Origin of the sequence: Ornithinibacillus massiliensis, from assembly GCF_018310345.1 — a bacterium.
Classification (GTDB): Bacteria; Bacillota; Bacilli; order Bacillales; family Amphibacillaceae; genus Ornithinibacillus; species Ornithinibacillus massiliensis.
Genome location: NZ_JAGXBY010000005.1, coordinates 230,053 through 287,723, shown reverse-complemented (window position 1 = coordinate 287,723; position 57,671 = coordinate 230,053). Strand labels below are relative to the sequence as shown.

Sequence of the window (57,671 nt, the reverse complement as noted above, 5' to 3'; positions counted from 1 at the left end):
AATCCATATCGTTTCGCATCAATTTCTACATGGGTGGGTAGTTTTGCTTTCTGGATTTGAGCAGTGATTGCAGCAACGATAACAGTTGGACTGAATCGATTTCCAATATCATTTTGGAGGATTAGTACCGGACGAACGCCCCCTTGTTCTGATCCAACTACAGGGGATAAGTCAGCGAAATACACTTCGCCTCTTTGAACAATCAAATTCTACACCCCGATCACAGAGCGCTCTAAAGTAATTTCAGCCTCCTCTTCAGCCTGAAAAGCTTCTGAAGCAATAGAGAGATTGATTCTTGCCATTTCTTGATAGCCTTTTTGCATGGATTTATAAAAGTTTTGGATATATTCCTCTTTCTTAGTTTCAAGATAATTTCTAGTTGCCTGACATATGAAATCACTAAGATCTCTGTTTTCTCTCTTCACTAATCCATCCACCTCATTTAGTAGGTTTTTCGGTAGCCGTACCATGATTTCCTGTGAGCTTTCTGACAAAACCAAGCACCTCCGCCAACTTCCTGAACGATCGTTACTATTTTTCTATATTTAATCAAATTTAATAATATCATTGTCTAGCTGTAATTGCAAAGGCTTATCAGCATTTTATTGAAATAAATTGGGTATAAAAGCCCGGTAATACGAATCTAACTTCTAGGCACTTTACATTCCATTATTCTATATAGATTCTTGGTACTCTTTCATTTATCATACAAGGTATCTCATAACTTATTGTATCCAAATAAGCTGCAACCTCATCCATCTCGATACAATCATTCCCTTGCTCCCCTATTAAGGTAACCTTTGTTCCGATTGGATATGATTTATCCAGTCGTATCATCATTTGATCCATGCATATTCGACCAACTATAGGCATTCGCTTTCCATTTACTAAAACGCTCATTCCTTGTAGCTTCCTATTCCATCCATCACCATAACCTATTGGAATCGTGCCAATCCATTCATCCTCCTCGGCAACATAGGTTCTACCATAGCTAACAGATTCACCCGGTTTTATTGATTTGACGTGAATCAGTTTACTATGTAAGGAGAATGCCGGTTTTAAAGAAATATGATTTTCCTCTTTTACATACTTCGAAGGATACAACCCATACATGGATATGCCAAAACGAATGGAATTATGCATAATTTCCGGAAAGCGTATGGAGGCAGCACTATTGCCGACATGAATCGTAATGGATTCTTTCCAATATTGTTTAAATAACGTTAGCAATTGCTCCATCCGCTTCGTTTGCTCATGGTAGTAAGCCAAATCACTTTCATCTGCAGTAGCAAAATGAGTAAATATTCCGGTTAAGTTTATATCACGATTCTTCTCTATTTCTTGTAACATACCTACTAACTCTTCTTCTGTCCGTACACCAATCCTACCCATTCCAGTATCCAATTTTAGGTGAACATGTAGAGGCTGCTCTAGGGTTAACTCGTTTACTTCTTTTAGCCAATCCTCTTGAAAGACGGTTAAGGTGATATGATTTTTGGCTGCAATTGGTGCGTATACCGCAGGAACTCCTCCTAATACTAGGATCGGCGCTGTAATGGAGGCTTTTCTAAGTGTTATAGCTTCTTCTAATAAGGCTACTGCTAATCCATTTGCTCCTGATTTAATTGCTTTTTGGGCTATTGGGACTATTCCATGCCCATATGCGTTTGCTTTTACAACTGCAATAATATTACTATCTTGCGGTAGTTTTTCCTTTATTTGCATGATATTATACTTAATTGCTTGAAGATTTATTTCAATCCATGTATCGCGATACATTTCTCCTACCACAATAATGCTCCCTTTCTTTTCAATCATTTTACATTCAAGAAAAAGACGATGATATTTTTTAGACAACGCCATTCTTCCTATGCATGAAATTGGCTATGTTTACTATTATTATTACTTATTATAAAATAAAAGCAGACTCTTATCTATGAGCCTGCCCAAGTTTATGATTATTTTACGTTATGTCCTTGTACGGACTGTGCTACTTCTACCAATTCTTCTCTTGTTAGCTGATCACTAGCTAAGTAGAAATTCGATCCATTATAGTCCCATTCAACTGCATTTTCCGATAATGCACCAATAGCACCGAATCCAAGGTTGACGATATCTCCTTCAACTTCTACCGGGGACTGTAATGTCTCCACTACATTCCGCTTTTCTTGTACTAGTGTAAAATTCTTTTCTCCAGTGAAGGTTGAAATAATTCGTTTTCCATTCTCCAGGTCTACTTCAACTTGCTCAGCCAACTCGGCTCCTACTGTTTGAATTGGTACCATAACCTCTAATTCATCTATAACACCATCTCCAGATGTCGGAACATCCTCTGGGGTTGCACTTGCCATATTTTCTTCAATTTCAAAATCTTTATCATTAAAACTAGGGTTTAATTCAAAACTATTAAATTTCACTTCCACAACAGCATTACCATCCGTATCTAATACTTTCACAAGCGCCGGCGTATAGTTTTCTTTATCAAAGTAAATTTCTTGGTATGGTAAATTGTTGTTACTTTGATAATTTGTTTTTGTCTTAAAGATATAGTGGTTTTCATTAGAAGTAAATTCTGCTTCTTCATCATTTGCAATGTCCTCTACTAAGGACTGATATAAATATGGCTGACTACTGTTATCTGGCCAATCCGACTGAAATTTAAAACTCTTCTTCAGCTCTGGTGTAAGAACAAATACACCGTCTTTGTTCTTAAGAATAATTTGACTACCCTTATCCTGTTGATTGTTACTCAATGCTACACGATAGAAGTCTTCTTTCTTATGCCATACATCGATTTTGAATAGCTGTTCCTCTTGTCCCGTATTCATTTTCATTTCAACATTTGCTTTGTATCCAGCTAAATCTGCAACATTACTGCCCAGCTTTTTAACAACATCTTCTTGTGACTGTTCACCACACGCAGCTAGAACTAATACAATACCGAATACAACTATCATCCATAAACGAGATTTTTTTATCATGGACATAACTCCCTTGTCTAAAATTACAAACCTACTCTTTAGGTTTTACGATTTATACAAAGGGAACTGATTACACCGAAAGAATATACGACAGACCATACACACCCATTATGAAGACAATACGATCATCCTATCCAACCACCCTCTCTTTCTTTTCCGTTAGTTTTGCATACATAATCTCCCAATACATCTTGTTACTTGGGCCAGCTTGTTCTATTGGTGCTTGGTCATATCGTTGCTTCTTTTGCGGTGAACAATGTTATAGCTTGTTCCCTCCTGCCCGCAATAAAATATATGAGACAACCTCCATAATTATGCAGATGATAATCGATTAACAAGGAACTTTAGACTTCAATCACCACTTGAGCAACAGCATATTCTCTACTATGAGTAATGGAGATAAAAATATTCATATGCTCTTCTTTAAAATACGTTATACAGGGCGCGCCTTTTTCATCATTCAAAACCTCGATATCTTGGAAACTTAACTCGCCTATACCTGTTCCCATTGCCTTTGAAAAAGCCTCTTTGGCAGCAAATCGCCCTGCAATAAATTCTACTTTTCTGCTTTCACTTTGGAGTAAAGCAAATGTTTGTTTTTCTTTAACGGTTAAGATTCGTTCTATAAAGCGATTATTATTCATTAGGTTGCTTATTCTATCAAGTTCAATAATATCTATTCCGATTCCTTTAATCATTTTAACATTCTCCTAACATGAAAGATGCCATACGCTGTTGTTTATGTAAAAATAGTATTATAGTAATCTAATAATGTACATAATAATATAATACCCGAGCAAGCTTTAAAAATACTTTAGTTAAAACCCGATATGAAAGAGGGGAAATAATGTTTATTCGAAATGAGAGAAGTATTAAAGAGTTTATTCGATACTATCCGGTAGTGTCGACGATTATTATCATCCATATACTTACATGGCTTCTAGACATCATACCGATTGGGTTATTCAATCAATTATACCATTTAGGAGTTGGGAGTCATTGGGGGTTACAAAATGGGGAATATTGGCGATTTATAACACCAATTTTTTTACACGGTGGACTTACACATATGCTATTTAATTCATTTTCTCTAGTATTGTTTGGACCTGCACTAGAGGAAATGTTAGGTAAAGCAAAATTCTTATTCGTATATATCGGTGCTGGTGTGCTTGCAAACATTGCCACCTTCATTATCCACCCTTCGATTCTGTATTCTCACGTAGGGGCTTCTGGTGCGATTTTTGGGCTATTCGGTGTCTATGTATTTATGGTGGCATTCCGTAAAAATCTGATTGATTCCCAAAGCTCCCAAATTGTAATGGTCATTTTCATTATTGGTATCATCATGACTTTCCTACGTCCGAATATTAACATCTATGCCCATATCCTTGGATTTGTGGTGGGATTTCTTATCGCCCCTCTAGTCCTTAATGGAGCACGTCCGTATTATCCGCCGCAATACAGAAAAAGTTATGACGATGATGGAGAGATTCGCTTTGATCCGAACCGATGGAAGAAAAAAAGGTTTTCTAGAAAAACAAAACAAAATTTCCTATGGACTATTATTATTATCTTAGTAGTCATTGGGGTTTTATATAATGTGTTTTAACTTATCGAGGGGGGTTAGCCCCCTCGATAAGAATACCAATCCGCTAAGGTATCAGCATCCTTTAAATCCAATTCTTTTACATGATAATGTTTTCCTTGCCCCATCTTCCCTACGATAGACAACTGTATCGTTGCTAAATTTTCTCGCTTATGAAGGATATGTTGTTTTTTATTAAATGCTTGAATCCGTTTATGATACAGCATCATGGTAACTTTATTAAAATTACGATAGCGAATTAGAAGTTTATTCCCTGTTATTTGATATGCCGAGTCCTTATACTGAAGAATCCCTAAAAACACACTTAGTACAAACACAACACTCGGAATCCATGCAAACTGTGGAAACATATACAGAACAACGCCTAATACCAATAGCGGTATGATTGCTGCCCTTACGAGATAATATTTAAGTGAGCGCTTCGGCAATTGGATTAGCTCTGCATCGTCGGGTCTATATTCAGGTAACAATTTAGTCAGGAACTCATTCACCTCTTTTTTCTTCATAATAGGAAATAGTACCGTAGAAAAATCTTCCCCTTTTTCATTCGATCCACCTGCAATTTCTGCTATTACCGTCACATACCCGAATGGTTGTCTAATTAGATTTTCCACATAACCGACCGCTTGAATTCGTTTTAGTGGAATTGTAATTAATTTTTTCTCTAGTAGTCCACATGTTATGACAATATCTTCGTCCACTTTAGCTATGGTGAAATTCCAATATTTCAGCATTACTCCCGCAATTCCTAATAACCATAGAGAAAGAATCCCCCCTAAAGCCATGAGAGCCATTATCAACATTCCCAATCCAACAAGCCACGTATATGCACTATCGTAGAAATTAGTAGGTATAAACCGTCCCATTTCGGAAAACGCAGCCCCCGCAACGGCCAATAACACCCCTATACTACCTGAAGTAGCCCCAGCAAGAATAAGGCGTTTTCTAGTAATCGTTACGGTTGGGGGTTGTTTTTCTTCCTCCAGTTCTTCAGCCGGTTCCTTTTCCGTAATAGTGGATTTTAACTCCGACCGTAATTCCTCCCCTTCGACAAACGTGACGGTATTAAGTGATGCTTCTGCCTCTTTACCAGTACCAGCTGTTTCTATCTCCACTTTTACTAATTTAAATATTCTATGTAAGATGTTTTGCGTTAGATCGATCGATTGAATTCTATTTTTAGATATATAACGCTTCTTCCGTATAATCACACCGTATTCCAGTTTTAATTCATCACCTTCCACACGGTATGTAAATCGTTTCCAGGATATGTAGCTTGCGAAGATTAATAGTACGATTAGCGCTACGACAGCTAAAATAGCATATAAAATATCGATATTTACTAACGTAACAAAAGCAATGACAAATAAGAAAAACATATCCTTCACACTATTTATCAAATTAAAAATAATAGTAGCAGGGTGTAATCGTTTTTGCTCAGACATCATCCTCATCCACCTTTGCTAGTGAGGAAATTTTATCTCGCAAATCTGAAGCAATTTCATTTGATAATGCCGGTATTTCATGTGTAGTTGCCGCCGTTGAAATAGATACACTAGCTAGATTAAAGTGTTTCAGAATCGGCCCTTGCTTCGTCTCGACATGTTGGACACGAATCATTGGAATAAGCGTTCTGGAAACAATTAATATCCCATGCTGAATATAGATTTCCTGTTCAAATACTTCATAACGCCATCTTTTCCATCGCAAGTTTGGGATTAGGAAAACGGTGATTATAGTACTTAAAATACTAATTCCAAATGCAGCTAGGACAATCCAAATTGGAAAATCATTTATGAAGTGTAATACTAAACCTACAATTGCAAGTAGCCAAACTATTAATTCGTATAGGATAGCTGTAATTTGCCATACTTTTATCGCATCTCGTGAAATCCTATGAACCGGTGGCTTTCTCATATAATCTCTTCCCCCTAATTAATGATAAAAAAAGCCCCTATTTTACAAGGAGCTTTTTTCTAGTTGATTAGTCACGGTTTCTTCTTTTTTGAAAATTCCCTTTGCGGTTTCGTCCACCCTGGCTTCTACCACCTTGGTTTTTTCCACCGCCTTGATTGCGTTTCCCGTAATAACGTTTGTTGTTAGAACGACCTTTTTCTTGCTGAGCTTTTTTAACACTGATAGGTGCAACTCCAGAAATTTGTACTGGAACATCTCTTCTTTCCTTCGTTAGCATTTTCAATGCAGCAGCAACGATGGTTACAGAATCATGTTCTTCTAGTAATTCATTTGCTGTTTGATGATATGCATCAAGTTCGTTCTTTTCGATGGTTTTTAAGATTTTTTCAACTGTTAATTGTTGTTGACCAATACGTGCTTCCTTATTAGTTGGAGGAACCATTCGTTTCATTTTACTTTTCGTAACCTTCTCAATTAATCGAAGGTGAGCCATTTCCCTTGGTGTAATAAATGAAATTGCTTCTCCAGTACGTCCTGCACGTCCAGTACGACCGATTCGGTGTACATAGCTCTCCGGGTCCTGAGGGATATCAAAGTTATATACATGGGTAACACCTGAAATATCAAGTCCACGTGCCGCCACATCAGTAGCTACTAACACATCTACTCGTCCATTTTTAAATTTATTTAACACAGACATACGCTTTCCTTGTGTTAAATCACCATGTATTCCTTCTGATCTAAATCCTCTAGCCTGCAAGCCTTCTGTGATTTCATCAACACGTTTTTTCGTTCTACTAAATACAATTGCCAATTCAGGATTTTGCATATCCAAAAGATTGGTTAACGTATCAAACTTGTATTTTTCTGGTATTTCCACAAAGTGTTGGACGATATTTTCTACTGTCATTTCCTTTGCTTTAACCTTAACCTCTTTTGGCGTATTCATTAAGTTCGTTGCGATATCGCGAATTTCTTTTGGCATAGTCGCTGAAAATAATAGCGTTTGTCGCTCACTAGGTACTTGTTTTAGAATTTCACGAATGTCATCAATGAATCCCATGTTTAACATTTCATCCGCTTCATCTAAAACAACCGTGTGTACCGTATTAGCACGAATTGTTCTTCTTCTGAAGTGATCCAATAATCTTCCAGGGGTTGCTACGACAATTTGAGGACCGTCTTTTAACGAACGGATTTGTCTGTCCATAGGTGCACCGCCATACACTGGAAGAACACGAACTCCTTTAAATCTACCTAGACGGTTTAATTCTTCAGCAACTTGGATAGCTAACTCTCTAGTAGGAGCTACAACTAGTCCTTGCACCTTTCTTTCTGCTGTATCGATTTTTTCAAGCATTGGGATTCCAAAAGCAGCAGTTTTACCTGTACCTGTTTGTGCTTGCCCAATGACATCATGACCCTCTATTGCAAGAGGAATAGTTTGTGCTTGTATTGGTGTTGCTTCTTCAAACCCCATTTTTTCTAATGACTTCATAACCGGATTTGAAATTCCTAATTCATTAAATGTTGTCACGCTTACTAATTCTCCTTTGTACAAATATTATATTTTTTAGCGTTTGACTTGCCGTGATGCTTGTACCGAGAATTACATCACCCATTTATCTTATCTTATCCATTTATCCGAAATCTTACCTGTTTCCAAAGATACGAACTCGTCCTCAAGATAATGCAATTTGAATATGCTTCAATTCACAGAAAGTGGAAAAGGCTTAAGCCTGAAAGGAAAAGCCCTATGATTTTCATCTTATAACGTACTCTCCTAGTTCTTAAGGAGTCTCTTGACGCCTGATTTATAATCAGGCAATAAGCACCGTGGCAAATTAACCGTTAGTCTATGATAACATACGAATAATGGTAAGAGCTAGTTGCAAATGATTTTTCCATTGGGGCATGATAAAATAAGAAATTAAGTTGAAGTAAAATATCACAGAATTAATTCTTTAGGAGGCAAGAGAATGAGAGTTCCTCCATTCAATCCATACATAGCTGTTGTAATTGGTGTGTTATCTGTTTCCACATCAGCAGTACTGGTTAAACTAGCCGGCAATGCTCCAGCAGCAATCATTGCCAATTACCGTTTATTAATCGCCGTCATACTAATGGCTCCGATTATGTTCCTGAAGTATCGCCATGAATTTAAGTTAATTACGAGAAAAGATTGGCTATTATCTACCCTTGCTGGGATCTTCTTAGCATTTCATTTTATTCTCTGGTTTGAATCTTTAAATTATACATCGGTTGCAAGCTCCGTAGTACTTGTAACACTTCAACCGATATTCGCTTTTCTAGGAACATATCTGTTCTTTAAAGAACGTTTCACATCAGGGGCAATTATTAGTATGATTATCGCCCTTCTCGGTAGTGTCATTATAAGCTGGGGAGACTTCCAGATTAGTGGAATGGCGTTATTCGGGGATATTTTGGCCTTCATTGGCGCAATTGCGATTACGGCCTATTTCCTATTAGGGCAAAATGCCAGAAGAAGATTATCCTTAATGACCTATACGTTTGTTGTCTATAGTGTTAGCTCCATTACATTAATTATCTATAATGTTCTGTTGCAAAATCCATTCACCGGATATTCAACTAATTATTGGCTAATTTTCTTAGCATTAGCCATTTTTCCAACCTTCTTTGGACATACACTATTTAATTGGGCATTAAAATGGTTAAGTACTTCTACCATTAGCATGGCAATTGTGTTTGAACCAATTGGAGCATCTGTCTTAGCCTATTTTATTTTAGGGGAAAAAATTACCTGGTCACAATGGCTCGGTGGAACGATTGTCATCTTCGGATTATTCTTATTCATCCTGAGTACTAATAGAAAATCAAGTGTTACCATTCATAAAAAAGTTCAATAAGATATCACTAGGTTTACAAGTAAATAAACGATATAATAATAGCAATATACGTTAAAACCAAAGAAATAAGGTGATTCAATGTCAATTCAATTAATGACTGATGGCGGTGCAGATATTCCGAAGGAGCTTATGGAACTTGCCGATATTAAAGTGATTTCATTATATTTAAACTTTAAGGATACGCAATATAAAAGCGGTGTAGAACTTGATCTCCCTAGCTTCTTTAAAAAAATTGAAGAAACAAAAGAACTTCCCCGTTCAGCAGCACCTAGTCCTAATGATTTTTATGAAGGATATAAAGAGATTGATCCTGCTAAGCCGATTTTAATGATTAGTTTATCGAGTGGTTTAAGTAGTACTTATGAAAACGCTGTAGCCGGGAAGCAATTACTATTAGAAGAAGAACCTGATAGAAAAATCGAAGTCATAAACGCTCGTACAGCCTCTGCGGGGCAAGCATTGCTCCTTTTCGAGGCATATCAGAAGATACAAGAGAATTATTCACTGGAGGAGCTAGTTCTTCACCTGAACAGTAAAGTTAAGCAGACGGCAACCCTATTCGTATTAAAAACATTAGAAAACTTGGTCCTAGGAGGCCGAATTGATAAGGTGAAAGGAACGTTAGCAAAAACACTTAATATTAAGCTGTTGATGAAGGCTAGTGATGAAGGAACGATTGAGGTCGCCGAAAAGGTACGAGGTGACAAAAAGTCCATCCGTCGTTTTGTCGATCAAATTGGGGAATATGCGAAGACATTTGAAGATAAAATATTAGTCATGACCCATTACAACGCAGCTGAACGTGCCAAGTCCGTATTACATGATATAAAAACGAAATATCAATTTAAGGAAACATATTTAACAGAAATGGGTCCATTAATCTCTACCTATGGCGGAGAAGGAGCTTTAGTTATTTCTTTCTTTAGGGATTAAATTAACAACTACGATTCAATAAAGAGATTGAGACAAAATGAAAAGTCTCAATCTCTTCTTTTAATTTGGGATCGCCATTATCCTTGTCAGAAGATCTAATCATAATCCTTTACGCTTAGCTATATTAAAACTTCACTACGTTCAACCGGCCGTTCCAAAAACTCAAATACTATCCGATTCAGAGCATCCTTATCATTGCCTAAACAGATTAAATGTCTAGACCGCTCAAAAAACACAACTTCCTTCCATTTCGCAGGAATTTCCTTATCTAAATAATATGCAGTCTTATACGGTACTAAGCTATCCATCTGTCCCTGTGCAATCAAAACTGGTGACTCCACATTTTTAAGATATTTTCTCGTCAACTTAACCAGCTTTAAAAACTCAATATTAGCCTTTAACGGGACACTGCCTAACTTCCTTTTGTAATGACGATATAGCTTATTTTGCCCAAGTTTTCCAGTAATGCCATCTTTAATGACATCCCCGATGTCAACACTAATACGCTTCAACGATAAGTACTTTCCTGCAGTAGCTAACAATACTAGCTTTTCAACTTTATATTTAGCTGCTAAATACGCGGCTATCATTCCCCCCATTGAAAAGCCAATAAGATAAATCTCATCATATTTTTCCTTTAAATGATTTAAGGAAGCTTCTGCAGAATCAATCCAACTCTTATAATTTACATTTTCAAGAGCTAACTTTTTCCCATGTCCAGGTAAAGTCGGAACTGAGATATGCCAATCTGTATGTTCTTGTAAATAATCTGTTAATGGCTCCAGTTCATGGGGCCCACCAGTAAAGCCATGAATAATTAAACAAGCTATCATGTGATTTATTCTCCTTTATGAAAAACGTATTAAAGAGCTTACGTGTACTTTTCTTTTGCCCTAATTAAGCGAAATTAATTCAGTTAGCTCTCTATTCCCGCCTTGTAAATAATCGCATTTCATTAACGGAAAGTTTTCATAAAGTCGCCAAATTGTTTGAGAATTGGCGATACTTGATGATATGTGTTTGCAATTTGGCTCACAGTAGTTAACACCTTATCTAAATTCACTTGCCCACCTTGATTTTGGAATGGCGTCGTTGTTGCATTTTGTTGCTGGGCTTGTTGATTAGCTCCTTGGGATTGGTCCAAATTAGCATACCAGTCCTGTGGTTGCTTTGGTTTGGCAAATTGTTCAAATGGTGATTGATACTGTTCATATAGGTTTACATAGTGCTGTTGATATGGAGTCGATTGGAAAGGTTGTTGGGTTGGCTGATGATGGTAGTAATTAGGCGGATTTACCGGTTGTTGGTATGGAGGGTAACCAAATTGTCGCATAAATAACACACCCTTTCCTTAGCCTTTTTCTATAATTTATGCAGATAGCTAATGTTTTGTGTGTTATTAGCTTATTGTGTTGGAGGAAATTATCATTATTGGAACAACTCTTATATCTCTAGTCTGCTAGTAATGCTTTACAAGCAGACTAGAGTCATCACATTCCTCTCACGGTGACTACTCCCCCCGCAAGAATCTATTCATATTTCTAAAGTGGTAAGCTTTTCATGATGTCTTGCTCTTACGAAATTTTAGCTGTATAAAACCATATAGTAAAATCACTATTGATACAGCGGAATAATGCGGATTAGTATGGCAGGCGATAATAATTCCTAAGCTACCAAAAGCGATCACACCTTTGATGGAAAATTGCACTAACCTTTTGTTAAGACTTTCAAATGCATTGTCCATCTTGCTCATGTAATGAATCATATATAAGCTAATTACCAACAGTAAGAAGGTAATCGACCACCAAGAATACAGGATAACCGCAATGATTGTAATAGGAATCAGAACTGGAATAAAACCAATTATTGCCCAACGCCTCATCGTCCTACGGTAGCTTTCGATATTCCAAGGCAATACTTGCACAATACCTGAGTGAAACCGATCGACAAACAAACTTGCACAAAAGGCAGTATAGATATGGATACTTAAAGCGATTAAAATCATGCCTAGAAACTCATTAAAGAAGGATAAAACTGTAATGGCCAATACTAAGCCACCAATAACTTGTACGATATATTCTATATTCCCTCTAAAATGCTGTAACCATAGCCTTCTATAGATAGCAGAGTCTGTATAAACAAATGGCTTCTTTCTAGATGCTCTATTCAAAAATAAATTGTGCTTTCTTTGCCGTTTAAATTTCACTTTCGTAGCTTTTGAAACGGCAGGCATATTCCAGACTAAGAAATCATTTACCTCTGTCACTCTTCCCCAATTGATATTGGTGAACATTCGTTTAAATAGTAGAAAATTACTGAGCACAACGATAGTGAACACAATAAAACTAATAATCATATTTACTTGGGTTACCGTTCCTAAAAAGTTAACCAATATAAGTACAACGAAAAGGATGAACCTAGGTATAAACCTCACTTGAAAAAGCTTCCATTGTGGAATCGTCATGAGCAACTCAATCAACCAAAACACAGCTAAATATACAACGATAATTTCTGGTTTAATCGGGGTAATTAAAATGATAGCAGCACTAACGATAGCGTATTTCAATAGTAGCTTTACCCACTTCTCAAGTGCTGTAAAGAGAACAATTCGCTTCATTTCATATGGAAGCATAGCTAATTGATACTCAGAACTAGTAATCAAAATGCCAGGATTACGAAAGGACTGAAACACATAGCGTAAAGGAAGAATAGAAAATATGAGCCAAAATCTTTCGGTTAGCTGTTCCTCAATGAATAGAAACTGATCTTGATAAGCTGCTAAAAAATCATTAAAGATAAAAATGCTAGCAAACACGTATCCACCAACAATTAAAGAATAGAGGCTTGTTGTTAAGTCAAAGGACAGCGCCATCATTTTCTTATATACTTTCATCTTCTTGCGGGCCCTGCCTCGTCTAATTAACCAATATGCTTGCCAAGAAGAAGCATTATTCATTACACATCACTTCTCCTCTTAATCGTTTCAAACTCTTCAATTAATCCTTTATGTAATAACTCTCCTTCCTGAAGCATGATAAATTGGTTAGCAAGTCCTTTAACCCGTTCCAATTGATGCGTGGTTAGAAGTATAGCCGTTCCATTCGCTATCTTTTCCTTTAACAATTCTTCAAAGTAATCTATCGCATATATATCAAGTCCCATAAAAGGCTCATCAATTAATAGAAGGGGAACATCGGGAAGCATGGCACAAATCGTTTGTACCTTTTGTCGCATCCCTTTCGATAATGACTCTGGGTATTCATCCAACTTCCCTGTTAATTCAAACCCTTCTATATATCGCTCTATTCGTTTCATTAGCTCGCCTTCTTGAATACCATAGCTCTTACCGTACAATTGAAAATGTTGCATAGCGGTTAGCTCCGACATTAATAATGGCTCTTCTGGAATAAACGCTATTCTCCGTTTAAATTCGAGAAAATGTTTATCTTGACTATAGGTTTTCTCAAGCGTTATTTCTCCATTTGATTTTTCCTGAATCCCCATTATCGTCTTCATTAAGGTAGATTTACCTGCTCCATTATGCCCAACCAATGCAACAACAGACCCCTTCTCTATCGAAAACGAAACATTATTTAATAATCTAGTAGAAAGCACGTCAACATGTAATTCATGGACATCTAACACGTTCATTTTCTATCATCCTCTCTTTCCTTTACTATTACGATATTTTAATAAAAAGGTTTCAATTTCAACAATATGCCACACTAATTACGGTAAAATCCGAATATTATACATCGTTTTTTGTCGTTTTTTGTAAAAAACGTGTAAAAATAGTGTAAATTACACAAAAAAAGCCTAGCTTTTTCTAGTATTTTGTTATTTAATAAAATAGTAAGAAAAAAATAATCTTTATATTTTTTAGGAGGGTCACAATGAAGAAACTTTATGGTCTAGTGCTTATTCTCGGACTAGCACTTGTACTTGCAGCATGTGGAGGCTCTGGTGATGAAAAAAAATCATCAGACGAAAATACATCAGGAGATTCAAAAAAAGAAGAAGCAAGTGAAGGAATGGTTCCTGATACATTAGTAATTGGTTTCGTACCGTCTCAGGATTCAGATAATATTGCAGATACTGTAGAACCTTTAGCTAACCGCTTAGGTGAAGAGCTTGATATTGAAGTTAAAAGTCAAGTTATGACAGACTACAATGCACTAGTTGAAGCAATGGGTGCTAACCAAGTACATGTTGGTTTTATCCCTGCATTCGGATATGTTCTTGCAAATGAGCAATATGACGTTGAAGTAATCTTAAAATCTATCCGTTATGGATCAGGTACTTACAAAGCACAATACGTAGTACGTGCTGATTCTGGTATTGAAAGCCTTGAAGATTTAAGAGGAAAAGTTTGGGCATATGCTGACCAAGGTTCAACTTCTGGTTATTTATTCCCTGCAAACCAATTAATGGAAGAGTTTGACATTGCGACTACTGCTGAGTTGGAAACTGATTTCTTTAATGGTACAAGACAAGCTGGTGGACATGATAACGCAGCAATCCTTGTTTATGAAGGTGATGCTGATGTTGCTACTACTTTCGACGATGTACGTACTGAACTTGAAGAAGAATATCCAGATATCATGGAGAAATTAAAAGTTTTAACATACACAGAAGATATTCCTAACGACACAATCTCTGTAACGAAAGAACTAGACAAAGAGTTTGTTCAAAAAATTAAAGATACTTTCTTATCCTTTAACGATGATGAAGATATGATTCAAATCATGAACGATGTTTACAACTGGGATGCTATCGATGAAGCGAAAGATGAAGAGTATCAAGTAGTTAAAGATACTTACGCTAAATTCAAAGATTCTGTTGGTTTCTAATAGAAGTAACTAGTTTAATAACATAACAAAGGGGAAGGTTAGTTGACTTCCCCTTTGTTATGTTACATTTTGTAGAAAAATGTTACAATATATGAAAAACTTAGCCTTTAATGGAGGACTTATTATAATGATAGAATTTAAAAATGTGGGCCTTGTCTATCCTAATGGAACGGAAGGTTTAAAAAACATTAATGTAAAAATCAATGATGGCGAATTCGTTGTTATTGTTGGATTGTCAGGTGCCGGAAAGTCTACATTTATTCGTAGTATTAATAGATTGGTAACCCCTACTTCTGGATCCCTTCTAGTAGATAATGAAGATATCTTAAAATTCAAAGGTAACAATCTTCGCAAACTTCGCACGAAAGTCGGCATGATTTTCCAAAATTATAACTTAGTCAAGCGTTCAAATGTTTATAAGAACGTTCTAGCCGGTCGTTTAGGACATACTGGTACCTTACGATCCATCTTTAGTCTTTATTCTAAAGAAGATAAAGCATTAGCTTATGAAAGCTTAAAACGTGTTAATATTGCAGAAAAAATTTATAGCAGAGCAGATGAACTAAGTGGTGGGCAACAACAGCGTGTAAGTATTGCACGTGTATTAACACAAAAGCCTAAATACATTTTAGCGGATGAGCCAGTAGCATCACTGGATCCACCTACTTCTCATCAGGTTATGACGTACTTAAGAAAGATCAATAAAGAAGATAATATTACAACCATTGTAAACCTACACTTTATAGATATGGCAATGGAATATGCGGATCGTATCATTGGTATGCGCGCTGGAGAAGTAGTATTTGACGGACCCGCCTCAGAAGTAACCGAAAAAACATTCGAAGAAATTTATGGCCGTTCTATTCGTGAGGATGACTTGCGTGGAGGTGCAGAGGAATAGTGACTAAGGAAAATAGCACATTAACACAAAAGTCAGTACCTCTTTACCCTGCGAAAACTAAAATGCAAGTAACCATTATCTTTTTTGTAATTCTAGGAATCTATATTTTTAGTATGATCAAGACGCAAGAAGATATGGTAGGGGGCTTCAGTGGCGCTCTAGGAAATATGTACGTTGTTATTGAAAAGTTCTTCCCACCAAATTTCGCCGTATTATCAGCGATTTGGAGTTCGATGCTAGAAACCATTAAGATGGCAATTATCGCCACTACGATTTCAGCAATTATTACCATACCATTAGCGGTTCTATCAGCACAAAACATTACAACATTTAAACCATTATATTATTTCATGAGAACGTTACTGAATTTATTACGTACTATTCCTGATTTAGTATTAGCAGTAATATTTGTAGGATTATTCGGCGTTGGTGTATTCCCTGGTATTTTAGCCCTTGCCGTTTTCTCTTTAGGTATCTTAGCGAAGTTGATTAGTGAGACAATTGAGTCAGTTGATATGAACCCATTAGAAGCAATGCGAGCTTCTGGGGGAAATGTATTTCAAGTTATCTGGTACTCATTAGTACCTCAAATAGCACCACAGTTCACTTCTCTAGTACTATATGTATTCGAAATTAATATTCGTGCATCTGTTGTACTAGGAATGGTTGGAGCTGGTGGTATCGGGCTAGTATTAAACCAGCAAATTAAGTTCTATAACTACCCAAATGCCATGACGATTATCCTAGTTATATTCGCAACGGTATTGATCATTGAGTACATTAGTAATAAGTTAAGGGAGGCATTGTTATAATGGAAAATTATCAATTACCTCCAAAGCCTGCTAAATCTACCTTTAAACGGGTTCGAACCATTACAATCTTAATTCTGGTAGCAGCCTTATATGTGTGGACATTCACTACTATTAATATTGATTGGGGAAGAGCGATCGAAAGGGCAATTAATAATTTCCATCGTGTTATTCCAAGACTATTCAGCCCCGACTGGGCAGCAGCTGCTGATGTAGGAGCTGCCATGCTGGAAACCGTATTTATCGCCTTTGCAGGTTCTTTAATGGCAGCAATCATTGCTGTTCCACTATCATTCTTAGCAGCGCAAAATATGATGGGTGGTAAAATTGTTTCTGTAATCGGTAAATGGATTTTATCTGCTATTCGTGCATTTCCGGATTTAATCTTAGCGATTCTTTTCGTAGTAGCAGTTGGACCAAATGCCTTTGCTGGGGTACTTGCCATTGCGATCGGCTCAACCGGTATGCTCGGTAAAATGTTCTCCGAAATTATTGAGTCAATCGATATGGATGTTGTCCAAGCTATGGAAGCTAATGGAGCTAACAAAATACAGATTCTATTCTATGGTGTCATTCCACAAATCATCCCTGAATTCCTATCTTATGCGATTTACCGCTTTGAGGTAGATATTCGTGCATCATCCATTCTAGGTATTGTTGGTGCGGGTGGTATCGGTACGATGATCGTATTCGCATCAAGTAACCGTAACTGGAATGAAATGGGTATGATTCTTCTAGGAATCATTATCGTTGTAACCATTATTGATTTTGCTTCTGCTAGAATTAGACGTAAAATAGTATAAGGAATGAAGAAAAACCGCGTGGGAACTAACCCAATGTTCGGTGCTTACTTTTCATTTAATCAGGAAACGAAATTGAAGAAATCCTCTTTAATTTCGTTTCTTTTATTCGTTGATAGACTAGATGGTTATTTTCTCGGTAGAAATACTAAGGTATTCCTAAATGCCAAGCAAGTACTAGTTTTTATAAGAAAGGATGTAGAATGTGTCAAATAAAACCATGCTCAAAATAATGTACACAAGTGATATTCATGGTCATGCCATGCCCCTATTATATGGTACGAACGAGGCTTACAATTTAGGGTTAGCAAAGTACACCTCAATCGTTAAACAAATTGTTCAAGAACATGATAATGTCATTGTTCTAGATAATGGGGATTTAATCCAAGGTACACCACTTATGACCCATTATGTAAAAGAACATCACGATAAAGAAAATCCAATGGTTGGGATTATGAATCGCATTGGTATTGATGCTAGTGTAATTGGAAACCATGAATTCAATTTCGGGAAAAAGATATTAACCGATGCGATAAACAGCTCTAACTTCCCTTGGCTCTCGGCTAACCTAGTTAATCAAGATGGAGAACCTTACTTTGGAAAGCCTTATATCGTTAAAGCCTTACCTAGTGGTATACGTGCAGCAATAGTTGGGGTAACCACACATTACATACCAAACTGGGAATCCCCAGCACATATTGAAGGGATTCAATTCCAAGATGCTCTTACAACCTTAAAGCATTGGGTAACACGGATTCGAGAAGAAGAACAGCCAGATATACTAATCGCGTCCTACCACGGTGGCTTTGAAAGAGATATTGAAACCGGTGAACCGACAGAGCCATTAACTGGAGAGAATCAAGGGTATGCCATGTGCCAAGAAATTGAAGGAATTGATGTTTTATTAACAGGACATCAGCATCGCATCCTAACCGGTGAGATAAATGGTGTGCTAATTGCACAGCCAGGAAATAATGGAAAAATGTATGGCGAAATAGAAGTGGAGCTAGAGCATGTGAACGACCAATGGAATATTACGAAGAAAAAAGCCGAAATAAAGCCTGTCAATGAAATCGAAGCTGATAAAGAAATAATGCACTACTTGAAAGAAATAGAATCTTCTACTCAGAGTTGGCTAGATTATCCTATCGGCTATATTGATGGAGATATGACCATAACAGATCCGTTAAAGGCCCGTACAACGAAACATCCGTTTATTCAATTTATTCAAAATGTACAAATGGATGTTAGTGGTGTCGATATCTCGGTTACCGCACTTCTCAATAATGAGTCTAAAGGATTCAAGTCTGTTGTTACGATGCGAGATATTGTCTCCAATTATATGTATCCTAATACACTGGTGGTACTTGAGCTTACCGGAAATGATATTATACAAGCGCTAGAAAAAACTGCGGAATACTTTGTTTTAGATAATGCTGGTAGCATAGTCGTAAACCCTTCCTATATTGAGCCAAAGCCACAGCATTATAATTATGATATGTGGGAAGGAATTAACTATACGATTAATGTATCGAAGCCAGTTGGTTCCAGAATTGAAGATGTAACATATCACGGTAACTCCTTAAAGATGGATGGAAAGTATCACGTTGTGTTAAATAACTATCGTGCCAGCGGTGGTGGAAACTTTGATATGTTCAAGAATAAACCGATTATCAAAGAAATTCAGCGAGATACTGCAGAATTAATCCATGCCTATTTTGAAAAACATAAAACCGTAAAAGCAGAAGTCCATTCTAATTTTACGGTTATATCCTAAAAAGAAAAATAGGTTATATAAAAAATAACTACTAGCACTACTCTGCTCCAGAAATCATACCCTTCCGACTAGTTAGATCTACGTATATTTCTGGAGCTAGAATGGTGCACTGTGTCATGATGCATCTATTTCTTATCATGTTGACTGTCTCAATTTTATAGTGACCTTTTTAATCATCATCTCTATCGTCATCATCACCTATTTCTGTATCGATAGAGATGGAGATAATGTCGCCTGTATAAGCATCTATATCGATTTCTGCTTCTCCATTAACACTTTCTATTTCAATTTCATAAATAAGACGTCCATCATCTTCATCTAATTCTAACTCTGTAATGATTCCATCAAACTCAGCAAGCGCAATTTTCTTGGCTGTTTCATAATCAATTATTGCTTTTTTTCCTTCCTTTTTGTTTTCTATTTTCCCATTATCTGCTTGGTTATCTTTCTTTGATTCCTCTACTACATTGTCATCTTGATTATCCTTTGAGTTAGTGGCCGTGTTGTCGTCTGAGTCATTTATTTTTCCGTTCTTACTTTCGGATTCAGATGTTGAATTGCTTGATGGTTTATCCTGTTTTTCAGAGATAGTTAAATTTGTTGATTCTTCTGTACTAGCATGACGTTCTCTTTGTTTAATCTTCAGTACTTCACCAGTATTACCATCTAATTTAATTTCATATTCCTTACCATTGCTTTCTACTTCAACCTCATAGACTACACTGTTAAAGCCCTTTTCCATTTCAATTTCTGTTATGGTTCCTGGATACTGTGCTGTTACAAGTTCCACAATTTCTTCTTTCGATAATTTAGGATCGGCTTGCGCAGCATTGGAATGATATATCCCTAAACCTAATACAGTAGCTATGGCAATACTAGAAACCGTAATTAATACTTTCTTTTTCATTTTTTATTTCCTCCTTATTTCCTCTTGATGTCTTTATCATATACATCGAGAATGAAATAACCATAAGAGAAAGATTAGAATTAGATTAGAATGTGCGTTACGTTAAAGGAAGCATGACTTGAAACGTTGATCCTTCTCCAGGACGACTATCTACTGAAATGGTTCCTCCATGTGAATGGATAATTGATTTCGCGATAGCTAGACCTAGTCCTGTTCCACCAGTGTTCCGACTCCTTGCTTTATCCATTCGATAAAATCGTTCAAATATCCGTTCTCTTTCTTCCTTTGGTATTCCTTGGCCAAAATCTCTAACAGATATATCAATTTGATTATCATGTGGAGCCATAGTAATTACTACATTATGGTCACTATACTTCAGCGCATTATCGATTAGAATATAGAATACTTGCCTCAATTGATCTTGATTACCTAATATATGGATTGGTTTTCCATTATCATGGAGCTCGATATTTCTATCATAGGCACCCGTAAATACCTCAATCGTCTTCTCCATTAATTCGGTAATATTGACGTTTTCACTATGTTCAATTTCCTTGTTTTTAGCTAAAGCCAGTAATTGTTCTACGAGCTTTTGCATACGGTCAGCTTCCGATCCAATTGCGTCTAGAGATTCCTTCCATAGCTCCGGATTATCCTTCCCCCGCCGTTCTAGTAATTGTGTATAGCTTTTGATAATAGAAATTGGTGTTTTTAATTCATGAGAGGCATCCGATACGAAAATCTCCTGCATCTCATAGTTGTCCTTCAAAGAATCAATCATATCATTAAACGTTTTTTCCATTTCATACAGCTCATCATTCGAACGATTAGTTAGCTCGATTTTTTTCCACTTCCCATATTTCATATTTTCTTTCATCGTACTAATCAGTGATTTAATGGGTTGAAGCAAAAATCGAGCCAATAGATTCCCAGCAATAATGATGGGAATGATGATGATAATCGAAGCAATGGTTAACACATAAAATAGATTTTTCATATTAGCAGTTAACGCAACTAGCTCTTTGTATACTTGAAGAGTAACGATGTCCCCGTCATTCCAAATGATTGGTTTAGAAACCGTAGCATATCGATTCCCTTCAAAGGTAATCACTTCCCGTACCTCTGATGTACCATATCCCCCTGGAAGGTCAAAATAATCCGCTGACTTCGAATGAACGAGAGGATCCCCCGATTCCGGATAGACTCGTATGATTCCATCAGCTGGCAAAAAAGCCTTTATCAACTCCCCAGGTGGTATTTCAGGATTTTCATTAACCGTTGCTATTACAGTATTTGTTTGTTCGGTTAGTTCGGTTAGCTCCGTTTCAACAGAATTCTGGTAAAACAAATAGTAAATCGAAGCGTTTATCATTAAAATAAACAGGAACATAAAAAAACTTGTAAACAACTGTATCTTGGTTCGTAGCTTCATACTAGGAATCCTTTATAGAATATCCGACACCACGTACGGTTTGAATATACTGTTTCGAATATCCTTTTTCAATTTTTTGACGGAGGTACCGAACATATACATCCACTACATTTGTCTCGCCAAAATAATCAAATCCCCACACCTGTTCAATTAATTGATCTCGTGATAGCACGATATTCTTATTCTTTAATAAACACACGAGCAAATCAAATTCTCTTGGAGTGAGTTCGATTTTATTTCCTGCACGCATAACTTCATGTGCATCCAAATCGACAATTAAATCCCCAACAGAGAGTGTATTCTTCTTTACAGTACTTTCTATAACAGGCTTTCTAAGATGCACACGGATTCTTGCTAATAATTCTTCGATTTGGAACGGCTTTGTAACATAATCATTAGCACCTAAGTCTAAGCCGCTTACTTTATCATGGACAGCGTCCCTCGCAGTTAGAAGGATGATCGGTGTACGTTCATCTGTACGTCTAATTCTACGAAGTACTTCTAAGCCACTTAATTCAGGGATCATAATATCCAGCAATACTAAATCCCACTCTTTCTCTTGCATAAGCCTTAATGCATCTTTACCATTATCTACAATCTCAGTAAGATAGCTTTCATATTCTAATTCAAGCTGTATTACTCTACTTAGCTTTTCCTCATCTTCCACAATAAGTATGACTGGTTGGTCCATTTCATCACCCACATATCCGTTCTTTTCGTTTACTATAACAAACAAAGATTAAAAAGTAATGAGAAACTATCGATTAAAATAATTGCTTTCCCATTTATTTCAGTAAATAATGATTACATATAAAGGAGGGATTGTTTTGTTAGCACTTGATCATATTGTCATTGCTGGAAAAAATGCTGAAGAAGCGAGTGAAAACTATCATAAACGTATGGCAATTAAAGCCATTAAGGGTGGAGAGCACGAAAATTGGGGAACGTACAATTACCTTGCCTATTTTTCAAATGAAAGCTATATTGAATGGCTTGGGATACAGGATTACGATAAAGCGAGTGAGAGTGATAACCCCTTAATCAAACATTTAGTTTATCGGCTAGACCAGAATAAGCCTGGCCCATTCCAATTTGCTCTCCGTACCAATCAAATGGACGAGTACTGGAAGCATTTTCAAGCGAACAATATTCCCTTTGATGGTCCTTTTTCTGGTGAAAGACTACGGCCTGATGGAACATTATTGACTTGGAGGATGCTGTTTCCGAAATATCATGTAGAGGATGAAATGCTACCTTTTCTAATTGAATGGGGTAATTCCAGTAATGCCCCTACAACACAAGGGTTAACCAATCCACAAGCCATCATGAACATTCATTACAGTGGTGTTAATAAAGCCACTTTTATGGATATTTATCAATTAAAAAACAGAAAAAGCCTATCTAACCAATTTTTATTAAGAAATTCCAAAATAAGTTTTAAGGAAAGTGGCGATTTATCGTTTGAATTGGTTTAATAAATAAAGTTCTATCCGAAACCGTGGTTAAATAAACTACCAACTAACTAATAAAAAATAAACCTAATTACCTCATAACGGCGTGATTAGGTTTATTATCGTACTACATCTCGTCTGTTTATTAACCTAATTGTTGATGTAGGAACTCTGTAACAGACTCAGGTGTTTTCGTATAGGCACTATGTTGATGGGCAAGCTTTTCTCCATTTTGGAAAATCAAAATACTTGGAATACCCATTACTTCATAGGTTTGTGCGATTCCTTCTAGCTCATCTGTATTTACTTCATACCAGGCATAATTATTAAACTCATCTAAAATCCCGTCTATAAACATGTCCATTCTCTTGCAGTCCGGACACCAATCAGCAAAGAATTTGATGATTACTGGTTTATCACTTTGAATTACTTCATTGAATTTATCCATTGATTGAATGTGTTCCATGCTATCTCTCCTTTTCCATCCTTATTGTAACGATTAAACAAACGTTTGTCTTATGAATTGCTTACTCCTTATATTCCACTCTTCCTAGTACATACGCTACAAATAAACCGCCTGCAAAAGTCACTACACTTAATAATAAGAAGGGAGTAGATTCTGGCCAGCCTGGAAATACAACAACTATTGAGCCAATGACTAGTCCAATAATTAAAGCAAACGTTCCACTACGATAATGCTTAAAAAAGTAGTGAATAAGCTTACTCATCGTCAGGATACCAAGAACAATTCCCAATCCAACAACAGCGATAATCGTTAATTGAAGATTACTAATCGCACTAATTACTGTAGCATAAACACCCATTACTAGCAGAATAAATGAACCGCTAATACCAGGTAAAATCATAGCAGCACTAGCAATAAACCCGGAAAAGAATAACAAAACATATGTAGATAAGGTAAACTCCTCTATAACTACCCCTTCGCTTTCATGCAGAAATACCATACCCGAAACGATTACTGCTCCAATAATTAGTAGTATATAATGGTTTACTTTAAAATTTGCCTTCACATCAGCTTGACGAAATAAATAAGGCAAAATACCAATTATGAGCCCTAAAAAGAAAAACTGAGTCGGTCCTGGAAAATCCTTAAATAACCATTCAATTAATCGACTTAATAATAGCACTGCACCTGCTATCCCAATACCTAATGGAATGAGAAAACCTAGGTGTTTTTTCCACTCCTTGCTAAATAGTCCATTTATAGAAGCAATTAATCGGTCATAAATACCTAAAAGGACTGCAATTGTACCGCCACTTACCCCTGGAATAACATCACTTGCTCCCATCATTAATCCGCGGTATATATTTTTCCATTCCATTGAAATATCCCCTTTTACATTACTATTTATTATAATATCAAATTATAGTTGTAATTCATATTAAAAGTTAGTATACTATAAATAAGCTACTTTGCATCGCAAGGTAGCTTATAACAAAGTCGGTATCTTGTTACACAAGGTAGGTGAAATTCATGTCTTTAAGGAGTCAATTACTTAAGGGCGTATTAGAGGGTTGTATTCTTTCCATCATACACAAGCAGCCTACATATGGCTATGAGTTATCTGTACGATTACAGGAATTCGGATTGTCTGATGTAAGTGAAGGATCTATTTATCCCATCTTGTTACGCCTTCAAAAAGAAAAATTAATTGAAGGCACGATGCAAAAATCCGAAGTTGGCCCTAAGCGAAAATATTACCATCTGACAGAGCATGGCCTACATGCATTACAAGAGTTTAAAACCCAATGGGAAAACATTAAACATCCTGTTGACAAAATCATTGATATAGAGGAGGAGTAGCATTGAATTCCAAAGATATTATTAAGATTAATAATGAAATGAGAGAAAAGCTTACGGAAGAGAACCTAGCAATCTATGAAGATATGCTTGTCTATATTCGGTTAAACGGAAATAAATCCGAACAACAAACCGAAGAGGTATTATTTGAACTGTTGGAGCATTTATTACATGCACAGGAAGAAGGAAAGACGGCAAAAGCAGTATTTGGTAATGACTTGAAAAAGTATTGTGATGAGTTAATTGCGGAAATCCCAAGTGAAAAGAGATCAGCATCAATTTTGTTTGGCGTTTATATCGCAATCGACTTTTTAGCATTTTTGAGTTTGATATACGGGATACTCAGCTTTGGAGCGTATCATTTCTTTAATTTAGGTTCCAATGAATTTACCTTTGCTCTTGGATCAGCTATTACCATAATCCTAATCTATCTACTGTTACTATATATTTTTATTGTGCTTGTGTTCAAATGGATTAAAAAATCATTATTTAAAGATGAAAAACCGAAAAAGTGGGTAGAGTTTTTCAAATTATGGGTTATTTGTACATTATGCATTGGGTTGTTAGTACTCATTCCATTCATCTTCCCGAGCTTCGGAATGGAGATTAGTATTCCTGTATTAAGCTTTGCTGTGGTAGGTGTTGTACTATATACAGTTAAATTTATATTAAACAAAAAATATAAAATAACGAAATAAACTTAAAGAAGATGAGACTAGAGGCTAGCTCTCATCTTCTTTTTCATTTTCAATAAACTTCAACTCTGGTACCCATTGTGACATATGGGCTTTTATTTCTTCATAATGGTTATGTGCATTAGGTAATTCTTGATTCGTTAACTGAAACATCGGGATTACCTCATATCCCCTCCCCTGTTCATACTTCACATAGGTTGGTAGAAATTCAGGGGAATGAACCTCTATTTCGGTTTTTCCATCTGATAATGTTTTCGTTACATGAAACTTAAATACCCCACCAATTTGGCGATAAAATTCATCCTGTCCTGAGAGAAAATTTCCTAAAGAATAAATAACTAATGTACGATTTCCATCCTCTCCTATAACCCAATCCACTGGTTGCAGGACATGGGGATGGTGTCCTAGTACAACATCTGCTCCTTGATCAGCTACAAATTGTACTAAATCCTTTTGAGCTTGATTAGGCATCCGCTCATATTCATTACCAAAGTGCAGACTCAATACAACAACATCAGCCTTCTCCTTAGCTACTTCTATTTCTGATGCAATCCGTTCTTGATCAATCAAGTTTACTAAGTACCCTTTTCCCTCAGGAACCGGAATTCCATTCGTGCCATAGGTATAGGATAAAAAGGCAACAGATACCCCTTCTTCCGTTTCCATCACACGAAGATCTTCTCGATCTCGCTCACTCTTATAAGAACCTGTATACATCATATCAATTGTTTCCCAATGCTTAATCGCTCGTTGTATTGCTTCCTCTCCACGGTCCAATGTATGATTATTGGCAAGTGATACGACATTAACACCTGCCCATTTCAATGCATCTCCTACTTCTTGCGGGCTATTAAAAGCTGGATAAGTAGAGAGCCCTAATTCGGTTCCGCCAATCATCGTCTCTTGGTTAGCTATGGAAATAGTCGCATCACTTATAAATGGCTTCACCTTTTCTAGCATAGGTGTAAAATCATAACCAGTATCATTCCAGGCATCATCATAAACACTACTATGAATTAACATATCTCCAATTGCTGTGATAGATATTCCTTGCTTCACTTCCACTTGCTCTTTCGGTTCCCTAGACGCTTTCACTTTCTCTACGTGGGAACTTGCAGTTCGTGCATTATCAACATCTTCCTCTGATGTTTTTATTCCACATGAGAATAACAGCATGCTTAATAACACAAATACCCCTATTAATCTCCCCTTTGCCATAGACCTCTACCTCTCATACTTTTCATTCATTATAACACGGGAGGCAGGTAATCCTTTCAAATAATATTAATTTTCAACATTTTTCTACAGCCTGTACCACAGTATTTAGTTGGAATGGATAGTATAGTAATCATCTTTTATTATCTTAGATTACTGGATACTTACACGAATTAAACGCAACTTTCAGCTACCGGTTCCCTACACCCGTCCAATAAGAAAACAACTACTTTAAATGAAAGCAGCTGTTTAATTCGATACTATTCTATTCTCTCAATAATGGTCGCATTAGCCATACCCATTCCTTCACAAATAGCTAATAACCCGTATCGACCTTTTATGCGCTCTAGCTCATAAAGTAATGTTGTCATTAGCTTTGTTCCAGTTGCACCTAGTGGGTGTCCTAGGGCAATGGCACCTCCATTTACATTGAGCTTCATTGGATCTGCTCCCGTTTCTTTTAGCCATGCAAGTGGGACTGGTGCGAAGGCCTCATTTACTTCATATCGATCAATATCCTTTATTGCTAGACCTGCTTTCTCCAATACGATTTTAGTGGCAGGTATTGGTCCTGTTAGCATTAGTGTTGGGTCAGAACCAACAACAGCTCGAGCCACTATTCTCGCCTTAGCTTTGATACCTAGTGCATCTGCTTTTTCTTTTGACATCAGCAATACCGCACTAGCTCCATCACTCATCTGACTGGAATTCCCTGCTGTAATCATGCCATTTTCTTGGAATACTGGCTTCAAATTAGATAGTGCTTCTAACGATGTATCTGCTCTTGGTCCCTCATCTACTTTAAATTCCTTCCAATTTCCCTCCTGATCCTCAACTTCAACAGGCATGATTTCTGCATCAAATTTTCCCGTTTCTATTGCTTTTAACGCCTTCTGGTGACTAGATAAAGCGTAATCATCCAATTGTTCCCGAGTAAATCCCCATCTTTCTGCAATTTTCTCAGATGAAATACCTTGGTTCACGATTTCATAGCGTTCTAATAGCTTATCACTCGGCTTTGTCCTCCCTATATTCGAGAACATAGGAGCCCTAGTCATACTCTCTATTCCACCAGCAATAACCATGTCCATATCACCTGAGGCAATTGCTTGCGCTCCGAAATGAATGGCTTGTTGGCTGGATCCACATTGCCTGTCAATCGTAGCCCCAGGAACATGTATTGGGAAACCTGCAATAAGAGCCGCCGTGCGGGCAATATTTCCACCTTGCTCATTAACTTGGGTAACACAGCCTAGAATAATATCCTCTACTTCACGTTTATTCACGTTTGTACGTGTCATTAATTCTGTTAAAACAACGGCTGCTAAATCATCTGAGCGGTAATGAGATAAGGCACCGCCTTTTCGACCAACTGCCGTACGAACCCCATCAACAATAACGACTTCACGCATACATCTCACCTCTAATCCCTTTTACGTTCATTATAGGTTATGTTTTTGGATAATTCTATATTTTAAAGCAAGAACAAAATTAAAAAAATGAAACTATAGACCACTATTTTCGTATAGAATAATAGTAGTTATGTATAAAGGGGGAATATGATTTGAAACGTATAGCAGAATATACACTCGGAATTATCGGAGCTGTATTTTATGTTTTTTCAATTGCAATTGGTGCATTAAGATTATGGATGGAGAATAATAAAGATTACTTAAAGGATTATATGATTGATAATCAAGATGAGTTTCAATTAACACCATCGGACATCGATATACTGGAGGAATTCTTTAATCTGAACCTTGCCTCACCAGGGATGTTACTAGTTATCATGCCTATTTTAGCAATCATTCTTGGTATTGTAGCAATGGTTCTCTTAAAAGGAAATAAGCATCCAGTTGCAGCTGGTGTCATCTTTATTACAACAGGTGTAGTTTATGTTATCCTTACTGCTGGTGGCGGCATTCTAAGTGGAATCTTATATTTAATCGCTGGTATTCTTTGCTTAGCTCGTAAGCCAAAAACCATTATAGAAGAATAGTAACTTACTATACTATTGTAAAGCAGCGAAACAGGACTTTAGACTCACACAGCAATAGTATAGTAGTATATAATGAACATATACTTTAATATCTAATGGTTAATTCCCATTTGAGGTGTAAATAATGAAACGCTACTTAACGTCGATTTTTCTTCTTATCACTGCAATTATTATCTTCGTTGGATTAAGAATCGATTTACCATGGACTGGTATCGCTACATGGGGACTTGCCCTCATTACGTTAATTTTTGCAGCATATTACACGAAATATATTCCAGATCGAAAAAAAAGTAACAAGAGGAAATAAACAAATGTTTATTTCCTCTTTCTTTGTCATACTATTACTATTCACCTAAGAAGACCATCGCTTCGTAGGGCCTTAGATTGATCGAGGTTACTTCTAGACTATTGTTGTCAGGATAATTACCGATTAACTTTTCCTTTGGGGTGAAATCCATATTCTCTGGTAATGTCCATTCTATTTCTTTGTCTGTAAAATTAGTAATGACTAGTAGCTTCTTGCCATTTAATGTTCTCAAGTAAGAGAAGTCTTGCTGACTCTCAGGGTGAAGTAGTTGATAATCACCATATACAATAATCTCATGCTTTTTCCTTAACTGAATTAATTCTCGGTAATAATGGTAAATAGAATTGGGATCCTTCACGGCCGATTCTGCGTTAATCTCTTTATAATTCGGATTTACTTTAATCCACGGCTCACCTGTTGTGAATCCAGCATTTTCATTACTATTCCACTGAAACGGTGTACGTGCATTGTCTCTTCCTTTTACATAAATCGACTCCATTACCTTTTCAGGATTTTCATTTCCATCGATTACTTTCTCTTTATACATGTTCAGGATTTCAATATCTTTATATTCATCAATGGACTCAAAACGAACATTGGTCATGCCGATTTCCTCTCCTTGATAAATATAAGGAGTGCCTTGAAGCATATGAAGGAACGTTGCTAGCATTTTAGCTGATTCTACCCGATAATGTTGATCATCACCGAATCTGGAGACAACCCTCGGTTGATCGTGATTATTCAAATAAAGGCTATTCCAGCCTACACCGTGTAGTCCTGTTTGCCATTTCGTAATACTTTGTTTTAAATCCCGCAAATCTAATGGCTTTAAATTCCACTTTCCACCTGGTCCAGAGTCTAAATCCATATGTTCGAATTGAAATACCATTTGTAACTCATTTCGCTCTAAATTAGTATATAATGTTGCTTCTTCGACATTTACTCCAGGCATCTCACCAACAGTCATGATGTCATAGCCTGCTAACACTTCCCGATGCATTTCTTGTAGGAACTCATGAATTCTTGGTCCGTTCATGAAATAACGGCTGCCCGATACATATTTTTCCCCATTCGGATTAAGTGCATCTGGTAATTCTGGTACTTTTGAGATGAAATTGATAACGTCCATGCGGAAGCCATCAATTCCCTTATCTAACCACCATTTCATCATGTCATAAATTTCTTGCCGAAGCTTAGGATTTTCCCAATTTAAATCAGGCTGTTTTTTACTAAAGATATGTAAATAATACTCATCGGTGACCGGATCTAGTTCCCATGCTGATCCACTAAAAGTAGATTCCCAATTATTCGGCTCCTTACCGTCTTTTCCTGGTCGCCAAATATAATAATCACGATAAGGATTGTCTTTCGATTTTCTTGATTCTGTAAACCAATAATGTTCATCAGAAGAATGGTTGACAACTAAATCCATAATTAATTTCATATCACGGGAATGAATCTCATCTAGTAGCTTTTCCCAGTCTTCCATTGTCCCAAAATCATTCATGATTTGCTGATAGTCTGAGATATCATAACCATTATCATCATTGGGAGATTGATAGACTGGCGAAAGCCAAATGACATCAATTCCTAAATCCTTCAGATACTCTAGCTTTTCTATAACCCCGTTAATATCGCCAATTCCGTCACCATTACTATCACGAAAGCTGCGAGGATATATTTGATACACTACAGATTCCTTCCACCATGCCTTTTGCACGATTACCCCTCCATTTAAATGAAATAAGGATGTCTCTTTAGGGTCAGGAGCACCTCTTTAGAGACATCCCAATTTACTTCACTCGTCTAGCAAAATCGATAAACCGGAACTTATCTGGTCTATGTCTTGACTCCGTATATTGAAACAGGCTAGCATCTTCCAAATAGACTAAACTTTTAATGACAACAATTAAGGAGTACCCCTTTACATCTAATAAGGCTCTATCCTCTTCCGTTAATTCTTCTACAACGATTTCCTTTTGAGCAAATCCAATGGAAAGTCCCAGTTCATTCTCGAGGTGCTCATAAATTGACTTCTTACAGATGTCCTCTGATAAAAGTGGAACAAATTGATCAGAGAAGTAATCTTTATCCAAAATGATCTTTTCCCCTGATATTTCACGGACTCTTGTTGTTCCCCACACCCGATGATTATCGATCTCTAATTTCCGATAAACTGGATGGCTTTTATCTAGATACGCTATGGACTTTACATACGTATTACTATCCAGCTTCAAATTAGTTGCCAATTCTTTAAAGCTGACAATACCCGAGACTGGAAAGGAAAATTTATTTACGTCCAGTATCATAGAGCCCTTCCCTTGAATTTTTTGAATATAGCCGTTTTGTGCCAATAAATTTAGTGCCTTTCTTACTGTCTCTCTTGAGGTATGATAGTCACTAGCTAATTCATTTTCAGAAGGTAGCATTTCGTTTGCTTGCCATTGTTTAGAATCAATTTTATTCGCGATATCCTCATATATCGTGACATATTTCCTTTGCATTTAAGCCCCTCTTCTTATTTTACATAATACACGATAGACTCATATGGTCTTAAAGTGAACCTAGATGCATTCGGTGAATCTGGATAATTGGATAGCAAGATTTTCGTATTATCCTTCCAATCAATAGGAAGTTCCACCGTAGCTTCCTTACCATAGAAGTTGTTCACCACTATTAATTGTTCTCCGTTCCAATTACGTGTATAAGCAAATATTTGAGAATCATCATCAAGCAATAGTTGATAGTCCCCAAAAGTTATAATATCATATTCTTTCCTTAATGCTATTAAATTCTGATAATGATTGAAAATAGAATTCGTTTCCTGAAGCTCTTTCTCCACATTTATTTCTCGGTAATTACTTGCCGGCTTAATCCAAGGGGTACCTTTCGTGAATCCGGCATTGGCTTCTGATGACCAATGCATAGGCGTTCTGGAATTATCTCGAGACTTTTGATTTAAAATCGCGATAATTTCATCATCCGATTTTCCTTTTCCTTTTAAAATCTTATAAGCATTAAGAGACTCTACATCCCGATAATCATGAATATCCTGGAAATTTGGATTGGTCATACCAATTTCTTCACCTTGATAAATATATGGGGTTCCTTTCATCATATGGATCGTTGTGGCAAGCATTTTAGCCGATTCCACTCGATATTCTTGATCATTTCCAAATCTTGAAACGACACGAGGTTGGTCATGGTTACACCAGAATAACGCATTCCAGCCTCCCCCCTCATGCATTCCTACCTGCCAGTCGGATAATATTTTCTTTAATGATAGGAAATCAAATGGAGCCTTTGTCCATTTTTCGCCATTCGGATAATCCACTTTCAAATGATGAAATTGAAATGTCATATCCAATTCCTGTCTCTCTGGCTTTGTATATAACACGCAATTTTCCAATGTGGTTGAAGACATTTCACCTACCGTCATCATGTTATATGGACTGAAAGCCTCTTTATTTAGTACATGTAAGTACTCGTGAATCCGCGGGCCATCTGTATAGAATTTTCTTCCATCACCAGAGGGATCATTTGGAAAATCTTGATTCTTCGATATTAAATTAATTACATCAAGACGGAATCCATCAATCCCTTTATCCGCCCAGTAATGGATCATGTTAATGACTTCTCTTCTTAGCTTTTCATTTTCCCAATTTAAATCCGCTTGCGTAACATCGAAAAGGTGTAAATAATATTGTTCTGTATTCTCATCATATTCCCAAGCAGATCCACCAAATTTAGAGAGCCAATTATTCGGCTCTTTCCCGTCAATTGAATTCTTCCAAATATAGAAATCGCGAAATGGATTATCTTTAGATGAAGCTGCTTGCTTAAACCAAGCATGTTCTGTAGATGTATGATTAATAACTAAGTCCATAATCAATTTCATACCACGCTTATGTGTTTCCGCTAACAGTTCCTCAAAATCCTCCATTGTGCCATACGCTGGCTCAATAGCGAAATAGTCACTAATATCATATCCATTATCTTTTTGTGGAGACTTGTAAATAGGTGTCAACCATAGTACGTCGACACCTAATGTATTTAAATAGTCCAGTTTTTCGATAATTCCTCTAATATCCCCTATTCCATTGCCTGTTGTATCCCGAAAGCTTTTCGGATAAATTTGATAGACTACTGCTTTTTTCCACCATGGTTCTTGTTGCATACTATTCACTCCTAAGCTGATCTTTATCTCGATAGTTTACCTTTGGCGATTAAGAAAGTAATAATGAATGGTACGATAATAACGATTGCCATTCCAATTCCAAATGAAAGCCAATCCTCCGTTAGGATAGATAGTGGAGCAGGAATTCCACCTACACCAATTGAACTTGCCTGTACTCCACGGAAGGTGATAAAAGCACCTGCAATGGCAGTACCAATAATTGCGGCAATGAATGGATAACGATATCGTATATTAACACCAAACATTGCAGGCTCTGTTATCCCAAGCCATGCAGACACACCAGAAGTTCCCGCTAGGCCTCTTAGCTTTTCATCTTTAGCAGCAAGCATAATACCGAATACAGCCGCACCTTGAGCGATATTAGATAATGCTAAAATAGGCCACAAGAATGTCGTCCCTGTGCTTCCAATTAATTGTAAATCCACTGCTAGGAACGTATGATGCATTCCCGTAATAACTAATGGAGCATATAGGCCACCATATAATAATCCCCCAATGATTGGGAATGTATCAAATACGTGAACTAGACCATCCGTAATCCAAGAGGCAATTGTAAATGTAATAGGTCCAATAATGATAAATGCTAAGAATCCGGTAATTAATAAGGCTATAGGTGCTACAACTAATAATTGTAATGATTCCACTACGCGTTTTCTTAAGAATAGCTCGATTTTTGCTAATACCCAAGAAGCAATTAATACAGGTAATACTTGACCTTGGTAACCAACCTTCTCTACTTCCAATCCAAATAAGTTCCATGTAGGAATCGATCCTTCTGTTAATGCTGAACCATATCCCCATGCATTCATTAAATCAGGATGAACTAGGATTAACCCAAGTACCATACCTAACAATTCACTTCCACCAAATCGTTTCGCTGCAGACCAACCAATTAAAGCAGGTAAGAAGGTAAAGGCAGTATTTGCAATAATATTAATCATCTCTGCAATACCAGCCCATGATGGATACATCTCAACAATGGATTGTTCCGAAAATAGTGGGTTAACTAAAATATTGTTAATCCCCATAAGCAAACCGGCTGTTACGATGGCAGGTAGAATGGGAATAAAAATATCCGCTAATGTTTTAATTGCACGTTGTAGCGGGTTTTGCTTGCTACTTCCAAGTGCTTTTACATCATCCTTAGATGACGCTTTAATACCAGTATCTTTGACCATGGCAGCATACACGTTATCCACGGTACCTTGACCAATTACGACTTGAAACTGACCGTTTGCGGAGAATGATCCCTTTACAATATCAAGGTTCTCCAGAGCCGCAATATCCACTTTTGCTTCATCATGTAAGACAAAACGAAGTCTTGTTACACAATGTGTTGCAGCGGCAATATTATCCACGCCACCAATCGCAGCTACAATATCTCTAGCTTCTTGACTATATTTCATCGATGAATTCGCTTTCTTTTTAGATACTGTAGGTGAATCTATTACCTTTGTTCCTAATAGGACAGAATCTAATACCACAACATCTTTCTCTTCCGTCTTCGTTAAAGGAGCGAACTGTTCTCCATTGGTAATGATGATTGGTGTTATCGTACTTTTTGCTTTTTTACGGATCAAATCAACATCAAAAGTAACCAATATGTCCCCTGCTTTGAGTTTGTCACCCGCTTTAACATGCGTCTCGAAGCCTTCTCCATTAAGCTCAACGGTTTCTAAGCCAATATGGATTAACAATTCAACTCCGAGGCTTGATACCATCCCAATTGCATGTTTTGTCGGGAAAACTTGGATTACTTCCCCATCGAAAGGTGCAACTACTTTTCCTTCAGTAGGTTCAATGGCAATTCCATCACCCATCATCTTTTCTGCAAAAGTAGGATCTGGAACTTTTTCTAATGGAACAATTTTCCCACTTATTGGCGCATATATCAATTGCTCTTCTCTATTTGTCATAGGAATGAATCCCCTTTCATTATTAACTTGTATATACATGTTGACCTTGATATTCATAGTATACTTGTATATACAAGTTTTGTAAAGGTTTTCATTTTATTTTTTTATCTTTTCCCTAAAGGTTATTGGTATTACCATTAATTATGAGAAACACAATTCCGATTCCTTCTAAATAAAAAAAGAGCTCCTTATTCAGAAGGAAGCTCACTCAACATATCAAATGGTATAAATAATAGTTTGTCATCATCTTCGGCTGGGTTACCACGTCCATCTGTATTATTCGTAATAGCATATAACCCTTCATCCGTAGCTAAAACACCGCGTACTCTACCTACATCTGAAAAAACAAGTTTAACCTGCTTTGTATCAGGGTTAAATTGTCGTATTCCTTCCCCACGTAATGATGCGAAATAAAATGTTTCATCCAGGTAGCTCATACCCGAAGGAGCCCATGTATCTTCTCCTGAATGCACAATTGGGGTCTCCATCCCTTCGCTTATTTCATCTCCCTCAATCACTGGCCAACCATAATTATTTCCTTTTCCAATTTGATTAATCTCATCGTGGGCAGTTTGACCATGTTCCGTTGCATACAAGTTGCCATCCGAATCCCAAGCTAACCCTTGAGGATTTCGATGACCATAAGAATAGATATAGCTATTCGGAAATGGATTATCCGATGGTACAGAGCCATCTAAATTCATGCGAAGAATTTTTCCCGCTAAGCTTGCTACATCCTGTGCTAACTCTGGAATAGAAGCATCCCCCGTTGTAATATACAGTTTATCATCGGGACCTATCTGGATACGACCGCCTTGATGATACTGTCCTCCAGGAATTTGATCGATCAATACTTTACTTTCTTCCCACTGATCCTTCGTTCGCTTTATTTCTACGACGCGTTGATAGTACGCTTGGTCATCAGCATACGAATAATAGGCAAAGGCTCTATCCCTAAATTCGCTAGGAATAGCTATGCCTAACAGGCCTGCTTCAGGTTGGTTCGATAGCGTTTTTTCTAATGCTACTGGTACTCGCCTCATGTCTCCATCTGCGATTTCCACAATAAAACCATTACGCTCACTGATGAAAAACTGTTTGTTTTGCATTTCGATTTCCCACGGCTCTTGCAAGTTGGTCATAACTACTTCGTACGTCAGATCATTTTCCGTTGGGTTGGTCTGTTGGAACGAATCATCTGGATTAGAACAGCCTATAAGGATACATAACATAATCAGTGATAGAAATATACGAATGGTCAACCACTCCTCCAATAGTATTTTATTCCATTGTAAAGGAGTCATCTTGATTTTATAAGTATAATCCACCTATCTAATGAAAAAAGAGGATATCAATGGTAGTTCCCAATGATATCCTCTAATTAAACATTAAACTTGCTTCTCACGTTTTGCTGCTTTTTCACGTTCATTTTTATTTAAAATTTTCTTACGTAAACGGATGGATTCTGGCGTTACTTCACAGTACTCATCATCATTCAAGTATTCAATCGCTTCTTCCAGTGACATCGTTCTCGTTTTACGAATAGTTGATGTCTGGTCTTTCGTAGCGGAACGAACGTTAGTTAGATGCTTCTCTTTTGTAATATTAACAGTTAGATCATTTTCGCGGTTATGCTCCCCAACAATCATACCAGCATAAACTTCTGTACCTGGTTCAACAAAAATGATTCCGCGGTCTTCAAGGTTCATAATTCCATAAGTAGATGCTTTTCCATTCTCTAAAGCAACAAGTACTCCTTGACGTCTTCCTCCTACTTGCCCTTTAATAACAGGCTCATAAGACTCAAATGTATGGTTTAGAATACCATATCCACGAGTCTGAGACATAAATTCTGTAGAATATCCAATTAATCCACGTGAAGGAACCTTGAATTCAAGGCGAACCTGACCATTACCATGGTTGACCATATCGAGCATTTCACCTTTACGTGCACCTAGGGATTCCATTATTGCACCTGTATGCTCTTCCGGAACATCCACTTGTACGCGTTCAACTGGCTCACAAAGCACACCATCAATTTCTTTAAGAATAACCTTTGGTTTTGATAATTGTAGCTCATAACCTTCTCGGCGCATATTCTCAATTAAAATAGACAGGTGCAATTCCCCACGACCAGAAACAATCCATGCATCTGGAGATTCTGTAGGGTCTACACGTAAGCTTACATCGGTCTCAAGCTGTTTCATTAGACGTTCTTCAATTTTACGAGAAGTAATGTACTTCCCTTCACGACCAGCAAATGGACTATTATTTGTAACAAACGTCATCTGTAAAGTCGGCTCATCAATGTGTAATACTGGTAGTGGGTCTGGATGATCCTGTGGACAAATCGTCTCACCGACATTTAGGTCCTCAAGTCCTGAGATTGCGACAATATCTCCAGCAATTGCTTCTTCAATTTCCATCCTTTTCAGACCAAAGAAACCAAACAACTTGCTTATACGGAAGTTCTTCTGTGTGCCGTCCTTCTTAATAACAACAACCTGTTGCCCTACCTTAATCGTTCCACGTACAACACGTCCAACCCCAATACGTCCAACATAGTCATTGTAATCAAGCAATGTCACTTGGAACTGTAATGGTTCATCACGGTTATCCTGTGGTGCAGGAATATGTTCAATAATCGTTTGGAATACTGGATCCATTGTTTCTTGTTGATCTTCTGGCTCATAGCCTGAAGTACCATTTAGTGCAGATGCATATACAACCGGGAATTCTAATTGCTCATCATCCGCTCCTAATTCTATGAATAAATCTAATACTTCATCAACTACTTCTGCCGGTCTTGCATTAGGTCGGTCAATCTTGTTTAACACAACAATTGGCGTTAATTTTTGCTCAAGTGCCTTTTTTAACACGAATCGTGTTTGTGGCATAGTTCCTTCATAGGCATCTACTACTAGAGCTACACCATCAACCATTTTCAGAATACGCTCTACCTCTCCACCGAAGTCTGCGTGTCCTGGTGTATCTAAGATGTTAATTCTTTTATCGTTATAGCTAATCGCTGTGTTTTTGGCTAAAATCGTAATTCCACGTTCACGCTCAATATCGTTGGAATCCATTGCACGTTCGTCTACTTGCTCGTTTTCACGAAAAGTACCAGAGTACTTCAGTAATTGGTCTACTAATGTTGTTTTACCATGGTCAACGTGCGCAATAATTGCGATATTACGAATATCTTCTCTTAATTGCATAAAAAGTACGCTCCTCTTGTATCCGACTGAATCAAACTAGATTATTATATCATATATCGTGAATACTGTCTTTTTATTTTTATCGACTACTTTGGGCTCATGTACTCCGGGGTTGAGCTCATCTTCCTCCTGAATCTATCCATTATGACAGTCAACAGTGTTAATCCCTCGTAAAACTTAATGTGAATTTAGCCCCGCCTAAATTGGACCTACTAGCTTCAATTTTCCCATTGGATTGTTCAATAATAGCCCTCGCAATGGCAAGACCTAATCCAGTCTCTCCATTCTTACCTTTAACAAAACGATGGAAAATATGTGGCATTAATTCTTCAGAAATCCCTTCCCCATCATCTTCAATTATGATTTGCACTTGTCCATTACTCTCTTGTGCTGTAATAAGGAGCTGACTATGTCCATGGCGAACACCATTAAAGGTCAAATTCAACAAAGCACGTAAAATTCTTTCTTCATCCCCTATTAGATAAAGCTGCTCCTCTACCTGTTGCTGAAGTGTGACACCCTTTTCGGTTGCAATAGGCAAGGCCCGTTCCATGACTTTATTGATTAAATCTGTCAATGCGATCTTTTCTTGATGATACGAGATTTCTTCACTCTCAAGCTTCGCAAGTAATATCATTTCATTAATAATCTTCTTCAGTCGATTCACCTCAGAAACAATAACTTCAAGACCTTTTTCCTCTTCCTCCGCTTCAAAAATTTTCTCCTTTATTCCTTCCGCATAGCCTTGAATAGTCATTAGTGGGGTTTTTAATTCATGACTAGCATTTTGGAAAAACGTTCGCTGTGTACTGATATAGCGCTGTAACTCATTTGCCATATCATAAACACTCTGTGCAACCTCTTTTACTTCCCCTGATGCCTGAATCGGTTCTACCTCATCAAAGTCCCTATTCTCAATTTTCTTCAACTGATATTTGAGCCTAGTTAGCGGTGTTACTAACTTTCTTGTTAAGAAGTAACTGAGACCAATTGCAACAAGCGCTCCAATAAGGAAAACAATTAACATCCGTACAATAAAATCCTGTTGCACAATTTGTAGATCCTGTAATGGCGTAAGTAAAATCAGTTCTAAACCAAGACTTTGTGGCACAATTAGAATACGAGAGGTCACATATTTCTCATTACCGTATTCCCATAGCTCTTCATTAGGATTACTAAAATCATTATTCATAAATAATCCTGTTACGACAGAAGTCGGTAAGGTAGAGAAATGTACCATATTTTGCCCGCGATCATACAAGAATAATTGTAAATCCTGTTCTTGTAAAAATTCATTGAAGCCTCTTATATTTTCCCTTGATATGAATGCTTCATCTAATACACTTACAATAATCTCACCTTTTTGCTCAAGCTGTCTTTGTTCATCTTGAATTAATAAATTTAGTATTAATGAATACACAACGTAAAACGTAACCGCCATAATGATAAGTAGTAACGCTGTAAATGCCGCATTTAATTGATACTGAAGCTTCATCGCTATTCCTCTTTATCCCTGAGTCGGTAACCAAAACCCCATACCGTCTCTAGTGGTAGCTCTTGTAGTTTTTTTCGAATTCGTTTGACTAAATCATCCACTGCTCGATCACTACCAAAATAATCATCTCCCCAAATCCGTGTTAATAGCTCCTCCCGAGAAAAGGCTCGATTGACATTTTGAGCAAATAAAAGCAGCATATCAAATTCTTTTGTTGTGACATCTTTTTCATCTTCATCCCAAAAAACTCGTCTGTTATTTTTATCAATGACTAAACGATCGACAATAACTTGATTTCCTTCATGGTGCTCCTGTTTTTCCTCTGGACGATATCGCCTAAATATTCGTTTAATACGTGCCATAAGCTCTCTCGGACTAAATGGCTTAGTCAAGTAATCGTCGCCACCTAATTCTAGACCAAGAATTTTATCAATTTCTTCATCCTTTGCAGACACAATAATAATTGGAACTTCACTTTCATTCCGGATTTTTTTGCAAAATTCATAGCCATCCATACCTGGTAGCATAATATCAACAATCCACATATCAGGGGGATTTGCTTCCCATAGTTCCATCCCTTTTTCTGCCGTATCCATTACCGTCACTTCATATCCCTCTTTTTTAAGGAAGGCGGAGACGATTGCCTGGATATTCGGGTCGTCTTCAATCACTGCAATATGATAATTCATATTCATCACCACACTATTTTCTAATAGAGTTTACATCTAAAATTTTAAACCCTTTTACCATTAAATAAAAGAAACGCATTATAAATTTTGCATATTTCCACATTTATTCCACATTTATACCTAAGCTGTGCCGAGCCTTAAGGGTATGTTATAGCTATAGATTAAGAAAGGGTGAATGTTTTATGGAGCACAATGAACAACATAATCCGCAAAATGAGCAAGAACATTCATTAAATCATGATAATATATCTTACCAAGCAGAACAGCTTGATGATCCAGGACTAACCAAGCCACATACGACGCCAAAAGAGAAAAAAGAAAAATCAAAAGGTCCTTCTAACATAAAGGCATTCTTTTTTGGCTTAGTGGGAGGTTTAATACCGGTAGCTATTCTTTTAGTACTTCTCTTCACGAATGTCATAGCATTTGGGAATACAAGCAAAACGGATAGTGCACAAGGCACCAATCATCATTCGGGGCAAAACGTCATCACTACCATGGCCTCAGAAGATGCTAACAGTTCTACAAACATTGCAGAAGTTTCGGAAGCAGTGGTAGGAGTAACTAATTTACAACGTCAAAGCATTTGGACAAACAGTGAAGAAGCAGGAACCGGCTCTGGTATCATTTATAAAAAAGAAAATGGAAAAGCATATGTCGTTACTAATCATCACGTCGTAAATGGTGCCGAGCAGGTCGAGGTCGTATTAGCTAACGATGAGCGTATCCCAGCAAAAGTACTCGGAACAGATGAATTAACCGATTTAGCAGTACTTGAGATAGACGGGGAGAAAGTAAACCGCGTTGCTACATTAGGTACAACGGAAGATAAACAAGTTGGGGAAACCGTATTTGCTATCGGTAATCCATTAGGTATAGAATTTGCCAACTCGTTAACAAAAGGGATAATTAGTGGATTAAATCGATCCGTGTCAGTCGATACAACTGGTGATCAGGTAGCCGATTGGGTCACTGAGGTTATTCAAACAGACGCAGCAATCAACCCTGGTAATAGTGGTGGGGCATTAGTTGATGCTAATGGAGAAGTAATTGGTATTAACTCCATGAAAATAGCCAGTACCCAAGTAGAGGGAATTGGTTTTGCAATTCCAATTGACACTGCCCTACCCATCATGGAACAGCTAGAAACCAATGGAAAAGTGCAACGTCCATTTATTGGTATTAGTATGGCTACATTAAACCAAGTTCCGATGCAATATCGCCATAATATTATTCTTCCAGATGGCGTTGAGCAAGGTATGGTCGTAGCAAGTGTAGAACCAGGCTCACCTGCCGAAAAAGCTGGATTACAGCAATTTGATGTCATTACGAAAATCGATGATCATGAAACACCAACAGCGCTAGAACTTAGAAAATACATGTATTCGGAAACCAAAGTCGGTGACACGGTTAAACTGGAAATATATCGAAATGGCGAAAAACAAGTCATTGACCTTGAGCTAATGGATAAAAATGAATAAACCAGTGTAAAAGAAGGGTACCTCTCCCTTCTTTTTATCTATTTTTGTCCTTTTCTGCCGAATTTGTTTATAGTATCATTTAATTATTATTCAATAAATGGAGAGTGGAGTTATGAAGTGTGAACATTGTGACCATGAATCAGGGACAGGGGCGTTATGTGTTCATTGTGGATCACCACTAGAAAAAAACGAAGACTATAATGACCGATTAACAGAAGAACTTCCTGAGGAAAAGGTTGATTCAACAAGTAAAGAAGAGACTATCCCTTCCCAAGCTACCAATTTAGTAACACCATCTGAAGGTGAAGCTACCGGTACCTATCATGCACAAGAAAAAGAAACACATCAAACAACAGAAAACAAAAACGACTTTGCCGATCAGTTAGGTTCCATCTTTACTAACTTCGGTTACTTCTTTATGACGTTAGTGAAAAAGCCTAGTATGGCCAGAAAAGCTAATCATAAGGATAAGTACTCAGCACTGATTACATTAGTAGCAATTGCTTTGTTTATTTCTTTAAGTACTTTTATCCCTATGGCCATCTACTCACGGAACAGCTTTTTCATGCCAGCACCATCCATGTTTTATGGATTTTTAGTGCCATTATTCTTATACATATTATTATTTGCAGGCTTTATCGGTATTACGTTTGCAGCAGCAAAACTTATAAAGTTAAATTTATCGTTTCTAGATGTTCTTGGTAAGTACGGGGCTTATATATTACCATATGGCCTACTTTATGTATCTGGTAGTATATTGCTGATTGTTCAAATGCCAATCATCCCCGTCCTATTATTGGCTATTGGTGTAGTAGGGTCGATTTTTGTCGTTCCTGTACTTATTTTGTGGGAAAAAGAGGGGGATGGTTTCGATAAGATTTATACCTTATTGGGACTATATGTATCAGAGCTTTTATTAATTGTACTATTTTCAAACTCCCTATTTGGGAGTATCATGAGAGAACTGTTTTACTTTTTACCGTAGATGAGAACATCAAGAAAAAGCACACAGCAACCTATGGATTGTTGTGTGCTTCCATTTATTCTTGTTCTAGCTGATTTTCATATTTATTATGATTTGGGGTTACACCAATGAAATTACCATGTTGGTCTGCAGCTACAAAGTTCTCGATATCCTCTACATGACCTACGTTTTCGTCATGATTCGGATACATCTCATCGTAATCCTCTTGATCACCATAGAAGTCTGCGGCGGTTTCTGAAGTTCCATAACGACTTACTTCCTGCCATGTGTCCTCGGCGTCATAGCCAACCTGTTCTTCGTCGGACACCTCATTTGGATTAATATTTGGGCTAAACACTTCCTCTTCAACCGTACGTTCACGATTAAATGTATGGTTCGTTGCATGATGCATACAACGATCTGTAGTAGGAATAGCTTGCAACCGCTCCAAAGGAATATCCGCACCGCACTCTCGACAAATACCATATGTTCCTTGATCAATGGCATGTAGTGCTTCATTTATTTCCTCTAGTTCCTTTTCAACATGCTCATTGAGGGCTAAATCCTTTTGCCTTTCGAATAACTCTGTTCCATGGTCTGCAGGGTGATTATCGTAATTCGATAGCTCTCCCATTGATTCTTTAATAAATTCCCGAGACAACCCATAATGATCCTGAACATGGTCAATCAATTCATTTTGCCGAGCTAATAATGCATGCTTAAACTGACTCAATTGCTCACCTGAAATCATTTATTAGCCTCCTCTATAAAAACGGATTGACTTGAAAAAGGTTGCTAATAATACTATGTGTAAAAGGCACATAATGATTCTTTAATTTCGTTTTAGAACCATGTCAATATGTGGAATGCCATCCTCTAAATATTCTTTGGAAACTTGTTCAAACCCGAAAGACCCATAGAATTTCTTTAAATACACTTGCGCCTGTATTTTGATTTCATTCTCATGCCACTGCTCGTGGACATACCGAATACCTTTTTCCATTATTTGACGAGCATAGCCATTTGACCTGAATTTTTTCACAACCAATACCCGACCGATTGCTGCATAGTTTTCATACTTTAATCCTTTAGGGAGTAATCGTATGTAAGCTGCCAATTCTCCATCAACGGTTAAGTAGAAATGTAATGATTCTTGATCCTGGTTATCTAATTCAGGATATGGACAATCTTGCTCCACTACAAAAATATCTGTTCTAGCCTTTAATATTTCATATAATTCATCATTTGTTAACTCTTGAAATTTCTTGATATGCCAATCCATGCTTGTCCAACTCCTCAGAATGTTTTCACTTTTATAATCCTAACTTTCATTATATAGTAAAGCTTAGAGAGGAGTGTCATGTTATGCTTACAAAAGATACAAAGATTGGATTTATTGGTACAGGTGTTATGGGGAAAAGTATGGTTTTAAACCTTCTTTCAGCAGGCTATCCAGTAGCTGTTTATACAAGAACAAAGGAAAAAGCACAATCGTTATTAGAGCAAGGAGCAGCATGGAAAGACTCTGTTGCCCAATTAGCAGCAGAATCAGAAGTTATTATTTCCATTGTCGGTTACCCACAAGATGTGGAGCAAGTGTACTTTGGTGAAAATGGTATTATTGAAAATGCTAATACCGGAACTTATATCATTGATATGACGACCTCCAAGCCATCTTTAGCGAAGGAAATATACAATAAGGCAGCCGAAAAAGGAATACATGCGTTAGACGCACCGATTTCAGGTGGAGATATTGGTGCTAGAAATGGTACTTTGGCGATTATGGTTGGTGGAGACCAAGTCGCATTTGATACAGTCTACCCAATCTTTGAAGCGATGGGCAGTAATATCGTTCTTCAAGGTGAGGCTGGTGCTGGTCAGCATACGAAGTTAAGTAATCAAATCGCAATAGCGACAAATATGATTGGGGTTTGTGAGGCAATTGTCTATGCAAAAAAAGCCAAGCTTGACCCTGTTCGCGTACTAGATACCATCACTACCGGAGCAGCCGGAAGCTTTTCCTTATCGAAGCTCGGTCCACGTATGATTGAAGGAGACCTTGCACCAGGTTTTTATGTAAAACACTTTATTAAAGATATGAAAATTGCCTTAGAATCTGCAGAGGAGATGGGACTATCTACACCAGGTCTTGCGCTATCTCTCCAGTTATATGAGGAATTAGCAGAAAAGGGCGAAGAAGATAGCGGTACACAAGCATTAATTAAATTATTCGATTCATCTATTTAAACTTTTCTATTTCACTTTGGACAACAAAAGCTAAGTCATCGTTCCCAAAAAGCTGCAGGACATTTAATACGGTCTCATTCGGAATATCCTCTGCTTCATTTTTGGGAACGGTTAATTCCATCGCTTCCTCTAAAGCATGATTTTTCATTTGACCTGGGTATGCCATTTGGTATAGCTTAACAGGTTCTAATTCATGGTTTATACACCACTGCGCAAAAATTAAAATCATCATTTTTTCATCGTTTTGATATTTTTCTATAATTTGTTCTTCTAGTTGTTTCCTATCCAACTTATTCACCTACTTTTTTCGTAACAAAAATACCCACATAAAGCTTATTGCTTGTTTGAGCTGAGTAGATAATCCTTCATAATGACGTTCTGTTACGCCTTCTTTGTACACGGCTAGTTCATCCTCCAATTCAAAGCCCATTTCTATTGCAAGCTTTTGAAATTCCCAAGGCATCATCGAATTACTAATAGTCTTTTCACCATACACTTTCCGAAAACCAGTCGCCCTTGGTCCTGCAGTTGGACCTAGGATTCCTACACAAAGAAGTCCTCCCTTTCTTAACACCCTTTTTAATTCCTGTAGCGCAATAGCTGGTACTTCAACCCATTCTAATACATTAATACTTAAAATAGCATCTACCGATTCTATTTCCACTGGTAGGTTCGATGCATCCGCGACGTAAAAAGGAATGGTAGTGCCACGCTTTTTAGCATAGGCAATCATCTCTTCTGAAATATCTACACCAACAGCATCATAGCCTAATGCATGCAGCTTATAGGTTCCATAGCCGTCCCCACAACCAACATCTAATACTTTAGCTTGGCTATGAAGGTGACTAGTTAAAAATGGAATGATATCTCTTCTACTACCACTATCCCACATGCTTTTGCTTCGACTATTCCAAAAGTCTGCCCGATCATTCCATTCTTGCTTTGACTTTACGGTCCAATTAAAGGAATTCATCCCCTCACCTCAGCTTATACTATATAAAAAGGCTTATCTCACTTGAGATAAGCCTTGTAGTTGTGTTTTTAATTAAAGTTTAACAACGTTAGCTGCTTGTGGTCCACGGTTACCTTCAACGATTTCAAATTCAACGTCTTGACCTTCTTCAAGAGTTTTGAAACCTTCAGATTGAATAGCTGAGAAGTGTACGAATACATCGTCACCGTCTTCGCGCTCGATGAAACCGAAACCTTTTTCTGCGTTAAACCATTTTACTTTACCAGTCATTTATATGACCTCCTTATCAAATAGCTTGCAAAGTACAATTGAACCCTAATACTTTTACACCTACTTCGGATAAAGAGATCGTAAAGTATTACTAATTTCAATTACCTTTTGCTACCTATACTTTACCCCTTTGAATAGAAAAAATCAAGTGAATGAGAATGTTTTACTTAAAAAAATTCAAAAAATTATTAGACAACTTGAATTTTATGCAAAATAAAAGCAATTGAATAATAAACAAGTGAAAACGTAACAAAACAGATAAACTTACTACTCAAAAAGCAGTTGAATTTCCACTAAAAACTTGTTAAACTATACACTTGCAAGATTATAAAAAGTAAATAGCGACTACCAACATTTATATCTTGCAAATATGAATGATAGGTGGTAATGAAAATGGGAGATTATCGAGTTTTATTATACTACAAGTATGTAGACATCGAAGATCCGGAAACTTTTGCAAAAGAACATTTAGCCTTTTGTAAGGAAGTCGGATTAAAAGGAAGAGTATTAGTTGCGAAAGAGGGAATTAACGGTACTGTATCTGGAACCGTGGAAAGCACAAACAAGTACATGGAAATGATGCACAATGACCCTCGCTTTGCTGATTTAACATTTAAAGTAGACGAGCATGAAGGTCATGCCTTCAAGAAAATGCATGTTCGCCCACGTAAAGAGTTAGTAACGCTTCGTTTAGATGAAGAAGAAAATCCTGATCCAAAAGAATTAACTGGTGAATTCCTAACGCCAAAAGAGTGGCGTGAAGCAATGGAACGTGATGACGTTGTTATAGTGGATACTCGTAATGACTATGAATATGAATTAGGTCATTTCCGTGGTGCACTTAACCCTGACATCGATAACTTCCGCGAGCTACCAGAATGGGTACGTAAAAACAGACACCTTATTGAAGGTAAGAAGATTTTAATGTACTGCACAGGTGGGATTCGCTGTGAGAAATTCACTGGTTGGATGATTAAAGAAGGTTTTGAAGATGTTGCACAGCTTCACGGCGGGATTGTAACATATGGTAAAGACCCTGAAGTTCAAGGTGAGCTATGGGATGGGAAATGCTATGTGTTTGACGAACGTATTGCTGTAGACATTAACCGTAAAGAACATGTTGTTGTTGGTAAGGATTACTTCGATGGGAAGCCATGTGAACGTTTTGTAAATTGTGCTAACCCTGAATGTAATAAACAAATTCTCTGCTCAGAAGAAAATGAGCATAAATATATGCGTGGTTGTACACATGAATGCCGTGTACACCCAAGAAATCTATATGTACAAGAGCATAACCTAACTCAAGAGGAAATTGATCGCAGACTAGCAATCATTGCCCTAGAAGAAAAGGTAGCTCAATAAGTGGTGAAAAGACGGCCAATGGTCGTCTTTTTTATTTTTATTAATCCCATCCATTTGCTATGATGAATTTAAGGAGGGGAATTATACCATGAGTATATATGAATTTTCCGCAGTTACATTGCAAGGTGCAACTAAGAATCTAAGTGATTATAAAGGTAAAGTTTTACTGATAGTGAATACCGCAAGTAAATGTGGATTTACTCCTCAATTTGAAGGACTACAAAGACTATATAAAACCTATCAGAATAAAGGTTTGGAAATTCTCGGCTTTCCTTGTGACCAATTTGGTAATCAAGAGCCAGGCTCAGGAGAGGAAATAGCAGAGGTTTGCAAAATGAACTATGGGGTTACATTCCAAATGTTTGAGAAAATCAATGTAAAGGGTCCAGATGCGCATCCATTGTTTAAACATTTAACAAGCGAGGCAAAGGGCTTTTTGTCGGAAGATATTAAATGGAATTTTACTAAATTCTTAGTCGATCAAAATGGCAATGTCGCAAAACGCTTTGCCCCACAAACAACACCCGATAAAATAGAGAAAGACGTTGTTAAGTTATTAGGATAATAAAACGCGGGTGAGACTTGCTCGCCCGCGTTTTTTAAAGCACTTTCGATAAAAAGTCTTCTGCTCTTTTTGTCTTTGGCTTAGAAAAGAAATCCTTTGGCTTCCCTTCTTCTACTATCTGACCTTCATCCATAAAAAATATTCGATCCGCTACTTCTTTGGCAAAATTCATTTCGTGTGTGACAACAACCATTGTCATACCGGTTTGTGCGAGGTCCTTCATAACGTCTAATACTTCCTTCACCATTTCTGGATCAAGCGCTGAAGTGGGTTCATCAAATAACATAATTTCCGGATCCATCGCCAAAGCTCTTGCAATAGCTACACGCTGCTTTTGTCCACCTGACAAACGATTTGGATAGGCATTTACTTTTTCAGTTAACCCAACTTTTGCAAGTAGTTCCTTCGCAAGCTTCTCGGCTAGATCCTTTTTCATATGCTTTACTTTTATTGGAGCATACGTAACATTTTCTAATACAGTCATATGAGGAAACAAATGAAAATGCTGAAATACCATGCCAATATTTTTTCTTATCGCTAATTTATTCACTTGAGGTTTGGTTAATTCCTTATCCTTGATCCAAATAAAGCCACCTGTTGGGTCCTCTAATAAATTGATGCAACGTAGAAAGGTTGATTTACCAGAACCAGAAGGACCAATTATAGCAACAACCTCTCCTTGATCAATCGTAGTAGTAATGTCTTTTAATACTAGGTTATCTCCAAATGATTTAGTAAGATCGATTGTCTTAATCACTTTGCCTCATCCTCCGTTCGACCCAACTACCGATATTAGTTAGGATAAATATCATGACCCAATAAATAAGACCAGCAACTAACAGTGGTTCAAAGTTACGATAAAGTTGCGCTCCGACAATCTCCGCTCGTCGCATTAAATCCATATAACCGATTGTAGAAACTAGTGCCGATTCCTTCGTTAACGTAATAAACTCATTCATTAATGCAGGTAATATATTTTTGGTTGCTTGTGGAAGGATAATATTTACCATCATTGGTCTAAACCCTACACCTAGCGCCTCCGCTGCCTCTACTTGTCCTTTATCAACAGCCATAATACCTGCCCTGATAATTTCTGATACATACGCAGCAGAATTAAGTCCGAATGCTAGCACTGCACTTAAAAACACTGGTATATCATAGGCAAATAATTGTGGAACAGCATAATGAATGATCATTAATTGTAATATTAATGGCGTCCCACGAAAAATCGATGTATAACAATCCGCTGGCCATTTCAGCCATTTCTTTTTACTAATTTTAAATAAAGCTAATATTGTTCCTAGTATGAAACCAACGATAATGGATACACTAACAAACTTTAATGTTGCTCCAATTCCTTCTAAAATAAAAGGAATTGAAGGCACAATCTGGCTAAAGTCCAAATTCATGCCTTCACACCTCACTCTCTCGCTGTAAAATTACTTATACTCAGATAACCATTTATCTTCTAAAGCTGTTAGTGTTCCATCCTCTTCAAACTGTTTTAAAATGGCATTGACCTCTTCTACCAGCTCACTCCCTTTTGGAAAAGCAATTGCCATCCCTGGAGAACTAGTGGTTGGGTCATCAAATCCTGTAAAGCCTTGAGAGGTAATGTATCCTGTAGCTACGGTTTTATCCATATATGCCACATCAATACGATTAGAGTTCAATTCCTGAACTAAAATATTGGCACTATCTACTTTTTTCACTTCAAACCCGTATTCCTCCGCTAATTTTTCAGCACCCTCTTCTTGAATCGTCCCTAACTGCACACCTACTACTTTTCCTTCTAAGTTAGAAAGGTCTTCCATTTGCTGATCTGCTTTTGCTATAAACATTTCCCCTGAACGATGATACGGTTCAGAAAAATCAACATTCTCCCGTCTCTCCTCTGTTGCACTCATGCCAGCAAGTACGATGTCCACACGTTTTGCTTGCAGGGAACCAATCAACCCATCAAAATCCATATCTTGAATCTTTAATTCATAACCTAATTCATCTGCAATAGCCTGCGCTAATTCCACATCAAAGCCCGTAAAATTACCTTGTTCGTCATAGGATTCAAATGGTGGAAAATCTGCAGATGTAGCCATTTTCAATACCTTTTTCTCCTCTTTATTAGTAGAGCTCGCTTCTCCTGCGTTACAAGCAGCTAAGAAGGTAAGTAGTACAATTCCCACCAAAGTAAGTAGTGTTTTTTTCATCATGAATTCTCTCCCTTTATAAACATTGATAATATTGATTAATTATGCATAAGTACGTATAAAAAATCACCTTGTTTCAAATTCACTCTTGATTGACTCTAGTAAATCTTTATTGGTAATAATATCAAACCCTGTTCCAGCCAGTGCCAATGCACCAGATTTAAGAGTTTTGTACCCATCCTCTGTTATCGTTTGCTCGGCAAATTGCTTTGTATGTGCAACTAGACCAGGCTTATTTAACCCGATATAAGGATGTATAGCAGGAACAACCTGACTCACATTGCCCATATCAATCGAACCGTACGATTGCTTGGCTGCTAGTATAGGTAAATCACTAGTTTGTGCTAAGTTTTTTGTAAAAGCATCTGATAAAGACTGGTTTGTAATCATATCGTCATAACTAAGTTCATAATTAGATATCTCCAAAGTCGTTCCTGCCATTAGCGCTGCACCGGTGGCTATATTCTTAACCTTTTCCACTACTTCATTTAAATAAGAACGTGCTTTTGCTCGAATATAAAATTGTGCCACCGCATAATCAGGAACGACATTTGCCGCTTTTCCTCCCTCTGTTATAACGCCATGGATACGTACATCAGTCGGAAGGTGTTCCCTTAAAGCATTTATACCGTTGAACAATTGAATAACACTATCTAGCGCATTAATCCCTTTCTCTGGGGATGCCGCTGCATGAGAGGCTTTTCCAGAATACGCAAATTGAATTGCATCCATGGCAAGGGACTCTCCACTAACATAGGACTGATCACTAGGATGTAATATCATCGCAACATCCATATCGTCAAATACTCCTTGCTCACTCATCGGTACTTTAGCACCATTTGTTTCTTCTGCTGGTGTACCAAGAACAACCACACTTCCTCCGATTTCCTGAATCACTTTACTAAGCGTGATTCCTGCTCCAACACTCATCGTCCCGATTAAATTATGCCCACAGCCATGACCAACCCCCGGAAGTGCATCATATTCAGCAAGGTAGGCAATTTTCGGACCAGGCTTTCCACTTGTATATTCCGCCTTAAAAGCAGTTGGTCGTCCAACAATTCCTGTTTCAATAGAAAAACTATGTTTCTCCAATAGAGAGGTTAGAAGTTTCATAGATTCATACTCTTGATCACCTAACTCTGGATGATCATACATTTGCTTACAAATATCCCATAAATCTTGTTCAATACCTTGGAGTTCATCCTTCAATAATTGTTTCATGTCTCATTCACCTTTGTGTATTATTATTAATTAATATGTATATTTATACCACTTTATTGATTTTTATTCAATACTTTTTTGAAATATCTAGTGTTTGTATACACAAGGAGATAAAATTTCGTATGGTTAAACGGAGAAATCTTCTGTTACTTACTAGAATAGAAGGGTAGTAGAAGATCACCAATTTATCAAGTTAGTAAAGTAAAAACCCACATTTGCTCGTATCTAGCGAATGTGGTTTTTTTGTTCTTATGCTTGCAGATCATTTCCAATTAGTTAAAAAGGGAGGGGATTTCCTTGCTCAATTGGGTAACAGATGCTCCTTCTGTTACCTTTTCTGCTTTTCCTCCTCATTTAGGTCACTGAGATAATCCCTCTGTTACCTTTTTCTGCTTTTCCTCCTCATTTAGGGCACTGAGATAACCCCTCTGTTACCTTTTCACGCTTTTCTTCTTCATTTAGGGCACTGAGATAACCCCTCTGTTACCTTTTTCTGCTTTCCTTCCTCATTTTGGGCACTGAGATAACCCCTCTGTTACCTTTTCACGCTTTTCTTCTTCATTTAGGGCACTGAGATGAACCCTCTGTTACCTTTTTCTGCTTTCCTTCCTCATTTTGGTCATTGAGACGTACACTCGGTTACCTTTTCCCGCTTTTCTTCCTCATCTAGGTCACTGAGATGACTCCTCTGTTACCTTTTTCCGCTTTCCCTCCTCATTTTGGTCACTGAGATGACTCCTCTGTTACCTTTTTCTGCTTTCTTTCCTCATCTAGGTCACTGAGATGACTCCTCTGTTACCTTTTTCCGCTTTCCCTCCTCATCTAGGTCACTGAGATGACTCCTCTGTTACCTTTTTCCCCTTTCCCTCCTCATTTTGGTCACTGAGACTTCTCCTCTGTCACCTTTTTCTTCCTTCTTTCCTCATCTAGGTCACTGAGATGACTCCTCTGTTACCTTTTTCCCCTTTCCTTCCTCATTTAAGTCACTGAGATGAACCCTCTGTTACCTTTTTCCCCTTTCCTTCCTCATTTAAGTCACTGAGATGAACACTCTGTCACCTTTTACTGCTTTTCTCCCTCATCTAAGTCACAGAGGCTCTCTCGCTGCTTCTAATAACAAAACTACCATCATCCCCGCTCGTCCCATAGAGAATAGACTTTCCGCATTCTGGCGGGAAAGATTCCTATTCTATGCTTTCCTATCCGTCAAAAAAGGGCCTGGGAATTCTCCCAAGCCCTTGCACTATTATTAATATGCTTTTGCCCAATACACCATTTCTTTGGCTTCTTTACCACAGCATACACATGTATCTGCAACTTTTTCTGCTTCAAACGGAATACAGCGGGATGTCGCAGTTGTTTCTTCTTTAATTTTTTCTTCGCATGCAACGTCTCCACACCACATTGCTTTGATAAATCCACCTTTTTCATCAAGCGTTTGTTTGAATTCATCCATTGTGGTTGCGACCGTAGTCTTTTCATTACGATGTGCTAGTGCTTTATCGTAAAGATTTTGTTGGATTTCTTCAAGCAATGCTGGTAAACGGCTTTCTAATTCATTTAGAGCGACAAATTCTTTTTCGCCTGTATCACGACGAACTAGAACCACTTGCTCTTTTTCTATATCTTTTGGACCCATTTCAATACGAACTGGGATTCCTTTCATTTCATACTCATTAAACTTCCAACCAGGCATTTTATCACTTGCATCAATATCTACTCGTAGAATCGATTGTAGTTGATCTCGTAAATCGTATGCTTTATCTAATACGCCTTCTTTATGCTGAGCAATTGGAACGATCATTGCTTGAGTTGGTGCGATTCTTGGCGGAACGACTAAACCACGATTATCGCCGTGAACCATAATTAACGCACCCATAATACGTGTTGAAAGACCCCAAGAGGTTTGGTGGACATATTGGCTCTTTCCATTTTCATCTAAATAGGTAATATTGAATGCTTCAGCAAAGCCTGAACCAAAGTGGTGAGAAGTTCCAGATTGTAGGGCTTTCCCATCATGCATGAGTGCTTCAATGGTTAATGTATATTTTGCACCGGCGAATTTTTCCTTATCGGTTTTACGTCCACGTAGGACTGGAATTGCGAGGTACTTTTCTACTAAATCAGCATATACCTCTAACATGCGATCTGTTTCTTGTGAAGCATCTGCATCTGTCGCATGTGCTGTATGACCTTCTTGCCAATGAAATTCAGATGAACGTAAGAATGGGCGTGTTGTCTTTTCCCAACGTACGACATTCCCCCATTGGTTGTACAGTTTCGGTAGATCACGATAGGAGTGAATGTTTTTAGCGTAGTAGTCACAGAAAAGTACTTCTGAAGTTGGACGTACTGCGATTTTTTCTACTAATTCTTCATCTCCACCATGGGTTACCCATGCAACCTCTGGAGCAAAACCTTCAACATGGTCTTTCTCTTTTTGAAGTAGGCTTTCTGGAATGAATAGTGGGAAGGCAACATTTGAGTGACCTGTTGCTTTAATCATGCGGTCTAATTCGTCTTTGATGTTCTCCCAAATTGCATAGCCATATGGCTTGATGATCATCGTTCCCCTAACTTGACCATAGTCTACTAGCTCAGCTTGTTTTACAACATCTGTATACCACTGTGCAAAGTCGTCTTCCATAGCGGTAATTTTCTCTACAAACGCTTTGTTTTTCTTACCCATAATAACACCTCGTTTTATTTATAGTATTTCTTATAAAAGATAGCTTCTTAGCTTAATCAACGGACGGATGGTGATCCAGGCTCTTTTACTTATCACTTTCCGAAGAAAAATCTAGGATAAACGTTACAAAGACATAGAGAGGTCGCACCAATGTTAATTCTCTTACTAGTCTACGTAAATCAACTACATGAGAAAATTTTTATAAACACAAAAAAACCTCTATCCGTATAAGGGACCGAGGCTTGGTGGTACCACCCTTGTTTACTTCATACTTACGATAAGTAGAAAGCACACTTAGCTTGATAACGGTCAAGGACCGCGCACTTCTTCTTGGGTCATTCTCTTCTGAAGGCGAACTCCAAGGCAGGTTCCAATTTACGTCTATGGGAATTCTCACCAACCATTCCCTCTCTGAATAGACAGTCTAAATTGTACTAATCCTTATCAACGTTTCTAGATATTTTGATATTAAGTTTAATATAAGTTGCCATTTGTAGAAAGTCAAGTTTTCAGGAGAAAATGTTTGTGTCAAGTTTTTCTCAACCTAATTGTTATATACTATTTTCGGTACTTTATTTTTGTATACATAAATTGAGAAAAATAACCTTCATAATATTGAGAAAATATATTGCAATGCAAGTATAATTTCCATTAAATGAAAAAGCTGCCTTTGATTACAGGCAGCTCTTCCATCGAATCCAATCTTTATTACTTATCATCAATCTCAATATTATCCCCTTCTTCCAAAGGCGGATCTTCTATAGGACCTTCTGGGTCATTCCCGAAAAAGTCTGTATTAGGCGGGGCTGAAGCATTATTGCTAACACGTATCTCCACTGTATATGTCATCGGCACGAATTCATTAAATTTACTCATACCTACCACAGTCCCCTTTACTTCCGGGGCATAGACATACTTAACAATATATTTAATATCAGCGCCTTTTGATTGATATTCGTCAAAAAACAACCTTGGCAAATCACCTTCTGATTGTCCACGAAAATCACCCAAATACGGTTTTCCTAATGAATAAGTAACCGTAACATTTTTATTATCTTTATCCGTTAATTTTGTATCTGCTTTAACAGACTGTGAAATTAGTCTTCCATAAGAAACCTCTTCGTTAAAGACTTGTTTCACTGTCACCTCTAGATCCGGGTAATTGGTAGCAGCTTCGTCCGCAGTCACTTCTCCAAAATTAGGAACTACTGTGGCTTTACCTGCCGATACAACTACTTTCATTTTATCTCTTTTAGCAATTTTTTCCTCTGGGTCTTCGCTTTGGCTAATAATTATTCCTGCTTCAACACTATCAGAGTCTGCTTCTTCATATGTCATATCAATTTCATTGGCTTCTGCCCATTTTTCCACTTCTTCTTTAGTAGCTCCCGTAAAGTTCGGTATGGTGATATTCTTTTCGAAGACTTCTTTCCCCTTAGAATAGTAGACGGCAGCACTGTCTTTACGCATATATTCTGATGGATCAATTTCACTATCCTTAATGGTTAGCTTAATAAATTCGCCTTCTTCCAAATCATCACTATACTCTGTGACCATCTGCAGATTTTCCGCTTTGTTTTCATCAATCCAATTCCTGGCTTCCTCTTGACTCATTACTGAAAAGTCAGGAAGCGGAATAACCTCTTCTGGATCCGGACCTAAACTACTAGTTAATTGGAGCGTCTTCCCTTTTCTAATTTTGTCACCAGCAGATACACTCTGTGAAATAATCTTATTTGCATCATGTTCCATACTATATTCTTGTGTTAATTCAATTTCTACATCATTTTCTTTCGCCCAAGTGCGAGCATCTGAAACAGGCTTGTCCACAAAATCTTCCACCTTCACATGGACGAGCATATAATATACGAAGAAAATTACTATACAAGCTAAGACAGATCCTGAAATAATTAGCCACATCCGAAGTCTTTTTTTCCTAGCATAGTCTAGATCAATCTCAACATCTTCTTCCGCATCCTGTCGTCTAACGCTTCTAGAAGATAAAGGGCCCGAATTAAGCAGGGCACCATGATCAGGCACTGTTTCTTCCGATTCCACAGCAGAGGCTTGTTCTTCCTGCTTCTGCTGTGGTTCTGATTCTAGTTCTGGCAGAGTCTCCTCTTCCTTTTCTTGCTCTTCGGTTATTTTTTTATCTTCTTTTTCATTCACCAAATCATCATATTTATCTTTGTTAAATTTTGATAAGAAGTCACTCATAGGAAGATAGTACACCCTTCCTCAAATGAAAAGCCTGATCAGACTGCTTAGCAATTTCATTGGAGTGTGTAACCACAATGACACATTTCCCATGTTCATGTGCCAATTTTATAAAGATATCAATAATCTCCTGCTCCATCTCTTCATCAAGGTTTCCTGTAGGCTCATCAGCAAGAATTAATTCCACGTTTGTGGCCAGTGCACGAGCAATAGCTACACGCTGCTGTTCTCCCCCAGAAAGTTTATTAACGCGACGATCTGCTTTGCTTTTTACAATACCGATGTAATCTAGTAAATTATAAGCCACTGTCTTTGCGTCTTCTGGAACTTCATTTTCCGTAATCGACATTGGAATCAGAACATTCTCCACCGCTGTAAAAGTCGGGATTAAATTGTAGCTTTGAAAAATAATCCCGATGTTATTACGGCGATACTTTTCGTAGCCAATTTTTTTAATGTCCTCTTCGTTAAATAATACGGACCCACTATGCGGAGAATCCAAGGCACTGAGTAATGATAGTAAGGTGGTTTTACCTGAACCAGACTGCCCTAAAATCGTATAAAACTTACCCTTTTCGAAAGAGACAGATGTATCTTTTAATATATAACGACGCATGTCTCCATCTTGATAATAATAATTTAAGTCCTTCGCTTCTAATATCATAA

57 protein-coding genes and 1 other annotated feature (1 of these 58 running past the window's edge) are annotated in these 57,671 nt (G+C 37.4%); of the genes, 18 read left to right on the top strand and 39 right to left on the bottom strand.

The window, feature by feature from the left end:
• The 5 genes from KGF86_RS15260 to acpS form a co-directional block, all read right to left on the bottom strand.
• Positions 1 to 206: the 5' portion of a type II toxin-antitoxin system PemK/MazF family toxin gene (locus KGF86_RS15260; protein WP_186869690.1), read on the bottom strand. The gene continues 154 nt to the left of window position 1, outside the view; only the first 206 of its 360 coding nucleotides appear in the window; the start codon lies at positions 204 to 206; the stop codon falls past the left edge of the window.
• A 3-nt stretch (positions 207 to 209) separates the two neighbouring features.
• A complete protein-coding gene (locus KGF86_RS15255; RefSeq protein ID WP_186869689.1) occupies positions 210 to 494 on the bottom strand; it encodes a CopG family ribbon-helix-helix protein in 285 nt (94 codons plus the stop codon).
• A gap of 175 nt (positions 495 to 669) precedes the next feature.
• The gene (gene alr, locus KGF86_RS15250; protein WP_343221464.1) at positions 670 to 1,857 is read right to left on the bottom strand and encodes an alanine racemase; all 1,188 of its coding nucleotides are present in this window, start codon (positions 1,855 to 1,857) and stop codon (positions 670 to 672) included.
• A 101-nt stretch (positions 1,858 to 1,958) separates the two neighbouring features.
• Positions 1,959 to 2,981 carry a LolA family protein gene (locus KGF86_RS15245; protein WP_186869688.1) on the bottom strand — a complete coding sequence of 341 codons (1,023 nt, stop codon included), beginning with the start codon at positions 2,979 to 2,981 and terminating at the stop codon, positions 1,959 to 1,961.
• Between the two features lie 344 nt (positions 2,982 to 3,325).
• Positions 3,326 to 3,679: a holo-ACP synthase gene (acpS, locus tag KGF86_RS15240; RefSeq protein ID WP_186869687.1), complete on the bottom strand. Its 354-nt coding sequence runs from the start codon at positions 3,677 to 3,679 to the stop codon at positions 3,326 to 3,328.
• A 149-nt stretch (positions 3,680 to 3,828) separates the two neighbouring features.
• Between acpS and KGF86_RS15235 the strand changes: the two genes are divergently transcribed.
• Positions 3,829 to 4,590: a rhomboid family intramembrane serine protease gene (locus KGF86_RS15235; protein ID WP_211742365.1), complete on the top strand. Its 762-nt coding sequence runs from the start codon at positions 3,829 to 3,831 to the stop codon at positions 4,588 to 4,590.
• Positions 4,591 to 4,604: 14 nt separating this feature from the next.
• On the opposite strand, the gene KGF86_RS15230 is transcribed toward KGF86_RS15235, so the two are convergent.
• The 3 genes from KGF86_RS15230 to cshA form a co-directional block, all read right to left on the bottom strand.
• On the bottom strand, positions 4,605 to 6,032 hold the full coding sequence (locus KGF86_RS15230; protein ID WP_186869685.1) for a PH domain-containing protein: 1,428 nt from the start codon (positions 6,030 to 6,032) through the stop codon (positions 4,605 to 4,607).
• On the bottom strand, positions 6,025 to 6,504 hold the full coding sequence (locus KGF86_RS15225) for a PH domain-containing protein (protein WP_186869684.1): 480 nt from the start codon (positions 6,502 to 6,504) through the stop codon (positions 6,025 to 6,027). Before KGF86_RS15225 ends, KGF86_RS15230 begins: the two co-directional genes overlap by 8 nt.
• Before the next feature lie 67 nt (positions 6,505 to 6,571).
• Positions 6,572 to 8,041, bottom strand: coding sequence for a degradosome RNA helicase CshA (cshA, locus tag KGF86_RS15220; RefSeq protein ID WP_186869683.1), 1,470 nt, complete (start codon positions 8,039 to 8,041; stop codon positions 6,572 to 6,574).
• Positions 8,042 to 8,483: 442 nt separating this feature from the next.
• Here cshA and KGF86_RS15215 point away from each other — a divergent pair, with 442 nt between their 5' ends.
• Complete coding sequence (locus KGF86_RS15215; RefSeq protein WP_211742364.1) at positions 8,484 to 9,392, top strand: DMT family transporter; 909 nt, start codon at positions 8,484 to 8,486, stop codon at positions 9,390 to 9,392.
• Positions 9,393 to 9,470: 78 nt separating this feature from the next.
• Positions 9,471 to 10,325 (top strand): DegV family protein, encoded by an 855-nt coding sequence (locus KGF86_RS15210; RefSeq protein ID WP_211742363.1) that lies wholly within the window; start codon positions 9,471 to 9,473, stop codon positions 10,323 to 10,325.
• A gap of 119 nt (positions 10,326 to 10,444) precedes the next feature.
• On the opposite strand, the gene KGF86_RS15205 is transcribed toward KGF86_RS15210, so the two are convergent.
• The 4 genes from KGF86_RS15205 to KGF86_RS15190 form a co-directional block, all read right to left on the bottom strand.
• Complete coding sequence (locus tag KGF86_RS15205; RefSeq protein ID WP_186869680.1) at positions 10,445 to 11,158, bottom strand: alpha/beta hydrolase; 714 nt, start codon at positions 11,156 to 11,158, stop codon at positions 10,445 to 10,447.
• A gap of 122 nt (positions 11,159 to 11,280) precedes the next feature.
• The gene (locus tag KGF86_RS15200) at positions 11,281 to 11,658 is read right to left on the bottom strand and encodes a YppG family protein (protein ID WP_186869679.1); all 378 of its coding nucleotides are present in this window, start codon (positions 11,656 to 11,658) and stop codon (positions 11,281 to 11,283) included.
• 225 nt (positions 11,659 to 11,883) lie between these two features.
• Complete coding sequence (locus KGF86_RS15195; protein ID WP_186869678.1) at positions 11,884 to 13,281, bottom strand: hypothetical protein; 1,398 nt, start codon at positions 13,279 to 13,281, stop codon at positions 11,884 to 11,886.
• Positions 13,281 to 13,976 (bottom strand): ABC transporter ATP-binding protein, encoded by a 696-nt coding sequence (locus tag KGF86_RS15190; protein ID WP_211742362.1) that lies wholly within the window; start codon positions 13,974 to 13,976, stop codon positions 13,281 to 13,283. The genes KGF86_RS15195 and KGF86_RS15190 overlap by 1 nt, the downstream gene beginning before the upstream one ends.
• Before the next feature lie 242 nt (positions 13,977 to 14,218).
• On the opposite strand from KGF86_RS15190, the gene KGF86_RS15185 reads away from it, so the two are divergent.
• The 5 genes from KGF86_RS15185 (at position 14,219) to KGF86_RS15165 (ending at position 19,462) form a co-directional block, all read left to right on the top strand.
• Complete coding sequence (locus KGF86_RS15185; protein WP_186869676.1) at positions 14,219 to 15,175, top strand: phosphate/phosphite/phosphonate ABC transporter substrate-binding protein; 957 nt, start codon at positions 14,219 to 14,221, stop codon at positions 15,173 to 15,175.
• 127 nt (positions 15,176 to 15,302) lie between these two features.
• Positions 15,303 to 16,076, top strand: coding sequence for a phosphonate ABC transporter ATP-binding protein (gene phnC, locus KGF86_RS15180; RefSeq protein ID WP_186869675.1), 774 nt, complete (start codon positions 15,303 to 15,305; stop codon positions 16,074 to 16,076).
• The gene (gene phnE, locus KGF86_RS15175; RefSeq protein ID WP_186869674.1) at positions 16,076 to 16,888 is read left to right on the top strand and encodes a phosphonate ABC transporter, permease protein PhnE; all 813 of its coding nucleotides are present in this window, start codon (positions 16,076 to 16,078) and stop codon (positions 16,886 to 16,888) included. Before phnC ends, phnE (KGF86_RS15175) begins: the two co-directional genes overlap by 1 nt.
• A complete protein-coding gene (gene phnE / locus KGF86_RS15170; RefSeq protein WP_186869673.1) occupies positions 16,888 to 17,688 on the top strand; it encodes a phosphonate ABC transporter, permease protein PhnE in 801 nt (266 codons plus the stop codon). Before phnE (KGF86_RS15175) ends, phnE (KGF86_RS15170) begins: the two co-directional genes overlap by 1 nt.
• Positions 17,689 to 17,905: 217 nt before the next feature.
• The gene (locus KGF86_RS15165; RefSeq protein WP_186869714.1) at positions 17,906 to 19,462 is read left to right on the top strand and encodes a bifunctional metallophosphatase/5'-nucleotidase; all 1,557 of its coding nucleotides are present in this window, start codon (positions 17,906 to 17,908) and stop codon (positions 19,460 to 19,462) included.
• Positions 19,463 to 19,631: 169 nt separating this feature from the next.
• Here the strand turns inward: KGF86_RS15165 and KGF86_RS15160 are convergent, their stop codons facing one another.
• From KGF86_RS15160 to KGF86_RS15150, 3 genes are all read right to left on the bottom strand, one after another.
• On the bottom strand, positions 19,632 to 20,369 hold the full coding sequence (locus KGF86_RS15160; RefSeq protein WP_186869672.1) for a PepSY domain-containing protein: 738 nt from the start codon (positions 20,367 to 20,369) through the stop codon (positions 19,632 to 19,634).
• Positions 20,370 to 20,466: 97 nt separating this feature from the next.
• On the bottom strand, positions 20,467 to 21,801 hold the full coding sequence (locus tag KGF86_RS15155; RefSeq protein WP_186869671.1) for a HAMP domain-containing histidine kinase: 1,335 nt from the start codon (positions 21,799 to 21,801) through the stop codon (positions 20,467 to 20,469).
• Between the two features lies 1 nt (position 21,802).
• Complete coding sequence (locus tag KGF86_RS15150) at positions 21,803 to 22,492, bottom strand: response regulator transcription factor (protein ID WP_186869670.1); 690 nt, start codon at positions 22,490 to 22,492, stop codon at positions 21,803 to 21,805.
• A 136-nt stretch (positions 22,493 to 22,628) separates the two neighbouring features.
• On the opposite strand from KGF86_RS15150, the gene KGF86_RS15145 reads away from it, so the two are divergent.
• Positions 22,629 to 23,276, top strand: a complete 648-nt coding sequence (locus KGF86_RS15145; RefSeq protein ID WP_186869669.1) for a VOC family protein — start codon at positions 22,629 to 22,631, stop codon at positions 23,274 to 23,276.
• 121 nt (positions 23,277 to 23,397) lie between these two features.
• Here the strand turns inward: KGF86_RS15145 and KGF86_RS15140 are convergent, their stop codons facing one another.
• Both KGF86_RS15140 and KGF86_RS15135 read right to left on the bottom strand, forming a co-directional pair.
• Complete coding sequence (locus tag KGF86_RS15140) at positions 23,398 to 23,718, bottom strand: thioredoxin family protein (RefSeq protein ID WP_186869668.1); 321 nt, start codon at positions 23,716 to 23,718, stop codon at positions 23,398 to 23,400.
• Between the two features lie 61 nt (positions 23,719 to 23,779).
• The gene (locus tag KGF86_RS15135; RefSeq protein WP_211742361.1) at positions 23,780 to 24,595 is read right to left on the bottom strand and encodes a DUF368 domain-containing protein; all 816 of its coding nucleotides are present in this window, start codon (positions 24,593 to 24,595) and stop codon (positions 23,780 to 23,782) included.
• Positions 24,596 to 24,747: 152 nt separating this feature from the next.
• Between KGF86_RS15135 and KGF86_RS15130 the strand changes: the two genes are divergently transcribed.
• Positions 24,748 to 25,077: a PadR family transcriptional regulator gene (locus tag KGF86_RS15130; RefSeq protein WP_186869666.1), complete on the top strand. Its 330-nt coding sequence runs from the start codon at positions 24,748 to 24,750 to the stop codon at positions 25,075 to 25,077.
• A gap of 2 nt (positions 25,078 to 25,079) precedes the next feature.
• The gene (locus KGF86_RS15125; protein ID WP_186869665.1) at positions 25,080 to 25,772 is read left to right on the top strand and encodes a DUF1129 family protein; all 693 of its coding nucleotides are present in this window, start codon (positions 25,080 to 25,082) and stop codon (positions 25,770 to 25,772) included.
• A gap of 24 nt (positions 25,773 to 25,796) precedes the next feature.
• Here KGF86_RS15125 and KGF86_RS15120 read toward each other — a convergent pair whose 3' ends face one another.
• Together KGF86_RS15120 and KGF86_RS15115 are read right to left on the bottom strand one after the other, a co-directional pair.
• A complete protein-coding gene (locus KGF86_RS15120; RefSeq protein ID WP_186869664.1) occupies positions 25,797 to 26,987 on the bottom strand; it encodes a CapA family protein in 1,191 nt (396 codons plus the stop codon).
• Between the two features lie 257 nt (positions 26,988 to 27,244).
• Positions 27,245 to 28,396 carry a thiolase family protein gene (locus KGF86_RS15115; protein WP_211742360.1) on the bottom strand — a complete coding sequence of 384 codons (1,152 nt, stop codon included), beginning with the start codon at positions 28,394 to 28,396 and terminating at the stop codon, positions 27,245 to 27,247.
• A 152-nt stretch (positions 28,397 to 28,548) separates the two neighbouring features.
• Between KGF86_RS15115 and KGF86_RS15110 the strand changes: the two genes are divergently transcribed.
• The gene (locus KGF86_RS15110) at positions 28,549 to 28,983 is read left to right on the top strand and encodes a DUF4064 domain-containing protein (protein WP_186869662.1); all 435 of its coding nucleotides are present in this window, start codon (positions 28,549 to 28,551) and stop codon (positions 28,981 to 28,983) included.
• Positions 28,984 to 29,107: 124 nt separating this feature from the next.
• The gene (locus tag KGF86_RS15105; protein WP_186869661.1) at positions 29,108 to 29,290 is read left to right on the top strand and encodes a hypothetical protein; all 183 of its coding nucleotides are present in this window, start codon (positions 29,108 to 29,110) and stop codon (positions 29,288 to 29,290) included.
• 37 nt (positions 29,291 to 29,327) lie between these two features.
• Here the strand turns inward: KGF86_RS15105 and KGF86_RS15100 are convergent, their stop codons facing one another.
• The 8 genes from KGF86_RS15100 to KGF86_RS15065 all read right to left on the bottom strand — a co-directional run bounded on the left by KGF86_RS15100 (position 29,328) and on the right by KGF86_RS15065 (position 40,806).
• Entirely contained in the window at positions 29,328 to 31,010 is a 1,683-nt protein-coding gene (locus KGF86_RS15100) for a glycoside hydrolase family 13 protein (RefSeq protein ID WP_211742359.1), read from the bottom strand.
• A 73-nt stretch (positions 31,011 to 31,083) separates the two neighbouring features.
• Positions 31,084 to 31,794: a trehalose operon repressor gene (gene treR / locus KGF86_RS15095; RefSeq protein WP_186869659.1), complete on the bottom strand. Its 711-nt coding sequence runs from the start codon at positions 31,792 to 31,794 to the stop codon at positions 31,084 to 31,086.
• 14 nt (positions 31,795 to 31,808) lie between these two features.
• The gene (gene treC, locus KGF86_RS15090; RefSeq protein ID WP_211742358.1) at positions 31,809 to 33,467 is read right to left on the bottom strand and encodes an alpha,alpha-phosphotrehalase; all 1,659 of its coding nucleotides are present in this window, start codon (positions 33,465 to 33,467) and stop codon (positions 31,809 to 31,811) included.
• Positions 33,468 to 33,490: 23 nt separating this feature from the next.
• Positions 33,491 to 35,404 carry a PTS system trehalose-specific EIIBC component gene (gene treP, locus KGF86_RS15085; RefSeq protein ID WP_211742357.1) on the bottom strand — a complete coding sequence of 638 codons (1,914 nt, stop codon included), beginning with the start codon at positions 35,402 to 35,404 and terminating at the stop codon, positions 33,491 to 33,493.
• Between the two features lie 188 nt (positions 35,405 to 35,592).
• Positions 35,593 to 36,666 (bottom strand): PQQ-dependent sugar dehydrogenase, encoded by a 1,074-nt coding sequence (locus KGF86_RS15080; RefSeq protein WP_246521603.1) that lies wholly within the window; start codon positions 36,664 to 36,666, stop codon positions 35,593 to 35,595.
• 126 nt (positions 36,667 to 36,792) lie between these two features.
• Positions 36,793 to 38,622: a translational GTPase TypA gene (gene typA / locus KGF86_RS15075; RefSeq protein WP_186869656.1), complete on the bottom strand. Its 1,830-nt coding sequence runs from the start codon at positions 38,620 to 38,622 to the stop codon at positions 36,793 to 36,795.
• Positions 38,623 to 38,782: 160 nt separating this feature from the next.
• Positions 38,783 to 40,117, bottom strand: a complete 1,335-nt coding sequence (locus tag KGF86_RS15070) for a sensor histidine kinase (protein WP_186869655.1) — start codon at positions 40,115 to 40,117, stop codon at positions 38,783 to 38,785.
• 2 nt (positions 40,118 to 40,119) lie between these two features.
• Positions 40,120 to 40,806: a response regulator transcription factor gene (locus KGF86_RS15065; RefSeq protein WP_211742375.1), complete on the bottom strand. Its 687-nt coding sequence runs from the start codon at positions 40,804 to 40,806 to the stop codon at positions 40,120 to 40,122.
• Between the two features lie 182 nt (positions 40,807 to 40,988).
• Between KGF86_RS15065 and KGF86_RS15060 the strand changes: the two genes are divergently transcribed.
• The gene (locus KGF86_RS15060) at positions 40,989 to 42,287 is read left to right on the top strand and encodes a S1C family serine protease (protein WP_246521601.1); all 1,299 of its coding nucleotides are present in this window, start codon (positions 40,989 to 40,991) and stop codon (positions 42,285 to 42,287) included.
• 112 nt (positions 42,288 to 42,399) lie between these two features.
• On the top strand, positions 42,400 to 43,272 hold the full coding sequence (locus KGF86_RS15055) for a hypothetical protein (protein ID WP_211742356.1): 873 nt from the start codon (positions 42,400 to 42,402) through the stop codon (positions 43,270 to 43,272).
• Positions 43,273 to 43,327: 55 nt separating this feature from the next.
• On the opposite strand, the gene KGF86_RS15050 is transcribed toward KGF86_RS15055, so the two are convergent.
• Together KGF86_RS15050 and KGF86_RS15045 are read right to left on the bottom strand one after the other, a co-directional pair.
• A complete protein-coding gene (locus tag KGF86_RS15050; protein WP_211742355.1) occupies positions 43,328 to 44,002 on the bottom strand; it encodes a TraR/DksA C4-type zinc finger protein in 675 nt (224 codons plus the stop codon).
• Positions 44,003 to 44,083: 81 nt separating this feature from the next.
• Positions 44,084 to 44,533, bottom strand: a complete 450-nt coding sequence (locus KGF86_RS15045) for a GNAT family N-acetyltransferase (RefSeq protein ID WP_211742354.1) — start codon at positions 44,531 to 44,533, stop codon at positions 44,084 to 44,086.
• Positions 44,534 to 44,616: 83 nt separating this feature from the next.
• Between KGF86_RS15045 and KGF86_RS15040 the strand changes: the two genes are divergently transcribed.
• Positions 44,617 to 45,498, top strand: coding sequence for an NAD(P)-dependent oxidoreductase (locus tag KGF86_RS15040; RefSeq protein WP_186869650.1), 882 nt, complete (start codon positions 44,617 to 44,619; stop codon positions 45,496 to 45,498).
• Here KGF86_RS15040 and KGF86_RS15035 read toward each other — a convergent pair.
• The 3 genes from KGF86_RS15035 to cspD form a co-directional block, all read right to left on the bottom strand.
• Positions 45,491 to 45,787 (bottom strand): hypothetical protein, encoded by a 297-nt coding sequence (locus KGF86_RS15035; protein ID WP_186869649.1) that lies wholly within the window; start codon positions 45,785 to 45,787, stop codon positions 45,491 to 45,493. The two genes, KGF86_RS15040 and KGF86_RS15035, sit on opposite strands and share 8 nt — an antisense overlap.
• Positions 45,788 to 45,796: 9 nt before the next feature.
• Positions 45,797 to 46,471: a class I SAM-dependent methyltransferase gene (locus KGF86_RS15030; RefSeq protein WP_211742353.1), complete on the bottom strand. Its 675-nt coding sequence runs from the start codon at positions 46,469 to 46,471 to the stop codon at positions 45,797 to 45,799.
• A gap of 72 nt (positions 46,472 to 46,543) precedes the next feature.
• Positions 46,544 to 46,741 carry a cold-shock protein CspD gene (gene cspD, locus KGF86_RS15025; RefSeq protein ID WP_186869647.1) on the bottom strand — a complete coding sequence of 66 codons (198 nt, stop codon included), beginning with the start codon at positions 46,739 to 46,741 and terminating at the stop codon, positions 46,544 to 46,546.
• A gap of 393 nt (positions 46,742 to 47,134) precedes the next feature.
• Between cspD and trhO the strand changes: the two genes are divergently transcribed.
• Positions 47,135 to 48,103, top strand: coding sequence for an oxygen-dependent tRNA uridine(34) hydroxylase TrhO (gene trhO, locus KGF86_RS15020; RefSeq protein ID WP_186869646.1), 969 nt, complete (start codon positions 47,135 to 47,137; stop codon positions 48,101 to 48,103).
• A gap of 88 nt (positions 48,104 to 48,191) precedes the next feature.
• The gene (locus KGF86_RS15015; RefSeq protein ID WP_186869645.1) at positions 48,192 to 48,668 is read left to right on the top strand and encodes a glutathione peroxidase; all 477 of its coding nucleotides are present in this window, start codon (positions 48,192 to 48,194) and stop codon (positions 48,666 to 48,668) included.
• Between the two features lie 34 nt (positions 48,669 to 48,702).
• Here KGF86_RS15015 and KGF86_RS15010 read toward each other — a convergent pair whose 3' ends face one another.
• The 7 genes from KGF86_RS15010 to KGF86_RS14980 all read right to left on the bottom strand — a co-directional run bounded on the left by KGF86_RS15010 (position 48,703) and on the right by KGF86_RS14980 (position 57,669).
• Positions 48,703 to 49,425: an amino acid ABC transporter ATP-binding protein gene (locus KGF86_RS15010; protein WP_211742352.1), complete on the bottom strand. Its 723-nt coding sequence runs from the start codon at positions 49,423 to 49,425 to the stop codon at positions 48,703 to 48,705.
• Positions 49,418 to 50,077: an amino acid ABC transporter permease gene (locus KGF86_RS15005; protein WP_186869643.1), complete on the bottom strand. Its 660-nt coding sequence runs from the start codon at positions 50,075 to 50,077 to the stop codon at positions 49,418 to 49,420. Before KGF86_RS15005 ends, KGF86_RS15010 begins: the two co-directional genes overlap by 8 nt.
• A gap of 30 nt (positions 50,078 to 50,107) precedes the next feature.
• The gene (locus tag KGF86_RS15000; protein ID WP_211742373.1) at positions 50,108 to 50,875 is read right to left on the bottom strand and encodes an ABC transporter substrate-binding protein; all 768 of its coding nucleotides are present in this window, start codon (positions 50,873 to 50,875) and stop codon (positions 50,108 to 50,110) included.
• 66 nt (positions 50,876 to 50,941) lie between these two features.
• Positions 50,942 to 52,099, bottom strand: coding sequence for a M20 family metallopeptidase (locus KGF86_RS14995; protein ID WP_211742351.1), 1,158 nt, complete (start codon positions 52,097 to 52,099; stop codon positions 50,942 to 50,944).
• A gap of 1,249 nt (positions 52,100 to 53,348) precedes the next feature.
• Positions 53,349 to 54,788, bottom strand: a complete 1,440-nt coding sequence (proS, locus tag KGF86_RS14990) for a proline--tRNA ligase (protein WP_211742350.1) — start codon at positions 54,786 to 54,788, stop codon at positions 53,349 to 53,351.
• 227 nt (positions 54,789 to 55,015) lie between these two features.
• Positions 55,016 to 55,245: a binding site (T-box leader), on the bottom strand.
• Positions 55,246 to 55,496: 251 nt separating this feature from the next.
• Positions 55,497 to 57,005, bottom strand: coding sequence for a PASTA domain-containing protein (locus tag KGF86_RS14985; protein WP_186869640.1), 1,509 nt, complete (start codon positions 57,003 to 57,005; stop codon positions 55,497 to 55,499).
• Positions 56,998 to 57,669 (bottom strand): ABC transporter ATP-binding protein, encoded by a 672-nt coding sequence (locus tag KGF86_RS14980; RefSeq protein WP_211742349.1) that lies wholly within the window; start codon positions 57,667 to 57,669, stop codon positions 56,998 to 57,000. The genes KGF86_RS14985 and KGF86_RS14980 overlap by 8 nt, the downstream gene beginning before the upstream one ends.
• Between the last annotated feature and the right edge of the window lie 2 nt (positions 57,670 to 57,671).

Excerpts from the sequence above, each read along its gene's own strand:
- KGF86_RS15040 (WP_186869650.1), top strand. The coding sequence starts at position 44,617 with ATGCTTACAAAAGATACAAAGATTGGATTTATTGGTACAGGTGTTATG.
- KGF86_RS14985 (WP_186869640.1), bottom strand. The coding sequence starts at position 57,005 with ATGAGTGACTTCTTATCAAAATTTAACAAAGATAAATATGATGATTTG.
- KGF86_RS15185 (WP_186869676.1), top strand. The coding sequence starts at position 14,219 with ATGAAGAAACTTTATGGTCTAGTGCTTATTCTCGGACTAGCACTTGTA.
- KGF86_RS15165 (WP_186869714.1), top strand. The coding sequence starts at position 17,906 with ATGCTCAAAATAATGTACACAAGTGATATTCATGGTCATGCCATGCCC.
- phnE (WP_186869673.1), top strand. The coding sequence starts at position 16,888 with ATGGAAAATTATCAATTACCTCCAAAGCCTGCTAAATCTACCTTTAAA.
- KGF86_RS15015 (WP_186869645.1), top strand. The coding sequence starts at position 48,192 with ATGAGTATATATGAATTTTCCGCAGTTACATTGCAAGGTGCAACTAAG.
- KGF86_RS15065 (WP_211742375.1), bottom strand. The coding sequence starts at position 40,806 with ATGAATTATCATATTGCAGTGATTGAAGACGACCCGAATATCCAGGCA.
- KGF86_RS15000 (WP_211742373.1), bottom strand. The coding sequence starts at position 50,875 with ATGAAAAAAACACTACTTACTTTGGTGGGAATTGTACTACTTACCTTC.
- KGF86_RS15115 (WP_211742360.1), bottom strand. The coding sequence starts at position 28,396 with ATGCGTGAAGTCGTTATTGTTGATGGGGTTCGTACGGCAGTTGGTCGA.
- KGF86_RS15120 (WP_186869664.1), bottom strand. The coding sequence starts at position 26,987 with ATGGCAAAGGGGAGATTAATAGGGGTATTTGTGTTATTAAGCATGCTG.
- KGF86_RS15005 (WP_186869643.1), bottom strand. The coding sequence starts at position 50,077 with ATGAATTTGGACTTTAGCCAGATTGTGCCTTCAATTCCTTTTATTTTA.
- KGF86_RS15200 (WP_186869679.1), bottom strand. The coding sequence starts at position 11,658 with ATGCGACAATTTGGTTACCCTCCATACCAACAACCGGTAAATCCGCCT.
- KGF86_RS15140 (WP_186869668.1), bottom strand. The coding sequence starts at position 23,718 with ATGGAACACATTCAATCAATGGATAAATTCAATGAAGTAATTCAAAGT.
- KGF86_RS15160 (WP_186869672.1), bottom strand. The coding sequence starts at position 20,369 with ATGAAAAAGAAAGTATTAATTACGGTTTCTAGTATTGCCATAGCTACT.
- KGF86_RS15055 (WP_211742356.1), top strand. The coding sequence starts at position 42,400 with ATGAAGTGTGAACATTGTGACCATGAATCAGGGACAGGGGCGTTATGT.
- KGF86_RS15190 (WP_211742362.1), bottom strand. The coding sequence starts at position 13,976 with ATGAACGTGTTAGATGTCCATGAATTACATGTTGACGTGCTTTCTACT.
- KGF86_RS15195 (WP_186869678.1), bottom strand. The coding sequence starts at position 13,281 with ATGAATAATGCTTCTTCTTGGCAAGCATATTGGTTAATTAGACGAGGC.
- KGF86_RS15205 (WP_186869680.1), bottom strand. The coding sequence starts at position 11,158 with ATGATAGCTTGTTTAATTATTCATGGCTTTACTGGTGGGCCCCATGAA.
- KGF86_RS15245 (WP_186869688.1), bottom strand. The coding sequence starts at position 2,981 with ATGATAAAAAAATCTCGTTTATGGATGATAGTTGTATTCGGTATTGTA.
- KGF86_RS15135 (WP_211742361.1), bottom strand. The coding sequence starts at position 24,595 with ATGGAATGGAAAAATATATACCGCGGATTAATGATGGGAGCAAGTGAT.
- treP (WP_211742357.1), bottom strand. The coding sequence starts at position 35,404 with ATGACAAATAGAGAAGAGCAATTGATATATGCGCCAATAAGTGGGAAA.
- cspD (WP_186869647.1), bottom strand. The coding sequence starts at position 46,741 with ATGACTGGTAAAGTAAAATGGTTTAACGCAGAAAAAGGTTTCGGTTTC.
- KGF86_RS15060 (WP_246521601.1), top strand. The coding sequence starts at position 40,989 with ATGGAGCACAATGAACAACATAATCCGCAAAATGAGCAAGAACATTCA.
- KGF86_RS15225 (WP_186869684.1), bottom strand. The coding sequence starts at position 6,504 with ATGAGAAAGCCACCGGTTCATAGGATTTCACGAGATGCGATAAAAGTA.
- KGF86_RS15030 (WP_211742353.1), bottom strand. The coding sequence starts at position 46,471 with ATGAATTCCTTTAATTGGACCGTAAAGTCAAAGCAAGAATGGAATGAT.
- KGF86_RS15155 (WP_186869671.1), bottom strand. The coding sequence starts at position 21,801 with ATGAAGCTACGAACCAAGATACAGTTGTTTACAAGTTTTTTTATGTTC.
- phnC (WP_186869675.1), top strand. The coding sequence starts at position 15,303 with ATGATAGAATTTAAAAATGTGGGCCTTGTCTATCCTAATGGAACGGAA.
- KGF86_RS15070 (WP_186869655.1), bottom strand. The coding sequence starts at position 40,117 with ATGAAGCTTCAGTATCAATTAAATGCGGCATTTACAGCGTTACTACTT.
- KGF86_RS15050 (WP_211742355.1), bottom strand. The coding sequence starts at position 44,002 with ATGATTTCAGGTGAGCAATTGAGTCAGTTTAAGCATGCATTATTAGCT.
- KGF86_RS14980 (WP_211742349.1), bottom strand. The coding sequence starts at position 57,669 with ATGATATTAGAAGCGAAGGACTTAAATTATTATTATCAAGATGGAGAC.
- KGF86_RS15235 (WP_211742365.1), top strand. The coding sequence starts at position 3,829 with ATGTTTATTCGAAATGAGAGAAGTATTAAAGAGTTTATTCGATACTAT.
- KGF86_RS15150 (WP_186869670.1), bottom strand. The coding sequence starts at position 22,492 with ATGGACCAACCAGTCATACTTATTGTGGAAGATGAGGAAAAGCTAAGT.
- KGF86_RS15105 (WP_186869661.1), top strand. The coding sequence starts at position 29,108 with ATGAAACGCTACTTAACGTCGATTTTTCTTCTTATCACTGCAATTATT.
- treC (WP_211742358.1), bottom strand. The coding sequence starts at position 33,467 with ATGCAACAAGAACCATGGTGGAAAAAAGCAGTAGTCTATCAAATTTAT.
- KGF86_RS15045 (WP_211742354.1), bottom strand. The coding sequence starts at position 44,533 with ATGGATTGGCATATCAAGAAATTTCAAGAGTTAACAAATGATGAATTA.
- KGF86_RS15210 (WP_211742363.1), top strand. The coding sequence starts at position 9,471 with ATGTCAATTCAATTAATGACTGATGGCGGTGCAGATATTCCGAAGGAG.
- KGF86_RS15230 (WP_186869685.1), bottom strand. The coding sequence starts at position 6,032 with ATGTCTGAGCAAAAACGATTACACCCTGCTACTATTATTTTTAATTTG.
- typA (WP_186869656.1), bottom strand. The coding sequence starts at position 38,622 with ATGCAATTAAGAGAAGATATTCGTAATATCGCAATTATTGCGCACGTT.
- trhO (WP_186869646.1), top strand. The coding sequence starts at position 47,135 with ATGGGAGATTATCGAGTTTTATTATACTACAAGTATGTAGACATCGAA.
- KGF86_RS15215 (WP_211742364.1), top strand. The coding sequence starts at position 8,484 with ATGAGAGTTCCTCCATTCAATCCATACATAGCTGTTGTAATTGGTGTG.
- KGF86_RS15130 (WP_186869666.1), top strand. The coding sequence starts at position 24,748 with ATGTCTTTAAGGAGTCAATTACTTAAGGGCGTATTAGAGGGTTGTATT.
- proS (WP_211742350.1), bottom strand. The coding sequence starts at position 54,788 with ATGGGTAAGAAAAACAAAGCGTTTGTAGAGAAAATTACCGCTATGGAA.
- treR (WP_186869659.1), bottom strand. The coding sequence starts at position 31,794 with ATGCAAAGGAAATATGTCACGATATATGAGGATATCGCGAATAAAATT.
- KGF86_RS14995 (WP_211742351.1), bottom strand. The coding sequence starts at position 52,099 with ATGAAACAATTATTGAAGGATGAACTCCAAGGTATTGAACAAGATTTA.
- acpS (WP_186869687.1), bottom strand. The coding sequence starts at position 3,679 with ATGATTAAAGGAATCGGAATAGATATTATTGAACTTGATAGAATAAGC.